This is a genomic window from Thermanaerosceptrum fracticalcis, assembly GCF_000746025.2.
Lineage (GTDB): Bacteria > Bacillota > Peptococcia > DRI-13 > DRI-13 > Thermanaerosceptrum > Thermanaerosceptrum fracticalcis.
Genome location: NZ_CP045798.1, coordinates 597,844 through 654,824, shown reverse-complemented (window position 1 = coordinate 654,824; position 56,981 = coordinate 597,844). Strand labels below are relative to the sequence as shown.

70 protein-coding genes and 1 CRISPR repeat array (1 of these 71 running past the window's edge) are annotated in these 56,981 nt (G+C 44.7%); of the genes, 3 read left to right on the top strand and 67 right to left on the bottom strand.

Annotated elements, in window-relative coordinates; genetic code table 11:
* The 29 genes from BR63_RS03415 to BR63_RS03275 form a co-directional block, all read right to left on the bottom strand.
* A protein-coding gene (locus BR63_RS03415; RefSeq protein WP_034423089.1) for a DUF2325 domain-containing protein crosses the window boundary here: on the bottom strand, positions 1-208 show its beginning. It extends 1,205 nt beyond the left edge of the window; only the first 208 of its 1,413 coding nucleotides appear in the window; its start codon is at positions 206-208; the stop codon falls past the left edge of the window.
* Between the two features lie 180 nt (positions 209-388).
* Positions 389-688, bottom strand: coding sequence for a hypothetical protein (locus BR63_RS03410; protein WP_153802104.1), 300 nt, complete (start codon positions 686-688; stop codon positions 389-391).
* A gap of 106 nt (positions 689-794) precedes the next feature.
* On the bottom strand, positions 795-1,802 hold the full coding sequence (locus BR63_RS03405) for a hypothetical protein (protein ID WP_051965863.1): 1,008 nt from the start codon (positions 1,800-1,802) through the stop codon (positions 795-797).
* An 86-nt stretch (positions 1,803-1,888) separates the two neighbouring features.
* Positions 1,889-2,227: a hypothetical protein gene (locus BR63_RS03400; protein WP_034423085.1), complete on the bottom strand. Its 339-nt coding sequence runs from the start codon at positions 2,225-2,227 to the stop codon at positions 1,889-1,891.
* A 45-nt stretch (positions 2,228-2,272) separates the two neighbouring features.
* On the bottom strand, positions 2,273-2,599 hold the full coding sequence (locus BR63_RS03395) for a hypothetical protein (protein WP_034423083.1): 327 nt from the start codon (positions 2,597-2,599) through the stop codon (positions 2,273-2,275).
* 328 nt (positions 2,600-2,927) lie between these two features.
* Entirely contained in the window at positions 2,928-3,479 is a 552-nt protein-coding gene (locus BR63_RS03390) for a recombinase family protein (protein ID WP_034423079.1), read from the bottom strand.
* Between the two features lie 419 nt (positions 3,480-3,898).
* Positions 3,899-4,243, bottom strand: a complete 345-nt coding sequence (locus BR63_RS03385) for a nucleotidyltransferase domain-containing protein (RefSeq protein ID WP_081908193.1) — start codon at positions 4,241-4,243, stop codon at positions 3,899-3,901.
* Complete coding sequence (locus tag BR63_RS03380) at positions 4,183-4,611, bottom strand: HEPN domain-containing protein (protein WP_051965862.1); 429 nt, start codon at positions 4,609-4,611, stop codon at positions 4,183-4,185. Before BR63_RS03380 ends, BR63_RS03385 begins: the two co-directional genes overlap by 61 nt.
* Before the next feature lie 123 nt (positions 4,612-4,734).
* Complete coding sequence (locus BR63_RS03375; protein ID WP_034423078.1) at positions 4,735-5,022, bottom strand: hypothetical protein; 288 nt, start codon at positions 5,020-5,022, stop codon at positions 4,735-4,737.
* Positions 5,023-5,053: 31 nt separating this feature from the next.
* Positions 5,054-5,557, bottom strand: coding sequence for an LNS2 domain-containing protein (locus tag BR63_RS03370; RefSeq protein WP_034423076.1), 504 nt, complete (start codon positions 5,555-5,557; stop codon positions 5,054-5,056).
* A gap of 230 nt (positions 5,558-5,787) precedes the next feature.
* The gene (locus tag BR63_RS03365; RefSeq protein ID WP_034423120.1) at positions 5,788-6,261 is read right to left on the bottom strand and encodes a JAB domain-containing protein; all 474 of its coding nucleotides are present in this window, start codon (positions 6,259-6,261) and stop codon (positions 5,788-5,790) included.
* 77 nt (positions 6,262-6,338) lie between these two features.
* Positions 6,339-6,692, bottom strand: coding sequence for a hypothetical protein (locus tag BR63_RS03360; RefSeq protein WP_034423074.1), 354 nt, complete (start codon positions 6,690-6,692; stop codon positions 6,339-6,341).
* Positions 6,693-6,848: 156 nt separating this feature from the next.
* The gene (locus tag BR63_RS03355; RefSeq protein ID WP_153802103.1) at positions 6,849-7,241 is read right to left on the bottom strand and encodes a hypothetical protein; all 393 of its coding nucleotides are present in this window, start codon (positions 7,239-7,241) and stop codon (positions 6,849-6,851) included.
* Positions 7,216-7,500: a hypothetical protein gene (locus BR63_RS03350; RefSeq protein ID WP_034423070.1), complete on the bottom strand. Its 285-nt coding sequence runs from the start codon at positions 7,498-7,500 to the stop codon at positions 7,216-7,218. The genes BR63_RS03355 and BR63_RS03350 overlap by 26 nt, the downstream gene beginning before the upstream one ends.
* Before the next feature lie 67 nt (positions 7,501-7,567).
* Positions 7,568-7,990, bottom strand: a complete 423-nt coding sequence (locus BR63_RS03345) for a YopX family protein (RefSeq protein WP_051965860.1) — start codon at positions 7,988-7,990, stop codon at positions 7,568-7,570.
* A 73-nt stretch (positions 7,991-8,063) separates the two neighbouring features.
* The gene (locus BR63_RS03340) at positions 8,064-8,486 is read right to left on the bottom strand and encodes a hypothetical protein (RefSeq protein ID WP_034423068.1); all 423 of its coding nucleotides are present in this window, start codon (positions 8,484-8,486) and stop codon (positions 8,064-8,066) included.
* Positions 8,487-8,848: 362 nt separating this feature from the next.
* On the bottom strand, positions 8,849-9,118 hold the full coding sequence (locus BR63_RS03335; RefSeq protein ID WP_034423066.1) for a hypothetical protein: 270 nt from the start codon (positions 9,116-9,118) through the stop codon (positions 8,849-8,851).
* A 196-nt stretch (positions 9,119-9,314) separates the two neighbouring features.
* On the bottom strand, positions 9,315-10,073 hold the full coding sequence (locus tag BR63_RS03330) for a RecB family exonuclease (protein ID WP_034423065.1): 759 nt from the start codon (positions 10,071-10,073) through the stop codon (positions 9,315-9,317).
* A 2-nt stretch (positions 10,074-10,075) separates the two neighbouring features.
* Positions 10,076-10,276 carry a hypothetical protein gene (locus BR63_RS03325; protein ID WP_034423062.1) on the bottom strand — a complete coding sequence of 67 codons (201 nt, stop codon included), beginning with the start codon at positions 10,274-10,276 and terminating at the stop codon, positions 10,076-10,078.
* A gap of 36 nt (positions 10,277-10,312) precedes the next feature.
* Positions 10,313-10,723 carry a hypothetical protein gene (locus BR63_RS03320; RefSeq protein ID WP_034423061.1) on the bottom strand — a complete coding sequence of 137 codons (411 nt, stop codon included), beginning with the start codon at positions 10,721-10,723 and terminating at the stop codon, positions 10,313-10,315.
* 380 nt (positions 10,724-11,103) lie between these two features.
* Positions 11,104-12,186: an RNA-guided endonuclease InsQ/TnpB family protein gene (locus BR63_RS03315; protein WP_034423060.1), complete on the bottom strand. Its 1,083-nt coding sequence runs from the start codon at positions 12,184-12,186 to the stop codon at positions 11,104-11,106.
* Between the two features lie 135 nt (positions 12,187-12,321).
* Positions 12,322-12,717, bottom strand: coding sequence for a single-stranded DNA-binding protein (locus BR63_RS03310; RefSeq protein ID WP_034423053.1), 396 nt, complete (start codon positions 12,715-12,717; stop codon positions 12,322-12,324).
* A complete protein-coding gene (locus BR63_RS03305; RefSeq protein ID WP_034423052.1) occupies positions 12,710-13,354 on the bottom strand; it encodes a CHC2 zinc finger domain-containing protein in 645 nt (214 codons plus the stop codon). Before BR63_RS03305 ends, BR63_RS03310 begins: the two co-directional genes overlap by 8 nt.
* Before the next feature lie 13 nt (positions 13,355-13,367).
* Positions 13,368-14,465 carry a phage recombination protein Bet gene (gene bet / locus BR63_RS03300; RefSeq protein WP_034423050.1) on the bottom strand — a complete coding sequence of 366 codons (1,098 nt, stop codon included), beginning with the start codon at positions 14,463-14,465 and terminating at the stop codon, positions 13,368-13,370.
* Positions 14,466-15,167: 702 nt separating this feature from the next.
* Positions 15,168-16,248: direct repeats of the CRISPR family, unit length 37 nt; unit sequence GTCTCAGTCTTTAAACCTCTGAGCTAGGCATTGCAAC.
* A 74-nt stretch (positions 16,249-16,322) separates the two neighbouring features.
* Positions 16,323-18,026: a zinc ribbon domain-containing protein gene (locus BR63_RS03295; protein WP_034423049.1), complete on the bottom strand. Its 1,704-nt coding sequence runs from the start codon at positions 18,024-18,026 to the stop codon at positions 16,323-16,325.
* 17 nt (positions 18,027-18,043) lie between these two features.
* Positions 18,044-18,733: a hypothetical protein gene (locus BR63_RS03290; RefSeq protein ID WP_034423048.1), complete on the bottom strand. Its 690-nt coding sequence runs from the start codon at positions 18,731-18,733 to the stop codon at positions 18,044-18,046.
* 81 nt (positions 18,734-18,814) lie between these two features.
* Positions 18,815-19,699 (bottom strand): S1 RNA-binding domain-containing protein, encoded by an 885-nt coding sequence (locus BR63_RS03285; RefSeq protein WP_034423047.1) that lies wholly within the window; start codon positions 19,697-19,699, stop codon positions 18,815-18,817.
* 170 nt (positions 19,700-19,869) lie between these two features.
* Positions 19,870-21,549, bottom strand: a complete 1,680-nt coding sequence (locus BR63_RS03280) for a type IV secretory system conjugative DNA transfer family protein (RefSeq protein WP_153802102.1) — start codon at positions 21,547-21,549, stop codon at positions 19,870-19,872.
* Between the two features lie 21 nt (positions 21,550-21,570).
* Positions 21,571-21,852 (bottom strand): hypothetical protein, encoded by a 282-nt coding sequence (locus BR63_RS03275; protein ID WP_034423046.1) that lies wholly within the window; start codon positions 21,850-21,852, stop codon positions 21,571-21,573.
* A 266-nt stretch (positions 21,853-22,118) separates the two neighbouring features.
* Here BR63_RS03275 and BR63_RS03265 point away from each other — a divergent pair, with 266 nt between their 5' ends.
* A complete protein-coding gene (locus BR63_RS03265) occupies positions 22,119-22,298 on the top strand; it encodes a hypothetical protein (RefSeq protein ID WP_034423045.1) in 180 nt (59 codons plus the stop codon).
* A 33-nt stretch (positions 22,299-22,331) separates the two neighbouring features.
* On the opposite strand, the gene BR63_RS03260 is transcribed toward BR63_RS03265, so the two are convergent.
* The 36 genes from BR63_RS03260 to BR63_RS03085 form a co-directional block, all read right to left on the bottom strand.
* Complete coding sequence (locus BR63_RS03260; RefSeq protein ID WP_034423044.1) at positions 22,332-23,255, bottom strand: 3'-5' exoribonuclease YhaM family protein; 924 nt, start codon at positions 23,253-23,255, stop codon at positions 22,332-22,334.
* Positions 23,252-23,422, bottom strand: a complete 171-nt coding sequence (locus tag BR63_RS03255) for a hypothetical protein (RefSeq protein WP_153802100.1) — start codon at positions 23,420-23,422, stop codon at positions 23,252-23,254. Before BR63_RS03255 ends, BR63_RS03260 begins: the two co-directional genes overlap by 4 nt.
* Positions 23,423-23,439: 17 nt before the next feature.
* A complete protein-coding gene (locus BR63_RS03250; protein ID WP_034423043.1) occupies positions 23,440-24,783 on the bottom strand; it encodes a hypothetical protein in 1,344 nt (447 codons plus the stop codon).
* A gap of 122 nt (positions 24,784-24,905) precedes the next feature.
* Complete coding sequence (locus BR63_RS03245; RefSeq protein ID WP_034423040.1) at positions 24,906-25,103, bottom strand: hypothetical protein; 198 nt, start codon at positions 25,101-25,103, stop codon at positions 24,906-24,908.
* A gap of 19 nt (positions 25,104-25,122) precedes the next feature.
* Positions 25,123-28,533, bottom strand: coding sequence for an autotransporter outer membrane beta-barrel domain-containing protein (locus tag BR63_RS03240; RefSeq protein ID WP_034423037.1), 3,411 nt, complete (start codon positions 28,531-28,533; stop codon positions 25,123-25,125).
* A 389-nt stretch (positions 28,534-28,922) separates the two neighbouring features.
* The gene (locus BR63_RS03235) at positions 28,923-30,074 is read right to left on the bottom strand and encodes a hypothetical protein (protein ID WP_207724757.1); all 1,152 of its coding nucleotides are present in this window, start codon (positions 30,072-30,074) and stop codon (positions 28,923-28,925) included.
* A 355-nt stretch (positions 30,075-30,429) separates the two neighbouring features.
* A complete protein-coding gene (locus BR63_RS03230; protein ID WP_187142823.1) occupies positions 30,430-31,149 on the bottom strand; it encodes a hypothetical protein in 720 nt (239 codons plus the stop codon).
* Positions 31,150-31,229: 80 nt separating this feature from the next.
* Positions 31,230-31,517 (bottom strand): hypothetical protein, encoded by a 288-nt coding sequence (locus BR63_RS03225; protein WP_034423029.1) that lies wholly within the window; start codon positions 31,515-31,517, stop codon positions 31,230-31,232.
* A gap of 463 nt (positions 31,518-31,980) precedes the next feature.
* Positions 31,981-33,027: a ParM/StbA family protein gene (locus BR63_RS03220; protein WP_034423023.1), complete on the bottom strand. Its 1,047-nt coding sequence runs from the start codon at positions 33,025-33,027 to the stop codon at positions 31,981-31,983.
* Positions 33,028-33,033: 6 nt separating this feature from the next.
* The gene (locus BR63_RS03215) at positions 33,034-33,681 is read right to left on the bottom strand and encodes a sigma-70 family RNA polymerase sigma factor (protein ID WP_034423021.1); all 648 of its coding nucleotides are present in this window, start codon (positions 33,679-33,681) and stop codon (positions 33,034-33,036) included.
* A 9-nt stretch (positions 33,682-33,690) separates the two neighbouring features.
* A complete protein-coding gene (locus BR63_RS03210; RefSeq protein ID WP_034423019.1) occupies positions 33,691-34,047 on the bottom strand; it encodes an EAL domain-containing protein in 357 nt (118 codons plus the stop codon).
* A 204-nt stretch (positions 34,048-34,251) separates the two neighbouring features.
* The gene (locus BR63_RS03205; RefSeq protein WP_034423018.1) at positions 34,252-35,346 is read right to left on the bottom strand and encodes an RNA-guided endonuclease InsQ/TnpB family protein; all 1,095 of its coding nucleotides are present in this window, start codon (positions 35,344-35,346) and stop codon (positions 34,252-34,254) included.
* A gap of 4 nt (positions 35,347-35,350) precedes the next feature.
* Entirely contained in the window at positions 35,351-35,755 is a 405-nt protein-coding gene (tnpA, locus tag BR63_RS03200) for an IS200/IS605 family transposase (RefSeq protein ID WP_081908188.1), read from the bottom strand.
* A 374-nt stretch (positions 35,756-36,129) separates the two neighbouring features.
* Positions 36,130-37,395 carry an RNA-guided endonuclease IscB gene (gene iscB, locus BR63_RS03195; RefSeq protein ID WP_187142821.1) on the bottom strand — a complete coding sequence of 422 codons (1,266 nt, stop codon included), beginning with the start codon at positions 37,393-37,395 and terminating at the stop codon, positions 36,130-36,132.
* A 209-nt stretch (positions 37,396-37,604) separates the two neighbouring features.
* Positions 37,605-39,848, bottom strand: coding sequence for a hypothetical protein (locus BR63_RS03190; RefSeq protein ID WP_034426005.1), 2,244 nt, complete (start codon positions 39,846-39,848; stop codon positions 37,605-37,607).
* Entirely contained in the window at positions 39,829-40,560 is a 732-nt protein-coding gene (locus BR63_RS03185) for a hypothetical protein (RefSeq protein WP_034426003.1), read from the bottom strand. The genes BR63_RS03190 and BR63_RS03185 overlap by 20 nt, the downstream gene beginning before the upstream one ends.
* 49 nt (positions 40,561-40,609) lie before the next feature.
* On the bottom strand, positions 40,610-41,911 hold the full coding sequence (iscB, locus tag BR63_RS03180) for an RNA-guided endonuclease IscB (protein ID WP_243270102.1): 1,302 nt from the start codon (positions 41,909-41,911) through the stop codon (positions 40,610-40,612).
* A 236-nt stretch (positions 41,912-42,147) separates the two neighbouring features.
* On the bottom strand, positions 42,148-42,762 hold the full coding sequence (locus BR63_RS03175) for a hypothetical protein (RefSeq protein WP_034425998.1): 615 nt from the start codon (positions 42,760-42,762) through the stop codon (positions 42,148-42,150).
* On the bottom strand, positions 42,746-43,207 hold the full coding sequence (locus BR63_RS03170; protein WP_034425995.1) for a hypothetical protein: 462 nt from the start codon (positions 43,205-43,207) through the stop codon (positions 42,746-42,748). The genes BR63_RS03175 and BR63_RS03170 overlap by 17 nt, the downstream gene beginning before the upstream one ends.
* Before the next feature lie 81 nt (positions 43,208-43,288).
* On the bottom strand, positions 43,289-43,465 hold the full coding sequence (locus BR63_RS03165) for a hypothetical protein (protein ID WP_153802201.1): 177 nt from the start codon (positions 43,463-43,465) through the stop codon (positions 43,289-43,291).
* A gap of 26 nt (positions 43,466-43,491) precedes the next feature.
* Positions 43,492-43,695 carry a hypothetical protein gene (locus BR63_RS03160; protein ID WP_034425992.1) on the bottom strand — a complete coding sequence of 68 codons (204 nt, stop codon included), beginning with the start codon at positions 43,693-43,695 and terminating at the stop codon, positions 43,492-43,494.
* A gap of 27 nt (positions 43,696-43,722) precedes the next feature.
* Positions 43,723-43,929, bottom strand: a complete 207-nt coding sequence (locus tag BR63_RS03155) for a hypothetical protein (RefSeq protein ID WP_034425989.1) — start codon at positions 43,927-43,929, stop codon at positions 43,723-43,725.
* A 19-nt stretch (positions 43,930-43,948) separates the two neighbouring features.
* The gene (locus BR63_RS03150) at positions 43,949-44,740 is read right to left on the bottom strand and encodes a hypothetical protein (RefSeq protein ID WP_207724756.1); all 792 of its coding nucleotides are present in this window, start codon (positions 44,738-44,740) and stop codon (positions 43,949-43,951) included.
* Complete coding sequence (locus BR63_RS03145) at positions 44,737-45,642, bottom strand: type II secretion system F family protein (RefSeq protein WP_034426017.1); 906 nt, start codon at positions 45,640-45,642, stop codon at positions 44,737-44,739. Before BR63_RS03145 ends, BR63_RS03150 begins: the two co-directional genes overlap by 4 nt.
* Positions 45,621-47,012, bottom strand: a complete 1,392-nt coding sequence (locus BR63_RS03140; RefSeq protein ID WP_034426020.1) for an ATPase, T2SS/T4P/T4SS family — start codon at positions 47,010-47,012, stop codon at positions 45,621-45,623. Before BR63_RS03140 ends, BR63_RS03145 begins: the two co-directional genes overlap by 22 nt.
* Complete coding sequence (locus BR63_RS03135; protein ID WP_153802202.1) at positions 47,013-47,159, bottom strand: hypothetical protein; 147 nt, start codon at positions 47,157-47,159, stop codon at positions 47,013-47,015.
* Between the two features lie 6 nt (positions 47,160-47,165).
* Positions 47,166-47,837, bottom strand: coding sequence for an SAF domain-containing protein (locus BR63_RS03130; RefSeq protein ID WP_034426021.1), 672 nt, complete (start codon positions 47,835-47,837; stop codon positions 47,166-47,168).
* 287 nt (positions 47,838-48,124) lie between these two features.
* The gene (locus BR63_RS03125; RefSeq protein ID WP_034426022.1) at positions 48,125-48,655 is read right to left on the bottom strand and encodes a prepilin peptidase; all 531 of its coding nucleotides are present in this window, start codon (positions 48,653-48,655) and stop codon (positions 48,125-48,127) included.
* Positions 48,656-48,659: 4 nt separating this feature from the next.
* Positions 48,660-49,529, bottom strand: a complete 870-nt coding sequence (locus BR63_RS03120) for a zinc metalloprotease HtpX (protein WP_034426024.1) — start codon at positions 49,527-49,529, stop codon at positions 48,660-48,662.
* 29 nt (positions 49,530-49,558) lie between these two features.
* On the bottom strand, positions 49,559-49,978 hold the full coding sequence (locus BR63_RS03115; protein WP_187142819.1) for a TadE/TadG family type IV pilus assembly protein: 420 nt from the start codon (positions 49,976-49,978) through the stop codon (positions 49,559-49,561).
* Between the two features lie 27 nt (positions 49,979-50,005).
* Positions 50,006-50,362, bottom strand: coding sequence for a TadE/TadG family type IV pilus assembly protein (locus tag BR63_RS03110; RefSeq protein ID WP_187142818.1), 357 nt, complete (start codon positions 50,360-50,362; stop codon positions 50,006-50,008).
* A 28-nt stretch (positions 50,363-50,390) separates the two neighbouring features.
* Positions 50,391-51,200: a hypothetical protein gene (locus tag BR63_RS03105; protein WP_187142817.1), complete on the bottom strand. Its 810-nt coding sequence runs from the start codon at positions 51,198-51,200 to the stop codon at positions 50,391-50,393.
* Between the two features lie 25 nt (positions 51,201-51,225).
* Positions 51,226-51,549, bottom strand: a complete 324-nt coding sequence (locus BR63_RS03100) for a hypothetical protein (protein ID WP_034426128.1) — start codon at positions 51,547-51,549, stop codon at positions 51,226-51,228.
* A gap of 16 nt (positions 51,550-51,565) precedes the next feature.
* Positions 51,566-51,874 (bottom strand): hypothetical protein, encoded by a 309-nt coding sequence (locus tag BR63_RS03095; RefSeq protein ID WP_034426130.1) that lies wholly within the window; start codon positions 51,872-51,874, stop codon positions 51,566-51,568.
* Positions 51,875-51,952: 78 nt separating this feature from the next.
* Positions 51,953-53,026, bottom strand: coding sequence for a hypothetical protein (locus BR63_RS03090; RefSeq protein ID WP_187142816.1), 1,074 nt, complete (start codon positions 53,024-53,026; stop codon positions 51,953-51,955).
* 18 nt (positions 53,027-53,044) lie between these two features.
* Complete coding sequence (locus BR63_RS03085) at positions 53,045-54,178, bottom strand: copper amine oxidase N-terminal domain-containing protein (protein ID WP_187142815.1); 1,134 nt, start codon at positions 54,176-54,178, stop codon at positions 53,045-53,047.
* 181 nt (positions 54,179-54,359) lie between these two features.
* On the opposite strand from BR63_RS03085, the gene BR63_RS03080 reads away from it, so the two are divergent.
* Complete coding sequence (locus BR63_RS03080; RefSeq protein WP_051966328.1) at positions 54,360-55,202, top strand: Dam family site-specific DNA-(adenine-N6)-methyltransferase; 843 nt, start codon at positions 54,360-54,362, stop codon at positions 55,200-55,202.
* Entirely contained in the window at positions 55,174-55,662 is a 489-nt protein-coding gene (locus tag BR63_RS03075; RefSeq protein ID WP_187142814.1) for a PD-(D/E)XK nuclease superfamily protein, read from the top strand. The genes BR63_RS03080 and BR63_RS03075 overlap by 29 nt, the downstream gene beginning before the upstream one ends.
* Before the next feature lie 58 nt (positions 55,663-55,720).
* Here the strand turns inward: BR63_RS03075 and BR63_RS03070 are convergent, their stop codons facing one another.
* Together BR63_RS03070 and BR63_RS03065 are read right to left on the bottom strand one after the other, a co-directional pair.
* Complete coding sequence (locus BR63_RS03070; RefSeq protein WP_034426167.1) at positions 55,721-55,915, bottom strand: hypothetical protein; 195 nt, start codon at positions 55,913-55,915, stop codon at positions 55,721-55,723.
* Between the two features lie 22 nt (positions 55,916-55,937).
* Positions 55,938-56,729 (bottom strand): TIGR00266 family protein, encoded by a 792-nt coding sequence (locus BR63_RS03065; protein ID WP_276568977.1) that lies wholly within the window; start codon positions 56,727-56,729, stop codon positions 55,938-55,940.
* Positions 56,730-56,981: the final 252 nt, after the last annotated feature.

Genomic DNA, 56,981 nt, shown 5'->3' with positions numbered 1-56,981 from the left:
TGACAATATCTTCGGGGTATTGTTCGGTGCCACATTGGGGACAGGCAAAAGGTATGATAGGTTGATTAGTGCTATCCAACTGTTTGTCCAGTTCCTCGAAGCAACTGACAGGCTCATATTCATGGACCCTGGCGGATACGACTTTTTTGCACTTTCTGCAGTAGTATTCTAAATGAACGGCCATATGGATTTTCTTGTTTTGTACCATTTTTTTCGCTCACCTGACCTTCTTTTTATTCTCCTTTTCCTTTTTACCACAAAAATAAAAAATTGGCAAAAAAAATGCGGGCATGGCCCGCTAGACAACTCCAAAATAATAAGGCTGGTTGTGAACCTGTCTTTCAGTTTTTTGCCCCTGTTGTGAACAACCGGGGCTTCACCTCTTTTTTTAGATCTCTATTTCTATAACTAAGTTTTCCAACTCTTTTACAAGAGCTGGGTACTTATTAATGTGTTCAATGGAAACCAAAGTATCCAAATATATTTCGTTGCCATTTTTATCGATGTAGATTATGTTAATGTAATCGTTGTGACAACATGTGGATACCTGCTCAACGATATAATTTTGTTCGGGAAGGTGTTTCTCTAAAATATTAATAATTTCTTCTATAGCGTCGTCCGCCCCCGGGAGTTCCCCATCATTAAATCCGTATTTTTCAAAAGCGTGCCATAAAGGAACGCTTTTCACGATTTTTTGTTCACCTGATTTGTATATAAACGTAATTTTCATTTTTTTGCCCCGGGAACTCTATACCGGGGCTTCACCTCCTTTTTATTTAAAAATAAGGCTGGTATTAAACCAGCCTTATTAAATCATATTTGCCAAGGTAGTTGTGGACAACAACTGCCTCGCAAGGCTCATCGAGACCAGGGGCCTCTGTGAGCCAGACTACCTCGGCATTATATCCCTTGGAGATGAGTTCCTCAACCATCTCCAAGGCTTCCTCACTCGGGCAGGAGCGAGACTTCCAAGAAAAATCGATGTCAAAATCGACATGGAAGTCAGGCAACTCCTTCTCCGCCCTCTCAGTTACGTACTGCCGCTGGCAGTCGTAACCGAGGGCATGCACCCGCTTAAGGAAGTCGCTGCCGTGGGCTTGTACCCACGCTGCTTTTTCCTCTGCTGCCGCTTTTTTCTCAGCGGCAGCCTTTTCCTCTGTCTCTTTGCGACGTGCAGCTTCCTCTGCGGCACGTCTTTCTTTTTCAGCCAAATACAAGGCCATGTCGGCCTCGTACTCAGCTCTCAGCCGGTCATATTCCGGCTGTAGCTCCGCCAGTCGGGCGGCAACTTTTTCCCGTCTGGCCTTTTCCCAGGCGATCAATTCACCTGGGGTTTGCGGAGCGGAAAAATGGTATTTCCCGCTCCATTTTTGGTGAACCTCCTTAATTTTGGGAGGTTCTGGGGAATACACCCCAAACGGGGTTATTTCCCCTGGTTTGCCTGGCTTTATTTCCAGGTCCAGGGCCAGTTCTCCGGCGAGATCTAAAACGACTTCACCATCGGAGTTGACACGGGCCAACTCCAGCAGTTCCGGAGTGCACTCGCACTCCAGAGTTTGTAATTCCTTGCCGTCGCCTCCGGCAAGGAGAGACCTTTTTCTACCCCCTTCGTCGAGAAGGTAGAAAACTTTTGCCATTTTCATATTTTTCTCCTTTCTGGGCGGTTTCCACCCGCCCCGGCAGCACTCGCTGCCGGCCAGTATCGCCTGACTGGCGGCAGTGTATTTTTTGGGGCACCTGCCCTTTAGCGTGGCAAGGCAAGAGATGGCATAAACCTCTCTTGCCTTGGCCCCGGCCTGCACGGGACTGCACCTTGCGGACCCCCGTGCCCCTTTTTTGTTTCCCCCGGTCTCAACCAAGTTATGAATTGGCCAAGACCGGGATTATTTTAGTTTCCGCCACAGGTGGGACAATCCTCGCCTGTGGCTGTGCCCAGATCGGTGCCGCACCAGATGCAGCACCCATCCGGGTATTTCCAGTACCCGGTTTCCTTGATAGCGAAGTCGCTATCAAGGAAAATTACCTTTCTCCGAACCCATACGGGTTCGGTTGCCGGCATTTGCCGGGTAAATGCGGCAACACTATTTGAGTTAACACTACCTTCCCATCCCTTGGGAAGGGTAGTGTCAAGTTCCTTTTTTACTGACCGCAATACTGCGGCATTGCGGTCAGTAACCGGAATAGCGGCGACGAGATACGCCGCTTTTTTTAAAATATTGTTTATCATTCTTTTGCCCCGGCATAAACCGGGGCTTCACCTCCTTTTTTTCTTTTACTCCAGCCGGGTGATGACCCGGATCTGGAGATCGCCCAGACTGACGTTTTGGTGCGGAGACGTGAATCCGTCCACCGCCCGGTTGCTTTTCCCCTGCTGGATGGGGAAGCAGATGGCCTGCTCCCCAACATCTAAGCCGGTGAACAGCTTCGTCGGAGCCGGGACTGCTCCCAGCCCCTCCACTATTTCCTTTGTGTCGGGATGGCCTATGTAATGCGGCACCCCGGACAAATTTGGAATTTCACCGTGCGGAAGGGTTTCCACACAGTACACCCCGTCCAGAGGAAGGACGGTGGTACTTAAAATTGCTTTTAAATTTTTCATATTACGCCCCGGCATAAAACTGCCGGGGCTTCACCTCCTTTTTTTAAAAAATACAAAAGGCCACCCCATACCTAAAAAACTAGGCATAAAATGGCCTTTTAAAATACCTTTCTTTTTGCAGGCTTATGCCTGCAATTTTTTTTGCCGCTTTCCGTAAATCGCAAATACGAACACGGTGTGCGGCTCAATGTCCCGCAGCAAAATGGGCTACGGGATTTTCTCTAACCCGCTCTCCACAACCAAAAAGGAGGTGGTGTGCGGTACAAACTATTAATCTACTTATATTTTACTAGTCTTTTCAAGATGTGTAAATGTTTTTTTTGAGAATTCAGTTTTTCAGATACCTGTATAGTGTCGTTTTGCTGACACCTGTTGCAGTAGCTATTTCTTTGATGGTGTACGTTTTTTGGCTATACATTTTTAACGCCAGTTCAATTTTCTTTTTATCCTTTTTCGGCCTTCCGCCTTTCCTGCCCCTGGCCCTTGCTGCAGTCAGCCCGGCTCTTATCCGTTCGACAATTAGATCCCTCTCGAATTCGGCAAGGGCTGCAAATATCCCGAATATGAGTTTGCCTGTGGCTGAAGTAGTGTCTATGTTTTCTCTCAGGCTTACGAATTCGATGCCTCTCACCCGCAGTTCCTCCATAAGTTCCACCAAATGCCGCAAAGATCGCCCGGCCCGATCCAAACCATAAACGACAAGGGTATCCCCCGCCCTCAGAATTTCAAGGAGTTTTTGGAACTGAGGGCGTTCTTTTGTGGTCCCGCTCACTTTATCTGTGAAAATATTGCGTTCGTCAACACCGGCCGCCTTCAAAGCATCAATCTGCAAGTCCAGGTTTTGGTCTTTTGTGGATACTCTTGCATATCCAAAAAGCATTTTTTTCGCCTCCTTGATTATACTGTACCAAAAACATTATACGAACACAATATTGATGCTTTGTTTTTGGTAATATTTTTGGCACCATAAATACAAGGCTTTTCGGCATAAAACGGCATACTGCAGGGGCAAGTGCCAAAAACAGATGTTTTTGGGAAGATTGAGATAAAAAAAATAAAACCTCCAAGGCTTATAAAACGAAAAAGTTCGACATAAAGTGGAACTTTTTTTGCGGAGATTATTTGGCAGGTGCCAATCTGCATCTCTTTACAGACCACAAGGGTGCGGCGGCTGGCTGTTCCGCCCTCAAATAATCTCTCATTTATAGCTTATTCATCTGTAATTAGATTGTGACGACTCCCCGGACTGAAGTCCGAGGAGTCGTCACTTTCCTATATACCAACAATTCCGGTGTGTTGTTATATAGTTATTCCTTTTTGTATCACCTCATCGTACAAAAAAGTGCCTTCGATAGCCTCTTTGTACTCATCTCTTGTATAGACGTGGGGTTCCACTATTAACCCTGTCTTATGGAAAAATTCCATCAAGAACACAGTTTCGTTGATGAAGTTTTTGCCAAAATCCGGTGATATTACTGCAACGTCTACATCGCTGTAATCTCTAGGGTTCCCATTTGCGTAGGAACCAAAGAGATACACTTTATCTATTTTTATTTCTTTTTCTAAGGACGCAGTCGCTTCTTTCAGTTTTCTAATGATCGTTTCTCTTGAAGCAATTTTTCGTTTATTTTTTCTTTTATCCATGACACAAACACCTCGGCTAACCTCAGTAATTTTTCTGCTTCTTCTTGTTTACACAAAGAGTATAACTTCTTTTTCCTTTCTGGGTATCTGGCTGCAATTGCATAGGTTGTTAATGCTCTAAGAAAAAATTTCTGTTCAGTGGTTAAAGCATCATCAATCTCGGCATCTTCGGCTAAAGCATAAAGATCATGTATCGGGCTTGGAACTTGGCCGTTAGCAGTTATTAATGCTTTTAATGCTTTTTCTACTGCCTGCTGGCACATATAGGCACAATGCAAATATTTTGAGCCTTTAAAACATAGCACCGCTACATCTAAATCTTCTTCTGTTATCATAAGCCATTCATTAACTTTTTCTTCTTTAGACATTTTCTTTTTCCTTATTTGCTTATTTATACTTTCTTTTATATTATTACCTCCTTTGTTGTTTTGCAAGTATACAGTTTAAACTGTTCTTTGCCTAAAAAAAGGCCCGTTAGGCCCTTTTTTGGTTTAATGTTTTCCTCCACACCGGCAATACTGCTGGGCAATTTTGTCGAGTTCGTCGTCTACAACCAGTTTATCGATGTTGTAGATATATCCGTGTGCTTTAACCGTGCGATCCGTTTTGCCCCAGTAACCCAGCTTTTTCATTCCAGCCACGCTACCTGTAACGTGTATATTCGGATGGCAGGAATGGCCGTTACCGGTGCTTTCGTTTTCTACCCACGCAATCCCCGATTCCTCACATCTGAATAACTTGCAGTATTGGTTAATTTCCTTGATGAGCTGTTTACTCAAATTAATCCCTCCTTTTTATCGGTTATAAGACTCAGGCCGTCCGTTGCCTTAACGCCAGGAAGTTTATGCCATCGCCGGATAAATGGGCGTTGTATTCCCATTCCGGAACATACAACCTGATTCCCGGCACAGCCTGTATGTAACCCCTGATCTCCTGCGGGCTATCTTCCAATGCTCCGGCTATTTGAACCTTCGGGTTCAGAGAAAAGATTTTTGCAACTTCTCCTTTTGAACGACCGTTAGTGTGCAAAAGTGGAGCTTTGGGCAGCCCGTATTCATCCAGCCATTCTTGAGTTACTGCCCGAAATCTTGAAGGACGGGCGGTGAGATATACAAGAGAATACCCCTGCTCCGGCAACTCTTTCACCCAGTCTATCACCGGCCAGATAGGTCTGGCGGATCTAAAAAGCTCTTCCGTATATGTTTCGGGAGGGGCCGGACAGGGATAGATGTCTGTCCGGTAGCCCCTGATGTTAAGCTGTTCTATGATGTTTGCCAGGGTGTTGCAAACGTCTACGAAAAACAGTTTTTGCATGCTTGTCCCCTCTTTCTTAAGCGTACAGGCAACATTCTTCTTTCAGTTTTCTTTTGCTTTCCCACCTGTTTGCCCTGTTTTTTTGCCTTTTGTACTTGCCGTGGAACCCGGACATGTTAGACCGCCGGAAATCCTGGCAAAATCTCATGTGGGGAAGGTTTGCCCCAATTTTTGGTTTTTGTGCCATGAATCTGCCCCGGCCTTAACCGGGGCGTTCACCTCCTTTTAAGTTAAAAGTATCCGCTTTGCTTTAGGCTTTCGTATCTGTTTTCGCCGATTATAATGTGATCCAATACTTGGATGCCCATTATTTTTCCGGCGTCACAGAGACTCCTTGTTACTTTTATGTCCTCCGAACTGGGAGTGGGGTCTCCCGAAGGATGATTGTGGAATAGTATTATTGCTGCGGCGTTGTTCAGAATAGCTGCAGCAAAGACATCTCTGGGACTGACGACGCTTGAACCTATACTGCCAATGCTTATGATGTGTAATCCAATCGCTCTTACCTTGATGTCCAGGGTTAGTATGCCAAAATTCTCTTTTGGCTCTAGGGACAGCCTAAGCGTTTTTTCTATCAACTCGTATGCATCCCGAGGCGACAAATTTTTGTATTGTACTTCGGAAAGAGTGTACGGAAACTCTGATTCTCTAACTAATTGTATTTTGTATTTTACAATTTTTGGTAATTGTGATAATTGTGACATGTTTGCCTGGCGAGTAAAGGATGCCGCCCTGACGGGCAAGCATCCCACCCGTCAGGGCACCTCCTTTCGCTTTAATTTTATTTAATAGAGGGGACTGGAACGATATTTACTTTTCGACCTCCTATAGCTTGCTTTATTTCTTCCTCTGGTCCCCACCAACATTGGCAGCCCCATACGATGTCACCATTATCGAGTACAATTTTTGGGTTTTTTCGACCAATTGAGTTTAAGTCTATACCGAGAAAAGTGACACCTTTTGGGGGAATCTCCTCGCCTACATAAATACCGTAACCGAAAAGATTAACTTCTTCGTCAGCATCGCATATTGCTCCGACCCTTGTTCCTATTTGAATCAACCTAATCATCCTTTCTTTTGATGTTTTAGACAAAATCTTTGAAAAACATCTAAATCCCTCCTTCATTTGATGCATATGCATCACATCCGCATTCTTCGCATTTATCCTTCATTCTGCTCCCGTCCGGTATCAGTAGCTCACAATCTGGGGAGCAAGCCATACTCTCGTCAAGCGAGCATGGCAATTTACAATCACAGCAAGGTTTTCCGCACCAGTCTTTATGAGCCATATCTACTCACTCTCCCTCCAGTCCGGATTATATCGGTTAATTCGTCTTTCATAATTTCTCCAAGCAATCTTTTCGTCTTCTGACGCATCTTTTCCGGTATTGACCATGATGTAATCTCCATCGACTGAAAACTCTCCACTAATTGAACTTGTGCAATCTTCCCGGGTGATTCCGTTCCAATCAACATCCGGATTGCAAAAGTCTTCTTCGTCCGGTTCAATGCCAAGAGGACAGCTCCAGCAAAAGCACATTCCACGTTGGATACCGTTTTCATCATTTTCAACTTCCTCTTGCATTGGGTGTGTGCAGCAGTACCCATTGTTCACACTGTATTTCGAAGTAAAATAGTGGCAAGCATAAGCGAAGTCATCAAATGATGCAACTTTCCAACCCATCTTTACTCATCCTCCTCATCATCTTCCATCTGATGCCAATGGTACTCACATTCTTTGTTCTCACAACGCCCATTCCACATGAGGCATCCGCATTGTAGAGCGAAAGCGATATCTGTCTTTCATCATCAGGTAGCTCTTCGTTATTGGTTATATCTGCTTCCAACTCAGTGATAAACCTTACTTTTGTAGTTGTCTTAATAAAATTCTCGGCGGCGGCCCTTGCGTGTATACCACTCGATAAAGTTCTTTCTAAATCCATACATAACAACTCCTTTGCTGCGCATTTTTAACATGTTATCACCTTAGCCCTGGCATCAAAGATTTTCTCAAAGGGCAGTATTTAATAGTTCTGGATTTTCGTAGATATTTCCAATAATTTCAATTTCCTTTTCAATTTCAGCCATTGTATCAAAAGAAAAACAAAAGTCTTTTATATTTCCCATTTGTGTTATGTGGTCATCTTCAACAATGGCTAGAAAATCATAAACCTTAATAATATCCCCCTTATATATCTTCTTTTTGTGTCTATCTTTTAATCCGATATATTGTCCTACTGTTTTTGGGATAACTTTTTTACGGTCAAGACTTCCATCAGGGCGAAGATAGAGAATTGATGTTCCTTCAACATCTTTGTAGTAATATCCATAAACCCACTCTCCGTTATCCTTTCTTTTGCCCCTAAACTCAATTTCTCTAATCCGCCCCCCTCTCCCGTTGCTTCGGGTTTTCTTGCTGGTTTTCGTTAGCACACTTACACTCCAATTAAACTCAGACATTTTACCTCACTTTCCTTTCCTCCGCATTCTGAACATGGTTATGTAGTTATGCAACACTGCTTTCGCTGCCACTGTTGGTAGTGGTAATCATAGAATCTGATTTTTTACCATCGAATCTTTTATACACCTTTTGGTTAACCCCGTGCTGCGAAAGCTCTTGCTCAGACAGGATACCTTTCTTCAGTACGGTCTTGATGTCAACCTTAAGGAATTCCCAGGGATTGGCCCCTTTATCGAAAATTTTTTCGGCCAACAGTCGGGAGTCAGATACGTCCCAGCTAACTACAGGGAACATATCCCAGATTTTTTCTCCGGTGTTGACGGCACCGTTGGTCTCAACGAACTTTTTGAGAGCGTCTTTGAGCTGTTTTAAGACACCCTCGTATCTCTCGATTTCATTGGCAATATGTATTGCCTCATCGAGAGTTTTTGGTATAATATTAATTGACATAGATGCCCCGGTTTTCACCGGGCATCACCTCCTTTCTTGAACCCGTCTCGAACGGGTTTTTTGTTTGGTTTTTTTGTTTCGGGCTGTTTCTTTGTGGCCCATCTGATGGCTTTTTTTAACATTTTTTCTTCCTCCTTTTTTTATTTTTTAAAACAAAAAGCCTATTTTACCTGAAAATACAAGTAAAATAGGCTTTTAATAACGCTTTTTTGCCGCAAACTTGTAAGTTTAGCTTACAAGTTGCTTTATTTTTGAAAAAACATAAACTTAGAAACATCCTTGCCGCAAGGGTATTGTTCCAGGCGGCTTGGTAATAACAATAAATACTTGAAAATATTATAACGCAAGTGCAAGAAAAAATAAAGCCCCTACTAAGGGGCTTATGATGCAGTTTTTACTTTCACTTGTCCGAGGATTACATCAATCTTGAGAAAAGATTCCCGCAAGTTGGTGTTTTCCATCCGGATTGTGAAATGCCTTTTGTCACAGGCGATTATGCGGCCCGTTATTGTGCACACTTCCTCACCTGCGGACTTAGGTTTCTTGTTCTGTCTGTTTGCTATTATTTTTACCTTTTCACCAACAGGCAATAAGAAATTTTCCAGGGTTTCCGTTGTTGTTACGATTTTTATATTTTCCAGGTTTTGCATGGCAATCGTCCCTCCTAATCAAAATCTATCAAAATCCGCCCAGAGGCTTCACCCGACTACGGTTCCCCGCTCATATCCCGGAAGGTCCCAGGCGATCTCAAAAGAACCATAAAAAGTTTTAATTGCCACAAAAAAACTTGCGACAGGGTGGCCCCGGAATTCATCCCGGAGAGGAATGTCGCATTAATCCCCCTTTCTAACAGACTTTCTTATCTTCGTCCGTTTTCAGGCAAAGATAACTCCAAGGACAATGACCGCAGGCTGTGGAAGGCTGGGAATTAAATGATGCCAAAGGATCAGCCCTGTCTGTGTTCAGGTGGTACAGCTTTATATTAATTTCTCCTGCCAATCTTGCTGCCCATCCCATTGCCATTTTTGCCATTTCCTTGCTAATTATTTGTTTAAATATCTGGCCGGTCCGCAGGAATACCAGCACGCCTTCCACCGCTTCCGCCTTTTCTTGCTCCATAATGATTGAGGCGTATAAAGGTATCTGCCAGGTGTGGTTTACGGGATAGGGCTGGCGGTTGGTTTTCCAATCCAAAATTGCAGGCAAGGTACGGTTTTTGTATGCCAGGTCTATGTAACCCTGGATTTTTGTTTCCGGTATGACCATTCCGGGGAAAAGTTCGCTTTGTTCTGTCAGTTTCTCAAGAAAGTATTGTTCTACCCCCGTCGGTTTTCCCGGAAACATTGGGAGTGTGTTCATGGCTGTCTGTACCATCCTCTCGATTTCCTGTTTGTCCAGCATAAGCTCGGCTTCTTCCATACAGGCGGTCAGTACAGCGTCATCGAATGAACGACCGTTTAAAACAAGTTCGATGGCTTTATGGACCGTTTTGCCCAGTATGGCCGCTTCGCCGGGCGGATCGTCCAACTCTAAAACATATTTGTAGTAAAACCTTCGGGGGCAGGTTTGATATAAATTGAGTCTTGAGAAGGAAAATGTATTCATGTTTAAAACTCTTTATAACGTCCAATAGCAACATCAGCAACTATATCGCATATTTGTTGGGATATTTCTTCCCTGATTGTATCCATTTCCTCGCTTAGAAATTGCTCTATGTTGCTATCAGTTGGCTCAACTCCTGCCGCCATTAAGGCTTCTACCACATCACTTCTGCTAATTTTTATTGTCAAAAGGTAGTAATCGGGCATTTTTATTCCTCCTTTTCTTTAATAAAAAAGGGCAACCTAAACGGCTGCCCTTAAAACTCCACTGGTCCAAGGCCCGGTACGATAACGCACTTTCCCGGGATAGTTGGCCAACAGCACTTCTTTTAAACCTTCCAGGTATTTTGGAAGGTTCTTTTTGCCAAGTTCCGGATAGCGATAACGCTCTGTATCCGGAACCACCACATACAACGCCAAAGAATATTCGTTGTCGGCCACAACAACCCTGGCGATGGCGTTCTGGAGTATTACCTTACCCCCGTAGGCCCAATCGTTAACCTCATAGAAGCTGGCAAACCGGGCCATTAGCCCTTCTTTTACAGTGGACACAAGGTCCTCGTAAAAAAGGGGATCGTCCCAGTCGATTTCTACATAATAGCCGCCGTAGTCGGCCACATCGTATCCTACAGGAATGTAATTGCCTTTACCCATAATTGTGCCCCGGTTTAACCGGGGCTTCACCTCCTTTTTTCTTAATTAAGAAATCTTCTTCAAAAAGTCCTTTATTTCCACAAACGCAAAAGGGACTTTTTGAATATCTTTTTTGGTTTCTTCCTCGAACAAGTGCAAAGGCCCCGCAAAAGCCGGTGCCCTTGACATCCTCCCCGCGTTAAAACACGGGGATTCCCTGGATTTACGCTCCGTTTCCGGTTCGCGCCAGGTTTCGGTTGGGTTTCGCGTCCGTGCGTACATTTCTGCCGCCCTTCATCCGCTCACCCGCTGGGCCGTGCCAACCGGCCCGCCCCGGCTGGTTCAGGAGATCCCTTGCTCCCTACCCCGCCGGGCGGCAGCCCTGTTACCAGGCTGCTAAGTTACGCCGCCAGTCCGCTGATGGCTTGGGCTATGTTGTCGGCGGCGTTTGCGTCGATGTGCTTGCTTTTTTTACACCTTGGGCACGTGAACCACCGGCTCTTTGGCCTGCTCTTTACCCGCTCTCCACACCGGCTGCAGGTCTGGCTGGTAAGGTCAGGATTAACCCGTTCTATTTTGACGCCTGCCAGTGTTGCTTTGTATCCGATGAATTCCTGAAGCTGGTAGAAAGGCCAATTGTGCAGGCTCCGCCCTGAGTCCTGCCGCTGCTCTTTGCGCTGGCTTTTGGTCCACCGTGCGCTTCTCAGGTCTTCCATGCGGATGACGGTTGCGCCGTGGAGGATCGCCATGTCGATTAGCTTCCGGCTGATGAGATGGTTTACGGCTGTGACCCACCGGTGTTCTTTATCCGCCAACTTTTTTATGGCCCGGTGTGCGCGCTTTTTCTGGAGTTTTCTCCGCAGGTTCGCATAGCGCCGCCGGATGTAGGCCAGTTCTCCGCCGCTGAAGAAAAGGGTCTGACCATTGACGCTTGCTACGGCCAGGTCGATTAGCCCTAAGTCGATACCCATATACTTTTCAGGCTTTTTCTCTTCCTCAACGGTGACAGTCAGCGACAGGTGGATATACCAGGCTTTGCCCCGCTTGACGAGATAGGCCGTGCCTTGTTTGGCTTTCCCGGCCATCAGCTGCTCAAGGCGCTTGGCTTGATATTCCGTCACTATGACCGGTACGCCGACCCGTTTCTCCAGCGTGGGAAAAGATACCTTCCAGACGGCTCCGCCGTCTTTGGATACCTCTTTTTCCACCCGGAAGTTCTGGTTGTTGAAGCCAGGCCATAGCCGCTTGAATTCTTTTGCCTTCTTCTTGCCCTCGATGTCCCGGATGGCCTGGCACAGTACGGCTGACAGCAATGGTTCGGAGTATTGTTTGGCTTCCTTGGATGTTTTGGGACGGGTCTGTTTATCCAGCGCCAAGTACTGGTTTGCAAAGTCCGTGGTGCGATCCGCCATCGCTCGGTACATCTCTTGTTTGGCTTGGGTTGGCTCAAACAGCTTGAGCTTGATTGTGATGACTTGTTCCATTGCTTCACCCCATTCACATACTGAGGATGCGCTTTCATCCCCGGAATCAATTCCGGGGTTTTCCCGCGCTTACTTTATAAATACACTTATGAATGTTATGCGTATCCATAACTCTCTTCCCCCTTGTTCCTTTTTTCAGAACGGAATATCTTCTTCGTTAAAAGGAACTTCCTCAAAGGCTTCCTCTACTCCAGCCCCTTTTCCGTTCTCTTTCCGGAAGTCGAGAAAGCGAATATTACCGGCGATAACCTCGGAGGCTTTCCGCCTGATCCCCTGGCTGTCATCGTAACTCCGTATTTGCAGCCGTCCCTCCACGGCCACCAGGCGGCCTTTTTCAAGGTTATTTGCAACCGTTTCGGCCAACTTATAGAAACAGATAACGTCTATAAAGTCGGCCTTTTTTTCGCCTTTTTCTTTGTTGACGGGCCTGTCCACTGCCAGGGTGAACTTCCCTACGGCTACCCCGGTCGGGGTGTATCTCAAGTCGGGGTCTTTCACAAGACGCCCGATTAGTATAATGTGATTAAGCATACACTTTAGCTCCTTTCTTTTTTAGGGCGTCCAATAATTGTTCCGCCCCTCTTAGATATTCAGGTTGAGGCTTTTTAAAACGGGCCTGGACGTATTCCATCATCAAGGACTGGGGATCAATACCCAGTCGTTGGGCATACTCCCGGCACACGGCCTGTCTTTCCTGCGGACTGTTTACCGCCAGAAAAGACATGTATCCGAAACGTTTCAAAAACCTCGCATGTAGCTGCCATTCCCTCCACACCCAGGACAGAGTGTTCCTGTATAATGCAGGGTTGCTCTGCCTTAGCCCGCTCCAGTTAATTGGCTCAAAGCCTATTTCCTTGAGCTGGCCCGGAGTGAGTTTTTCGGCTGGATGAAGTTGAATATTGGGAGTGCTTCCGAATAACCTTGCTTTTACTTCTTCTATCGAAGTGTTTTCCAGTAAGGCTATGAACTTCAGTACTCCTCCCGATTCCCCGCAGCTCCAGCACTTGAACACGTTGTCCCTGGTGTTTAACGAGAGGTGGTATTTCTTTTTTTGGTATTTGTGGCTGCAAAACGGGCACTTGAAACGAACGTCTTTTTCGCTTTTGGATAAACGGTCGTTCATTTTGAGTCCGTGATGCAAGGCCACTTCTTTGATAGGGGGCAGCATAGCATCCGCCCCCTTATATTACTTCCAGTGAGGTTATTATTTCAAAGCCCTTTTCGTTTACGGTCTGGGCCTTGAAATAACATCCCTCTTTCAGGTTGGCCACCATTGCCAGCCCTTCTTCCCCTTTTGCCAGCAGGACCTTTGTTTCACCGTCCGGCGAAACACAGCCCACTTTGGCGTAAGGAGTGCCGGTACTGGACCGCCCCGTGTTGACTGCCAACAGTTTGTAGGCATCTTGGGGGCTGGTTTCTGGTTGTTGCTGTTGCAGCGGTTGCTGTTCTTTTTGAGGTTGTTGCCGTTGTTGAGACTGTTGCTGTGGCGGTGTCATGTGGATCAACGGGTCCTTTTCTCTTTTTGTTTGGGTTGTTGTTTCCTCTGTTGTCTCCACCATTGTTGTTTCCACCATCTCAGGAGTTACTTCGATTGCTGCGACCGCATCTGCAACAACATCAACAACTCTTGCGGCTTCCGCTTCTTCCCCGACAGGCAGTTCTTCTCTGGTGTAGACTCCCTGTACTATGGGGAATTGTTTTCTCAGGGCCATTACCTCCGCCACTTTTTGAATCATGGCGGACGGCACGCTTTGCCATACCGGTGACGAAGCGTTGGCCCTAAAATATTCCTCAAAATCGGCGATGGCTATGACCGGATTCCTGCTTTTATGGTAGGCTACGGCCCAGCCCGCCAAAATTTTTCCCCGTTTGGCACCGAAAGTGTGTCTGACAACACTTTTTTCGGTGTCCACGAGGAACTCGTCTCCTTCCCTCACCACACCGGAATTGATCCCATTGTAGTTGGGATTCTGCTCTGCTTTTTTAAGCAAAGCGTCTCGGGTAGTGATGAAATTAAGAGTTACGGTTCCGTCTTTGTTGGTCCATTTTTGAAGGACTAGATCTTTACTTAACGGATCCAGTCCCATCTGCTTGCACTTGTATAAAAATAGTGCAAGCTCAGAGTCCGTGGCGTTTTTGGGCATACACAGACTCATGATTGTTTTTTTGTCCTCTGGTGACAGCATTGCCACCAGTTTTGACGGCGATACTTCCATTGGCAGTTGCTGAGGGTGAAGGGTTGCCGCCACGTTTTGTTCTTGGGGAACATTGATTGACATGAATTGCCCCGGCCTTAAGCCGGGTTTCACCTCCTCGTTTTAGATTTTTTATTTGAACGCCCGTTGGTTTTGGGCGTTTGCTGCAAGGGAAAATAAAAAAGCCTATTTTACCCTTTTTTGGCTAAAATAGGCTTTTAAAATTCTTCTTTTTTCGAAATCTTAAAATAAAAAAATTACTCTAAACAATACACTCGCTCTCCGCAAGCAGGCGGTATGCGATAAAAAACATATTACGTGTTTATTATAACACTTTTATAAACCTGTTGCAAGGGCTTGACTTTATCGGCCGTTAAAATGGAGAGGATGCGGCGGCATGATCCTCAACTATAGGCTGCGAGTTCAAGTCTCAGTTTGAAGCCTCTGAGCTAGGCATTAGCCGATCGGCTCCTGGCAAGGGAGTGGGTCTCAGTTCACCAACTTCTGAGCTCAGTATTGTAACGGGAATTGTATAGGGCAGCCTGGACTATGTGGTTATAAGTCTCAGTGTATTAACTCCTGAGCTGAGTATTGTAGCTTACAACCGAAAAAAAAGGAGACCACAGAACTAATGTCTCAGTATTTTAACTCCTGAGCTGAGTATTGCAACCTAAAGCTGGTACATACTGGTGATGTCGATCTTGCTTCGTCTCAGTTTATCAACTCCTGAGCTAAGCACTACAACTGCTCTAGAAACTGAGATTTGATGCTTAGAGTTATTATTTTGTCTCAGTCTTTAAACCTCTGAGCTAGGTATTGCAACAATTCTGGAATGAACGTTCATTGGCAGTTATCATCGGCCGTCTCAGTCTTTAAACCTCTGAGCTAGGCATTGCAACTAAAGTGTGGGTATGGGATTACAGACTTACACCATATCAGTCTCAGTCTTTAAATCTCTGAGCTAGGCATTGCAACGCATATCTTAATTTACCCCTGTCACTACCCTCTAGTCGTCTCAGTCTTTAAACCTCTGAGCTAGGCATTGCAACGCGAACGTTCACATTCCTCGATTACGGGTTCTTATATCGTCTCAGTCTTTAAACCTCTGAGCTAGGCATTGCAACATTCTTCATCCCAGCTTACCTCCTGTCCGTTTGATTGTCTCAGTCTTTAAACCTCTGAGCTAGGCATTGCAACTTATCCATGAGGCTGTAGAACTGCAAAACGAAACAAATGTCTCAGTCTTTAAACCTCTGAGCTAGGCATTGCAACGCAACTCTCCGGCATCTCCAACTCCAATATCGCTTTGTCTCAGTCTTTAAACCTCTGAGCTAGGCATTGCAACTAAACGTAACCGGCAATGGTTTGACTGGATAAACCAACGTCTCAGTCTTTAAACCTCTGAGCTAGGCATTGCAACCAAAAATCCGGACCGGTTTAGTTTATATGCCATCATATGTCTCAGTCTTTAAACCTCTGAGCTAGGCATTGCAACATAGACTGGCAGCAGCACAGCGCGAAGGTAGTCGGAAAGTCTCAGTCTTTAAACCTCTGAGCTAGGCATTGCAACGTGGTTGACCATATTGTACCCCACAAGAGCGACCAGGTCTCAGTCTTTAAACCTCTGAGCTAGGCATTGCAACTCAAGATAAAGAAGATAAATTCAGAGATTTTATGAGCGTCTCAGTCTTTAAACCTCTGAGCTAGGCATTGCAACAGGTGGTCTGTGAGTATTTCTCCTGGTACGTTCTTGACGTCTCAGTCTTTAAACCTCTGAGCTAGGCATTGCAACACAGATTTTAAGTTTTCTTCTTCTGCAAATACATTTTCGTCTCAGTCTTTAAACCTCTGAGCTAGGCATTGCAACCGGAAACACAAACCTTGTTTTGCCTGTGTTTCCGGTTTTTTTGTTTTGTTTTTTCTCGCAAATACAAATACCGCTTATTTTACCCCGCCCTTTTGCGAAAAAGCCAACAGGTTTTTCGCTGCGTTGTAATCCTGGTCCCATAGTTCCCCGCATGTGCTGCATGTATGTATTATCTGAGCCGCCGCATCGAATTTTTCCTTGTGCCCGCATTTATGACAGGTTATTGTTGTATTTTCAGCAGGCACATATGTGAATTCCACATGATTTTTCCGACAAGCATTGGCCAATTCGTTCCTGAATTCGGATATTGCCGCTATAAACCTGTTCCTGTTTGCAGGCAATGTTCCTGCCGGGCCTTCTTCGGGGTTGGGTTTCTGAACCGTTTTGTTCAGCGTGAATTCTTCCAGGACTATGGTTTTGTACTTCCTGGTTATTTTGGCCGCAAATATCCTGTATATTTCTTTCCTTCTGCGAAGAACCTGATCCCGCAAATTTTCCTGCCATTCGTACAAGTGAATTTCCCGTTTACGCCAATATTCCAAAACTTCCCATACCTCATCATCGCCGGGCAACCGGTTTTCCCGCCAGTATTGGTGAAGTCTCAGCATTTTTTGTTGTGAACGCCAGTTTGCCATATGGCTTGTTCTTTCTTTCGCTTCATCGGGAAGTTCCAGGGTTTTTAACAATTCCATCAGTTTCGCCTTTGTTTCGTTGAACAGGTTGTCCCTTATTGATTGCAGGTCCTTTATTTTATTAAACTCATGGAGAACATCGTTGTCAAGGATGAGTTCCTCGCTGTGGCCTTTGTCGTCCACAAGACAAGCCACCCTAAGCCCGTCCTTGACCGTTCGCCAACCCAGGTCAATGGCCGCTGTGCCTTCCAGGGCTGGAAGGATTCTGTTTGTGTTTTCTCCCAAAATTTCCAGAACCAGGTTGAGTTTGTACCGGTATCTCATGCCAACTTTTTCCCTAATGACGGAGGCGGTCCTGATCAGGGCATCTTCCGGTATCTCCCGGTGCAAAACCACAGGCAGTTCAATAAACAACGGCTTTTTGTTTTCGGAACAGGCCCGCAGGCGGACCCTGGTCCGGCTCTTTTTCCTGCGGATGGCCCGGACCGGATTGTACCAGGCGTCTTTATCCACGGGGTCTATTTGCAGCAGGTTATTGGTGCAGGAAAACATTTCATTGACAGGCAGGCCCTTCTGGAACCTGACCGTGACTTTACCAGTGCCGTCCCAACGATGGAATCGCATTTCCCCGCCCGCAGCTTTGGCTTTTTTGCGGCCTATATCGTAACTGTTCACCACATCCTCCAGGTTACACCAATACAACCCGCTTCCCTTTCCCAATTCTTTGACGACCGCCCACCTTTCCTTCTCCAGTTGGGCAAGCTCCTGCTTGCGGGCCTCAAAAATAAACGAGCGTTCTTCTTTGAATTTCTCTTTGAGTTGTTTAAGTTGAGGCTTAATTTCCTCAATCCTGGCCTTCTGGTCTGTCAAGTCAACCTTTCCCGTCCGCTTGGTTTTTCTTTGGTTTTTAATTTCTTCCCTTAATGAGTTCAGTTCTTCCTCCAGTTCTTTGATTTTTTTTGTCGTTTCTGATTCAAAAACCATGACTTGACGCACTTTTTCCCTGTGTTCCCGGTCTTTTTCAACCAGCTTGTTCCACAAGTCGTGTTTCTTTTTGATCTGGTCCAGCAGGTATTCCTCCCCCCTTGTCGGGGAAAGGCAGCCAAAGGATAATGCCAGGTAGTTCTTGGTTGCGGCAGTTTCCATGAAAAACCCCCTTTTTCTTATTTTTCCCAGCCGTTTTTGCCCGGCTTGTAAATAACGAGTCCTTGCCTCAAGTCTTGACATGTTGCAGCCCTGATGGGTGTATGTTCTTCGAAATACTGAATAAGGCTGCTTATTGATGAAAGATCACTGCATACTAAAATCACCCGGTCCTCGGGAGGATTCCACCTGTATGTTTCAACGAAAGTTGTCAAGTTGTCCCATATCGCCCCTATTTTATATGTTTTGACACCAATTGAAAATGTGTAAACATAAGGGGGTTCTCCCGGTTTTATTTCCACATCGGTCCCGAAATACCTGCACATCTGTAAATATAGATCAAAGGCCATGATTCTTTGCACTGCTTCACTTTCTTTGTAAAAGTACCAGTAGTCGGGTGCATAAGGCACATTCACGAGTTTGGCTCCCACAGGCCCCAGGGTATATATTTTGTATTCCTTCTTGCTTGTACTCAATTTATGTTCGATGATTTTTTTCTGATAAAACATGCGATTTAAAAGGCTTCTTGATTTTCTTTCGGATTGGCCCAGGATGCCGTGGGCCTGGACCTGTCCGCCGGATACGATCCCGGTTTTTGCAAGCAGCTTAAGCAGGTGCTTTTCTTCTTCCCGCAAGGTATGGTGCGAGTGTTCTGACAGGTGGTTGGACGGCACCCGCTTCCATTCTATTTTCGCTTCTGTCGGAAACAAGGATGTTCCCCCTTTTCTTTTTTTGGTTTTCAGTTATAGTTTTTAGTTATACGGGGCTTTCAGGACGAAAGCCCCGTATTTTTAGTTAACCTTCAACGGCCGTAAATATAAACCAAATATGGTGCGTTTCTCAGGATTGATGTCCAGTATCCTCACCAGGGCCTTGTCACCCCTGTTTAAAAGTTCGTGCCTCGGATGACGCAGGAATCCGTCCACATAGCCGTTCTTGGTTTTTATTCTGAAATAACAACCTTTTTCCCTCACACCGGTTATTTCGGCCATGTATTCGCTTTTCTCCCGCAGTTCCAGGTTCTCCCACGGATCGGGTATCAAGGCTTTGCGGCTGATGACGGCCCGGCCTTTTTCCTTGTCGAAGTTCAAAACTTTAACCATGATGTGGTCTCCCACCTGGAGATGCTCGCTCAAGTCGTCAGTCCACCCGTGCTGGTATTCGGCTGAGGTCAGAATGGCCGGAATACCTCCTATGTCCGCTATGGCCCGGTAGGGGTTTACGTTCCTTACCACGGCCAGGGTCTTTGCTCCAGGCATCAGTTCTTCTTCGGTGCGTTTCTTCATCCAATCCAAAGCCTCCTTCCGGCTGGCGGTGAACAGTCCCGACGCCTTGTCGTATCCCTTGACGATAAAGGCTATCTTCTGGCCGGACAAGGACCGCAAAAACCGGTAGCTGTTGGCTATCTTTTCTTTGTCTTTTAAATCATCTCTGGTGTTTACATGGTTTTCTTTGTTGATGCCGAATTCGTAGATGGGGATTATGCCCTTGATGTTGCCGATGTAGGTTATGGCACAGGGAACGTCGTAATGAGTCTCAATCCCGGCCAGGGGTTCCTGCACTATCAGCTTGTTTTGTTCGGCACGAATAACATCCTGCCAATAATCCCGTTCCGCCATTAACTCCAAGGCTTTTTGCTCATCGTAACCTTCAATGAATTTTTTCAAGAAATCCATACTCTCACATCTCCTTTTTGATTAATAATTTTTATTTTTGTTGAAATATTTTGAAATTCTTTTTTTGTTTTGCTTTAATTGGCTTTTTGGATATTTTTATTCATGAGCCTTTTTCTCGTTTTCTAAGCAAAAATTTGCAGCCTGGCGATGTTTTTGAAGGGAAGGATGGTTTAAATAAAGTTGTCATTCAGCCTCTTTAGTTCTTCGGCTTTTTTGTCATTGTCAGTTTTTATCTTCTGATTGACGATGATTTTCTTTTTGGTGCCCTGGGCGGAAGGGCTGGAAGGAGTTTGGGATTTGGACCCGGTTTTTGCCTGCTGCCGGATCTGTTCCGGCTTTTCTGTTTGTTGTTTTGAATGGTCGTTGGTTAAACTGTTTGAATGGTCGTTTGTTTGCGGCGGTTCGGGTGCTGGCCGGATAGTTTGGGCTTGTTCCGGAACGTCCCGCTCGGGAACGGTGTCTGCCCGCACCAGCCCCATTTCCGGCGGGGTCTCTTTGTTTTTTTTCCAGAATGAAAAAAAGCCCCGGCTTTTTGAGGCTTCCTGTTTTTTGGTCAGTTCCCGGGCCCGCTCCCGCCAATCGTCCGGAACAAAAGCCCCTACAGCGATGCCCGGCTTGCAGGGATGCCCTTCCCTGGTCAGCTTGTGGATGAAATGGAACCTGGGCAGCCCGTCCTGGATGTCCGTCGGCCTGATCCGGTAGTTTTCGGTTTCGGTGTCCCTGTATGTCTTGGGGAAAAAGTCGGCCAACACGTCCCCGGCGTAGGTGTTCTCCCGCCTCATCTCCCAGTCCTTGCCCAGCTCTTTGGCAAAATATTCGGCATCTTCGTTGGATAATCCGCCAAAGGATATTTTATTCCGGCAGTTGGTCAGTATGGCCGTCCTGATGGATTTGCCCGACAAGTCACCTGTGGAAATCTCTAACTGAGAAAAAGATTGCAGGGCAAAGATTCCTGCCACCCGGTATTCGGCCGCTATTGACAAAAACCGCTCTGTGTCCGGGTTTATGTACCGGGACATCTCGTCTATGATCAGGTAATGGGGTATCCTGGTCCGCTCGGTCCCCGGCCGCCTGAAAGCCGCCGACTGCAAGTGCATGGTGATGAATTGGCCAAAGGCGTCCCCGGACCGTCTCAGTTTACCCAAAGCCGTGTTTACTCCCAGTATGCCCCCTTCCGCCATGTGCTGGTCCAGGTTCAATCCCGTGTCCCCGTTGATGATGGGACTCAGGTGGCTGTTGGAAAAAAGATTCTCAAGCTGGGCCCGCAAGCCCAACGAGAATTCACGCCATTTGTCTCCCGTCCGCCCCTTCATCTCGTGTACGAAAAAACTGTGCAGGTCCGGGTCTGCACCGCTTCGTTCAAGGAGCAAAGTTTCTTTTTTGAGGATTTCTTCGTCCCGCAAGGCTCTTAATACGCTTATCATGTCCAGGTTGTCACCGTGGTTGGTTTTCAACAGTTTTATGAAGTTCCTGGCCGTAAGCTCCTGTACGGTTTGGAAAAAGGCTTCCTGTTTCCCGAACATGCTCTTCAGTACTGCCACTGTCGCTTCCGCCACATCGTCCGCAGGCCCTTTCATCAGGTTTACCCGGTCGCTTTCTTCCGGGGCTTCCAGGGCAGGGTCCAAATGGTAGGCTTTCATTCCCAACTCACGGGCCAGGTCTACTGTGAATTTGGCCACATCGCCTTTGGGCTCGACAACGCTCAGCCCGCATTTGTAGCCCCGGGCTTTGGCCATCAGTATTTGGTAGATCAAGGGCTTTATTAAGGTCGATGTCTTACCGCACCGGGTAGGACCGACTATGATGGTGTGGGTGAATACGTCCTCACCGCCCCACATTAGTCTCGGCAATCAGCATCACCTCTTTTTTTTTCATTTATTTTTGAATTCGATTTCTTCTCCAAGGTCGAACACAATCAGGTCGATTTTCTTTGCATCTCTTTTTTTGAACAGGTTTTTTAGTTTTTGAAAAGGACTTTTCTGGATAGGACTGGCTTTGGTGTAGATTTCCAGACCCCTGGTTGTGACCGGATTGAACCGCCGGTATATTCGCTGGTGCAAAAAGGCGGCAACTAAGGACATAAGTATAAGCAGAAATTGAAAAAAGGCCAACAATACGCTGTCCTTTCCCCATTGGCTTTCCGCATGTTTCAAGGCCATCCACCCCAGCGAAAGTAAAAGGGCTGGAGAATAGAGAAAGCTAAGCCTGGATTTTGCGATTAATGTCCGGTATATAAGCATGTAGCAGGATATGGCGAACAAAAACAACGGGATTATATACGGCAAGTGCCGGTATTTGACCGCCCCTATCCCGCTTGCGATTGCCAGCACCATTCCCAATATGTCGATTATGATTCATCACCCCTTTCTCTATTTGGGAATAAAAAAAATAAGCCCCTTTGGGGAGGCTTTTTAGATATATGCCAAAGGGGGTGAGCCCCGGCATTTTTTCACCGGCACCATACGCTCCGACCAGGTCCGGCGGCTTCGGCAAAGAGCAAGGAGGTGAGCCGCAACTCTCTGCCGCTGCTGATTTTATTTTAGCAAACATTAGCATGGTTGTGAAGATTATTTTTGTGTTTTTTTGCTTTTTTTTGTAGATTTTGTCAAATGAACGCTCGTTTAAAATGAGTTTAACCGGTGCAGTATATTTTTCGGTCCAATTGAAATATTTTTGGCGTCAAACAGCCTTGCTGGGTTTGGTTTTCTGCTTTTAAAAAATCGTTCATGCGGGAGTCGATCATGTCCAGGTGATGCAGCAGTTCCGCCTCTTTCAGCATGGGCCGCTTGGGACTCCCCCACTCCGGGTTTTGATGATGCGAAAGGATTATGTGCTGCAACAGAAGTTTTTGCTCATCGTCCAACCCTTCAGCCCTTTCTATAATGCGTATCCCTATGGCTATGTGGCCCAACAGTTCCCCCTCAAGGCTGTATTCGGTTCCCAACCCCGTATTGTCGGCTTGGTATTCGTATAGTTTGCCAATATCATGCAGGATTATTCCCGCATACAAAAGGTCCGTGTTGACCTGGTACAACGTGGATAACCGCTCCGCCGCCAACAGCATGGTCGTTGTATGGTGCAACCACCCCCCCATGTATGAGTGATGGTTGGTTTTGGCGGCTGGATAGTACATGATTTTTTCTTTGTGTTCTTCGATGATTTTTGCCACCGCTTGTTTTAAACTGTCGTTGGAAATGGCTTCGATGAACCGGCACAGTACCGCATACATCTTTTCTACCGGCACCGGAGCTTTCGGGATGATGGCGTCCAGGTCGTAGTCGTCGTCTGCTTTGGCCCTGCGGATTCTGTTGATTTTTAACTGGAGCACGCCTTTGTATTCTTCTACATTTGCGTCGGTTTTGACTATTTCGCTTTTTTGTGGCATTTCGCCCAGCAAGGATTGGGATATGTCCCAGACTTTGGCGTTAATTTCGCCGCTTGAATCTACCAGGGTCAGGTCCAGGTACTTTTTCTGTTCCTTGGTTTCTTTTTCAGCTATGTCTTTTACGGCAAAGTAACCGATGATGCTCTGGCCTTTCTCCAGGTCTTTAATCATCTATCCACCCCCTTCTTTTTCTGCTGTTTTTGCTCGCCTGCGTTAAGAACAAAAAAATAGCACCCCTCGGCATAGGTATTGTATGGTACTTTTGCTTTTTTGAGATTGCAGTTTGGAAATTCGTAGTGTTTGCAGTCAATACAACGCTTGTCGAGGGCCTTTTCCACACAAAAAACCTCCTTGTTTATTTCTTCCATATTTTTAACACCGCTGTTCCAATTTTGCCTAACGGGTCCTTTACTGTGATTTTCACATTGTTTAGTCCGTTAGCCAAAGATATATTAACTTGTTGGCTCAATGGCACAGGTTTGTTGGAAATTATCACGGAACTATTCCTGCTTACCGAATAAACTAGTTGCTCTACGGACAATTCGTCGTCAATGTCCAAAAACAATGTTTCGGCTGAGGAAGATGTTATGCTTTTGTTGTTTCCCCACCATGCCGTTACTGTTGGCGGCTGGTTACTAGCTTCTGCCGCCCACTGGGCTGCGGTTTTGCCGTTGTATATTGTTTGCTGGACGGCTTGCTCGGCAAGATTGCGGGCTTCTGTGGCTTTGGATGATGCTTCGACAGCTTTTGAAGCAGTTATCGCTTTCTGTTCGGCATTTTCTGCAGCCAGTTTTGCTGCTATGGCCGGGTCGTCCGCTTTGTTGAACCTGATTATGCTGGACCAGTTGCTGCTTACACCATTAGCCGTAGCCATACACCGAACATAAATACTTGAATTATCAGGTATGGATGTCGGAATATTCCAATTATAACTAGTAGATGTAGTAGTCACTATGTCCTGCCAATTTGTTGCACCGTCTAATGAGTACTGCCAACGGTAAGAAATAGTGCCACCGCCGGTTACAGAACTATTTGCAGTTAGTGTAACATTGGTTTTATTATTACTACCTGCTACCGGAGAGGATATTTGAGGAGTAGAAGGAACATATTGATATGTGATCTCAAGGTATTGATTGGCTGTGTAAAGATAAGATCCAAAAGTAAGGGCAGTAAATTTATTTGACGAAACGTTAGCTCTAACATCAAAAAATTTGCTATATGAACGATTTCCTCCGAAATAATCGCCGAACCAATCAAGAACATTTATAGAATACCACGTATACGATGTAGGTAGATCGTAAAAATTATCATTGTAAATAGATAACCATTTTTTGTAATCTGAACCATTATATGCGTTTTCATAACCATCGTCACGATACATATATAATTTAAGATAAGCACTAGTTATTTTTATATTATCCGGCAGCGACAAATTAAAAGAAGCATAATTTCTAGTATAAGTTGTACTATATGTATTATAACCTCCATACATTGTCCATTCTGCATAGGCCGATATTTGCCAGTTCGAGTTATAAGTGCCCAAATGGGTTCCATTTAGTCTATAATGCTCATATTTATCTCTAGTAACCGGGATATTAACCGTAGCTGCTTTCGCTTCCAAAGTAAAAAGCGGCGACATTAAACTTGATAACATAAACAAAAGAATGAATAAACCTTTGATAAGTTTATTTTTCAACATAATAGCGATACGCAGGCTTATTATCCTGCGTCTCTTTCCTCCCTTCATGCAGATATTTTAAAAACGGCTGAAAAGGAGTAAATATATCCTACTTACAGCCGTTTTTCTTTTTTAACGAGCGCTCATTTTAAGTTGGTGATCAGTTCGGCGTTAAGCCCATATCTCTCTAGTATTTCAGGATCAATGGGTTCCTCGGTTTCATAAATTACAAACCTTATAATGTTGCCGTCGTTGTGGTATTCGATTAGTTTGCCGTTTATTTCTCTGCGGAAATACACCAAAGCAGTAACATACATCTCGCCAGTAATCTTATAAAGCATGCCTCTCTCTCACTCTTTCTCACTTTTTCCAGATTTTAATTATCGCTTCGCCTATATTGCCAGATGGGTCTTTGACGTATACGGTAATAGTGACTAACCCTGTGGCCGCCAGGCTCCTTGTTATTGTGCCATTGGCTGGTATGGGTTGCCATGTAGATTTGTCATAGCTATAAACCAGTTCGTCCTGGCTGTATATATTGTCTTTGGCTTTGATGGTTAATTGGACGCTATCACCGGTAATTATAGAGGCTTTGTTATTTACAGATATATCTACTACTGGCGGGGTGTTGTCCACTATTACATAAAATTCGGTTTCTTCCCCCGGGGCTTTATCTGCCGTTAGACTCCTGATTCCTACCAAGTGATAGCCTTCGCCTGGCGGTAAGTTGAGTTTTCTAACGTCCGTTTTATTGTAGATTCGCCCAAAATCACTTTCTCCTATTCTTACTTGATAGTAAGGGTTGGTGTTGGCTGTCAGGTCCAGTTCTAATGTGTTTTTATTGGCGTTATAGATAAGTTTGTTGTCTTTGATCTGCCCCACTATTTCGGCTCCACTCTTCTCCCGCAAGGCAAAACCATTGGGATTATTACCCGATACAGTATTAGCAGGTTGAGGAGTGGCTGGTACATCCTCTGGTCTTAGGTAATATATGGTTTTGGAAGCTACGCCTGTGTTGAAGTTTTCGTCAATAACCTTTACCGTGATCTTATAGAAGCCGGAAGGAGGTTGGTTGTTCGTGTAATATTTACCCAGGTCATATTGGTAGTTGCTGATTTGGCTATAAGGGATGTTTTCTACTCCCTTACCATCATTATGACTGACGGAATATTTTAATATATGGGCTGGTGTTACGTTATCTACAGCAAAGATGTTGAGATTGAGTATTTTGTTGGTCGTTAAGGTTTCTCCTTTGTTTACATCCAGGGTCACTACGGGAGCACCAACGTCGGTATCCAGGATGGCAAATGTGTTACTTACTATTACAGGCGGATTGGTTTGGGTCGGAGTCCAGAAGGTATTAAGTTGCTTTCCGTTGATCCAGATTTCTTGGATTTCCGGACTACTGTATCCGTAGGGTATTATCCCTATTTTAAGCCTGCTATTACCTTTAACCGTCGCTGGTGCGTTCCATGTCCAGTCTTTCGTCATGGGGACAGTGATGATTTCCTGCCAGTTGGTCCCGTTATCCTCTGATTTATACCGTTTTACGTTAGCAAAGAGAAATAGAATTTTGTTGTAAAGCGTTTCTTCCAGGTTAAACGAAACGTCCTGAGATACTTGGAAGTGGTCTTGAGGTATGTCTTTAAATATGCCTTGAACAGAGTTGTGCGTGAATTTATAGATGTACTTTCCTATTGACTGGCCACTATCCTTAAAGAAAGTGTTAAACTGGTTGTGCCCGTATATAAGATTGTTTAAAACCGTATTTAGTTCTAAAGTACCTCCACCGGCGTTGGACCACTTGATAGGTCTGCTGCTGTCAAATCTAACATTCGAAGCATTTATCGTCAGCTTTGAATTGTTTGTAGCAGCATAGCCGTTGTGGATCATGTCACCCATAAAAATCGCTTCATTGGATGCTATAACCAATGAACCCTGAATATTCAATGTGACATTCCCACAACTTCCATTTTTGGATTTTATATTAGTACCGTATTTGCTGTTAAAATCAAAAACGTTGCCCATTCCTGAATTGTTAATTCTATATATCTGGCTGCCATTTAAAGTCAGATCCGATGACGCATTTATGATAAGATCGCCAGGGCTCCCCCCTGTACCGGGGCTGTACGTTCTTCTGTAGTAGCCTGTTGAAGAAGGTGCTCCTCCGTCGTAATCAATATTAGCTCCTTTGCCTCCAGCACCAATTTCGGCTAACTTGATGCTTAAAACAGTTATAGTACTTGGTAAATTTAAAACAAAATTACCGCCTTTGCCGCCGTGACCTCCACCATAATTGTAAAAGACATTATCCTCACCGGAATAAGAGCCATGGGCATATTTTCCACCATCGCCGCCTTTTCCGGTTACTAAGTTATACTCATTGGCAGGCTTTGATAATGAATTGTTAACTGACAGTGTAAGTGTACCGCCTTTTCCGCCTGCACCACCTCTATAAGAAACAGTTGAACTGTTACCAGAAGTTCCACCATCGCCACCAATATTGCCATCACCTGTTTTTATAACCGCACCTGAATAAAGATTTAGGTCCTTGATACTTAGTGTTATATTTCCACCGTCGCCCCCTTCGCCGCCACTTAAACCGGATGAAGGACCGCTTCCCCCTAATGATAGACTTCTTACAGATCCACCTTTACCTCCATTACCGCTCAATATTCGTCCCGAACCATAAACATTCAAAATGGTATTAGGACCTGTTATATTAACACTTCCTCCAGTACCACCTTTTTTGCCAACGGGATAGCTATAATTGTAATAATATGAGTCGTATGTAGCATCAACACCGTTATATGGTTGGATTGATCCGTGTATATCAATTGTGCCACAATTAGTAAAGTTAATAGTTCCCGGTATGCCTGCGTTGCCGCCAGTACCGGCTCGGTTACTCCCGGAATAATTATGGGCCGTTATTCTGCCAGGATTGCCGGGAACACCTGTTTTTATACTGCTTGTACTATCAATCAAAACGTAGTTGCTGTTAGAAATATTTACGGTCCCAGAGTTGCCGCCATTGCCAGCAGCAACTGAATTATAATAAACATAAGCATCGTTACCTTTGAATCCATTGCCTGTTTGAATCAAACCATTGTTCGTAACTCTAATATTTATCCCGTTTAAATTTATTTGCCCTGACGAACCTCCACTCCCCGAGTTGCAGTCAGTCATAACTCCGTCACCATGTTCACCGCCAGGTCCTGTATTGATTTGGGAATTATTTATATCCAAACTATCAAAAAAAAGGGTTAAGTTCCCACTGTTTGCCCCTGAACCGCCTGACCAACGACCATATGAACCTGAATAGTAAGGGTGACCTTTGCCCCCTTTACCTGTTGTGATATGTCCGTTTGAATTTATGTTGATATTTTGAGCATAGATAATAATATCCGTGCCATTTGTAGGAGACATACTTCTAAATATCTTGTAATAGTTGTCATAATAATTATAACCATCAGCTCCGTTGCTGCTTGTTATTTTTCCTCCGTTTTTGATTACAAGGTTTTGTTGCACATAAATCGTTGCAACCTGATCCACTACTAACGTTCCCCCGTCTATCGTCAAGTTGCGAAAATTTTTGTTACTGAAAGTACTTATATTGCGTGTGTTTGTTATTGTTACGTCCCCTGCTGAACCATTTCCGTAAGTACTGGCCTGAACGGTGTTAATGCTAATATTAGGACTGATTGTTAATAAATAAACAACTACAGTAAACAATGTTAATTTTCTTAAGATTCTTCTAAATACGACAAACATAAAAAACTCTCCCTTCTTTTCTTTTGAGTTTTTTCTAGTGCAAGTTTTTATTTTTTAATACGGCTGGAGGGGTCTTGCCGCAAATTTTACCCCTACGGCCGTTTGTTGTTTATAAACGAGCGTTTGTTTGGACCCACTTAAACTAACAACCCTTTTGCTTCCAGTTCCTGGATGTATGCTTCCAGTACTTTTATTGTCTCTGATTTTAGAAAATACTGGCAATCATCAGAGGGCATGTAGTACCCAATATAGTTCGCCTTTTTCTCCAGACATCGCTTCTCTTTAAAGGAAAAATTTGCACAATCTAAACATCTGTATGCTTTTCCACGGACCATCAGTACAAATACTCCTTTCTTGAATTCTTGAAAATGAACGGTCGTTAGATTTTTTTATTTTTCATCCTCTTCCCTTTCTTCTTCATCTTTTTCCCATTCTCCTTCGGGCTTTTCAGGCTTGATCAGTTTTAGGTCCGGCTTGTCGTCAGGCAAGGCCAGGTCTTTGCTCAGCACAGGAAGTATTTGTATAAAGTCACGTCCCGGCTGCACCCGGTCTATTTCTTCCTGCACCTCGTCCTTGAAACCCTGCCAGGTTAAAACAAAGGCGTTGTAACCGCTGTTCCGATGTTCGCTGATTGTGAGTGTCCTGGCCAGCATTTTCAAGGCGGTCAGGTTGCGTCTCAGGTAGTTGCAAATTAAATAATCTTCTTCCCCTATTTTTGTATACATGGAACCAAAACCGTAACGGTTGCTCATATGTCCAACAAAACCAAAATTGCGATGTATGTAGTGCCATATGTGCATGTTCGTGCTGTTTTTCAGCATGGTTACTCCTAAACTGAATGAACCCAAACCTGCAAAATAATCAACAAGTGGTATCAGGCAAAGCTCGTTTACGAATACTTGCTGGCGTTGCAGTTCGCTTAATAAAGACTGGTAAGCCTCAGTCTTTTCCAACGGTTCTTTGGCATCGTAAAGTATCAAGCTGCTGTACCTGTTTTCACCAAGTTCGCTCACAAGTTTTGCTAGTGTGCTTTCCTTTATGGTTACGCCCATCCTGTATGTCTGATATATTTCTTTGTCGGGTGATATTAAGCAGCAGTGCATAATGGATGATGGATTGATGTTGTGTTTTTGTTTGGCTTCCTGGGCACTCATAAATCTCCAGCCAGCTTTCGCCAGGTGTATGCAAATGCGGCTTACATCAACTCTTTGCACCATATCCCAACCGCTCAGCTTCAAGTCCCTGGCTCTCCGTCTTTCCTGCTCCTTTATCACACCGATGCTTACCAGTGCGTCGATCCCTTTTTCGCTTATTTGCAAAACGGCATGGTTCCTTCTTCCTTGCGGAGTCACAGTGTAGCTCCTCTCAAGATAGCCACGCTCAACTAAACGCTGCATCCTCGCCATCCCGTAGTTCTTGCCCGTGTAATACGCATCGGCTATGTCTATAGCCCTGACAGCCTGCAACTGGTATATGGCACTCAGTATTTTTATATCTCTATCCACCAGGTTCATCTTGTTTCCATCAAGTCCGTATATCATTAAAATTTCCATCCCCCTTTTTTTAGCTGTGTCTTTGTACGAGAAACATTTAAAAATACAAAAGACTGTCTACCTTCTTGTCGGTTTTCGATGTCGGCTGTAAGGAGGGCGTTTCGCTCTATGAGCGAAACCCCCTCCTTACCTCTCGCTCTTAGAGCGAAAAGAAGTGCTTTTTTCTGACAATTCACGAAACCCTTGTGGCTCAAGGGCTTGCTGGTTTTGAAAAGACATAGTTGCAACATGTATCGATTGACATAGCAACGACTTTTCGTTTATTTTTTTTTTATGCCATTGTGAGTGCATGTTACAATGTCAAAATTGCATCAGTTGCATATATGTTTCTATACGCCATTTTTTAGATAAAATTGGTAATACTTGAAGTTTTTGTATTGAATTCAGGGGTATTTTTTGGGCTTTTTGTGTCCTCCTCCGGTGGACTATAGTAGAGGTTTCGTATCGTTTTGCCCGGTATACTGCTTCTGATTATTTGAAATTCAGTGGCGGTCAGGTCCTTAATTCTGTATATAGTATCAAGAGTTTTGCTTGATAATGCTTTGCGGTACGGAACAATGTAAATCATGGTGCGGTCGGCATCTTTTTGAATTTTCGCTTCTTCCTGGCACAGTGCAACATGGTTCCAGGAATCGTCCTTTATGAGAAAGCCCTTGATGCTGTTTATTAAAAAAGACTTTGATCTGTTGTCAAAGTCGAACTGTTTTGTAAACGGGGAAAGATAGTATTTTATAAACAGGGCGACCGGTTCGTTGTATGAGTGTTGCTTCATCTTTTCGGCCACATCCCTTATCCTGGCGGAAAAGAAGGCTTTGCAGTCCAGGTAGTCCTTGTAGCCATCCTCTATGACTTTCCCGCTGTAGCTCGGTATGAATGGCAGCAGTCCCTCCACTTGTATTATGCACATTTCCTGTTCTTCAAGCCAACATCCGAAGGCATCGTAGGGATAAGATACGGCAATTCCGGGGAAAACCCCTTGCTCAACAAGATAGTTTATTTCCGACCAGGTTCTTTTGTATGCTTCCACAAGCCTGGCCTGAGCTTTAAGAACTTTTTTTTCCAACTTTTCTGCTTCCTCTATGCAATGCTTTATAATTTCGTTTTCATAAAAATCCATGAAATTTGCCTCCTTACATTTTCACTCTACAGAAAAACATCAAGGCCGTTCAAAAGCACTTCTTCCGCAGGTGAAATAATCTTTTGTTTTGTTTCGGTTTTGTCTCCTCCGACATAAGTAACGCCGCCACTTTCCAGCATCTCCTTGATGGCCTTGAGTTCACGCTTGATTTCGAGAATCTCAAGGTGGTTGTCTTTATAAAATTTCAATGCCTCGTTTATAAAAGCACTCATTTCTCCGTTTTGTTTCTTCCTTTCAAGCATTTCCGCCACTTCCGGGTCATTGACCCTGAAACTTATTTTTACGTCTCTCATTTCATTTTTCCACCCCCCTCTTGTCCGACAGCCGGAGCCCTTGTCTTTTCTGGCACGAAGGCCGTTTTTTCTGCATTTTGTCGGACAAAGCGTCTCTCTCTTTGTCCGACAGCCGAAACCGTTGTCGCACAAGGCTTGAACGATACTTTTTTTAAACTTTGTCGGACAAAAAACAACTGGAAATTGAAAGCCTTGAAAATCTTGTCGGACAAAATTACAAAAAATCGCCTTCTAGCCCTTGTCCCGCAAGACTTCCGGCTGTCGGACAAAGTACCGTGATGAGTGTCGGACAAAATTCGCAAAAATCAGCCTCTAGCCCTTGCGGGACAAGGCTTCCCGTTGTCGGACAAGATAACTGGTAATTAACAGTCTTAAATAATCTTGTCAAATATTTTGTCGGACAAAATCACGAAAAATTGCCTTCCATCCCTTGTCCTGCAAGACTTCCGGCTGTCGGACAAAGTTACGCCTTTCCTTCTCTGGCTTCTTTCAATTCGACGGCTCTGGCCACTTCCAACATACCCAAGGCGTTGGCGAATTGACTGTTTTCGATTATGACCGGATCGTTTGTCATTACGGCTTTTATCTTTTTGCTGATATATTCGTCCTGCATGACTCCCCCGGCAAAGATGAGCTTGTTTGTAAACCCGATTTGTTCGCCCAATGTCTGGGTGACCCCATCAATTATACTCCTTACCATTTCGTCTTTGGCATTGTTACGGGCTTCCTCAAGGTTTATTTCCCTGCCGTTGTAGCTCACAACCGGGAACCCGTTCATTACCCGGTCCAGTGCCGCCGGAATCAGTTTACTCCCCGTTTTCTGGAAAAAGAATTCATCTATGGCTTTTTCCACAAAGTTCATGCCCAGCTCCAGAGTCGTTGAATATCCGCTGATAGGCTGTATCCTTTTATCACTCGTTATTTCAAACATCAGTATTTCCGTAGTTTTGTAGCCTATCTCCACTATGACAAAAGATTTTCCCGGCTGGGCCAGTTCCGGATTTTTTTTCAAGAGGTGGTAAACCACAGCCGCACCCTGCGGGAAAACTGTTACTTTATCAAATTTTATGATATGAAATTTTTCTTCCCCCACAAACTGCAAAACGGCGTTGAATTCCATCAGGGCCTTCCTAAAGGATTCCTTTTGCTCGGCAGCATACAACAATGGCGGACCGGTTACGATATGTACCGGCTCATTGTTATTTTCGTTCAAAATGGCAAAGGCTGCCGCTAAAAGCACCTTGGTTGACGGGTTGTCTATTTTATTTTTTTCAAAAGGGCTGGAGCAGTCTCTTGCTTCTTTCCGGGCCAGGTTGCCAATAAAATATTGCTTCTCCACTCCGCCCTGACTGATAATCACATGATCCCTGCTCTTTTCGTTCGCTCCAAAAAATGTCGATAATTGTCGGTTTACTCCCGTACCGACTGCCGTTCTGATCAGTATGGACTTACCTGCCTCGTTAATACCTTTTACAAAACCATAACCCAGGTCAATAGCAATTTTGAACATAATTTATTACCTCTCTTTCTTTAGAATAAGTTTTGTTAGTTTTTTCTTGATGCGACTTAAGGCGTTGTCGATACTTTTAGTTCCTACGCACAAAATCTGCGACATCTCTTCATAGGTCTTTCCTTCCATTCTTAACAAAAGCACGTTTTTCTCTAAATCCGAAAATTGCCTGAATATCGCCTGGTTTAGTTCCAACGAGCACTCTTTTTGAAGATATATAGACTCAGGACTTGTGGAACAACTTAGTTTAATTTCTACTTCTTTATACTCGGCTTTTTCCCGGTTGCTTAGAATGTGCTCCATACTAACAGCCGTGTTGTCTGCAATTCTTGCCTGTCTTTTCCATTTTGCCAATTCAGATATTATTTCTCTTCTCGCACAAAGACAGATAAAATTCTTAAGCGTTCCTTTATCTTTGTTCCAGGTTTCGATTGCCTGCATTGCACCGATGTAGGCTATTTGCAATATATCTTCTTTATCGTAGCCCTTTATAAAAAAGCGACTGACCAAAAACAAAAGCAAACCCCTGATGTGTTCGCATAAAAGTTCAAGATACGCCGGGTTTTTGGTGGTTCTATACTTTAACAACAACATCTCTTCTTTAAAATGACTTGCGTTATCTTTTGTTGCAAAAACTATTGACAGACAAAACACCCCCCCAGCTCAAACGGACGTTTTTATTTTTATTTTTTCTGTTTTATCATTTTCTTTAGGTTTTCCGTAGTAAAAACCCTGGGCCAATACTATACCCAAGTTTTTTATAAATTCGTGCTGAGACTCCGTTTCCACTTTTTCAATGATTATCGGCAGTTTTGTTATTTTGAGCTGGTCTATAAAGGAATTGTCGTTCTTTATCGCCTCAATTTCCACCTTAAGTCCGTTTACGCCCACTTTTAGCCACATTTCAAGCGTATGGGGGGTTACATCATCCGCCCAAACAGATAGTCCCCTGGCCTGCATACTTTGCACCAAAGCCCTTGTCTGTTTAAAATGAGGAGCCAGGCTTAACTCCCACTCCACAAGCTCTAAGCCCCCGTTCCAGCTAATCGGTAACCTGCACAAATAAGGCAGGGTATAGAGAGTAACGTTTACAGTGAACTACCCACCGCCTGTAGAGGCGGGGGCTTCCTGTTTCATCGATCGCTGCCTTTTTTCAGAAGGTCTTACGCAATCTCATTCAGGCGTGACTTCGGGCGGTTCCCGCCCTACAAAATATCTATATATCTATACTCTGGCAATCTTTTCAAGTCCCCGCTCCAGGATCAATTTGGCACTTACCAGATCCCGGTCCATCACCAGGCCGCAAGCTGGACACTCGTGAATACGGATGCTCAAGTCTTTTGGGACATTCTCCCCGCAAAGGCAAGTTTGGGAAGTCCCTTTGGGGTCCACCAGCACAAAAACCTTACCGTACCGCTGGCATTTATACCCCACATATTTCTGAAACTGGCCCCATCCTGCATCATAGATGCTTTTTGCTAGTCGGTGATTTCTGACCATGTTTTTAACCCGGAGATCTTCCATGACCACCACATCGAATTGTTTCACGATTGCCGCACTGGTTTTGTGCAGGAAATCTTTCCTTTGGTTAGCGATCTTGGCATGGATCTTAGCCACCTTTTCTTTAGCTTTCCCTCGGTTGTTGGAACCTTTCTTTTTGCGGGAAAGCCGCCGCTGTGCCCTGGCCAGCTTTTTCTCCGATTGGCGAAAATATTTTGGGGGATCGACTATGGTGCCATCTGAAAGAGCGGCAAAATGGGAAAGTCCCATGTCAATCCCCACCACGTTTTTGTAAACCGGCACCGGTTTTGTTTCAGGGATCTCCGCCGTCAAATTCACATACCACTTGCCCCCGTGATATTTGACGTTGACCCGAGATACGGAACCTGCCGGAAACTCCCGGTGGGCCTTTATCTTCACAAAGCCGATTTTTGAAAGAAAGATGAATCCCGGTTGGCTGAAAGTTTTCTTCACGGCATCCACTTGGGGATAGGTGAAAGAACGGTAGTGATCCCGATTTTTGAACCTTGGATACCCTGCCTCTTTAGCGAAGTACCGTTGAAAAGCAAAATCCAAGCGGTGCAAAACATCCTGGAGTACCTGGCTATGTACCTTTTTATACTCAGGATTGGCCTCAACAAAGATGGGGAGGGCGTTTTGCTGCTGGCAGTAAGTAAGACCTTGCCCGGATTCTTTGTAAGCGGTTTTCCTTTCGTTCAGGGCATGGTTGTAGAGTTTGCGGCAGAGTTTTAAGATGTAGAACAATTTCTGTTCTTGTTCGTGGATAGGGTGAATCTCAAATCGGTAGACAAACTGCATCTTCTCACCTCTTTTCCCCTTGGGATTCGATATATTTTTTTAAGATTTCCAATGTTGCTCCACCAGTGGTTAGGAGACAATAGCTTTGGGACCAAAAACATTCCTTCCAGAGTTGCTGCCGGACCTGAGGAAACTCCTTTTTGATGAGGCGGGAAGATGCACTCTTGAAGGCGTTGATGTATTTGGACAGGACTGTATTGGGATGAGTTTTGAAGAGGATGTGGATATGATCCCGGTCATGATTGTATTCCAAAAATATGACGTGATGGTTCTTGCCAATGGTTTCCCCGATCTCCCGGATGCGGACGGCAATGGTGTCATCAATTACCTGGCGGCGGTATTTGGTAACCAGGACTAGGTGATAAGTGAGCAAAAATACCGAATGATTATTCGTGTCAAATTGTCGCATAGAATCAACCTTTCATATGATTACGACTGATTCTATTGTATCACAAATAAGTTTTTTTCTAGGAATGGACGGCGATTCATCCCCTCCCTATAGAGGAAGGGGACTTCTCGCTGGTTATGTTAAATGGAAATCCGTTACTTTCTTCTATGCATTGCAGAATGGCGTGCAGCTCCCTCCTTAAAAGGGTGTTTCTATTCTTTGCGTTAAAATATTCCCTTATATCACACCCCGGTTGGCACAACCTTTCTTCAAACACTTTTTCACCGGTTAATATGTTTACAATAGGCTGCCCTACAGTTTTGATTAACAATGGCAACACCTTCTTTCTTTTGCTTATAAATCCAGTGCGAGAAAACCTCGGAATTCATAGAAAATCAGGCAGCGGAAACCCCGGAATTCATTCCGGGGAGGAAGCCGCCGTTCCTCCTTTCGCATAGAAATACACTTGCTCTTTCAAGCAGTTTTAGTTTTTTGCAGCTAACCGACGGACTTACTCTTGTCCCGTCCAGTTTCCTTAAATCAAAATACCCGCTGGCCCTGCGACCAAAGATGAAACACTCCTGTCCTTCGTACAGCACCTTGTCAAACAGTTGGTATCCAAGCAGGTATTTCGGTGCTTTGTTCGCTTTCCGAATCCCTCCCTTGATAGGGTTTGCCTTATGAAGCTGCCTGTTCTGTTTCCGTACCTGTTTGAAGTAGTACCAGGTGTTGTCAGGTTGTGCTTGCGGATTGCCGCTGACACAACGAGCGTCGGTCCGGTGGTTCTTCTCTAAATTGTGAGCTATCCTGGTGTGTTTCGTAATATATCCGTAAGTGAGTTCTGCGTTCGGATATATCGACTTTAGTCTGTTGTAGACAGCCCTTCGCATGATTCCCATGAAAGCTGCATCCCGGAAACTCTGCCCTCTCTTTAGGTTTAGTTTCAGTTTCCCTGCGTGGTAGTCTTTGTGACATTGTTCGCACAGGGTTATCAGGTTGTTGGGAGCATCGCCCCCGGTTTTACGGCTTTCTATGTGGTGTACGTTCAAGACCTTGTTCCTGCATCCCGGTCTACCTTGACACTGATGACCGTCTCTCCACAGGACGTATTCCCTGACATTCCAGAATCCCAACTGCTCGCCCTGCTGGTACTCGACACCGGATATTCCGGGATTCTTAATTTTTTGTATATCAAAACTAGCAACCTCAATGACTATTTTTGTTACCGGCAGTATTTTACATACCATCTGTATTGTTTTTATATGTGCCTCAACCTTGTTCCCAACCGATGGAGCCAGCCAACCTTCGGGCCTCCTGCGATTGTCAAACCTAGGCTTGCGGTATCTTGTCTTGCGATACCTCCTGCTTCTTCTTAACTCCCTTCGGTCTGCCAGCAGTTTTGTTATGTCGTTCCTTAGCTCGACTTTTGCTTCAAACAATACTTTCTTTTCAGTAGTGGCGGATAAACCTATTGTTTTGCTCCCGGCATCGACACCTAAGTTAATAGGTTGTTTATATCCGCTGGACCCGTATATGAGCTGGATGGTAAATGGTGTTCTCTTTACAACCCTGGCTTTCCCTTGTTTGAGCAATACCTTTGCTTTTCTCGGACTGCACGGCATCAAAGGTTTACCGTGTTTGTTTTGCACATAGACTAACAAATAGCCTACCTCCTTTCAGAGTTGATCACCCATCGCCAATGTTAGAAAGGCTTGTCGTGCCGACGGCACTGTTCCTACCCTCTCAGAACTGTTTAACCACCAGCGACAGTGCCTGGAGCTTGGGCTCGCACTCCAGGGTGTCGTGACCCTTCTAACGTAGCCCTTTCCAAGCTAAGGCTAGTCAACTAGAGGCTTACAAGCCTCGGACTTCAGTCCGGGGTGGTTGACTTTTGGGAACCCTGTAACACTACATGCCAATCTTCATACACCGTTCCCTGGGTTTTTAAAAGACCTGCACTGTAGTTAAATGTGCCGTTCCCAGTACCATTTGAAGTGTAAAACCTGGTCGTCCCTCCTTCCGTTCCTGTTCCTATAGCTTCAAAATGAACTATTGTTCCGCTGGGCACTTCGGTTATCGCCGCTTTGGTCCAGAATTCCTGCCGAATTGTTTTGTTCGTGCCATTAGTACGCTTTAACTCTTTTTCATTTGTTTCTGCTTGCGTTGACAAATATGGATACTTTAAGTCAATGCCCGACAGATCGCCAAAAGGACCTACGGTATCAATCAAAAACGTCACTTTTGTCCCCGCCTTCGCTGTCGGCAGTTGTTCCACGCTTGCTCCTTCGCTTATATAGAGTTTTTCTTGCTGCGGACTTATGATGCTTTCTATTCTCGGTCTTTCAAAGGCCAGGACTTTAAAGGCGAGTCTTTCCGATACCTCCGATTCTCCCGCATGGTCATCCTCAACCTTGACTTCCGCCGTAAAACTATAATCTCCGGTGCTCCACAACAAGCCTCCTTCCGTTTCGTTTTCTTCGTACCTCGTCAGGGTCGGGAGCTTATACTCCTGCAACGTTCCGGCCTGGCCGGTGATTTCTTCCGTCCAGATTATATCCCCGCCGGCGTTCCTGATGATGAAAGTAAAGGCCGCCTGGCCGTCACCGTCGGGGTCAACAAAAGACCAGATAAAAGTCGGTGTCGTCGTATAAAACCATCCCGCCTGCGTGGTGTCATTTATCACTGGTTTCAAAGGCTTTTTGTTGGCCTGCAGCACTATGCCCCTGTCGTTTTGATATACGATCTTCGGTGTAACTTTGATGTCCGTCGTGGATAGCTCCGCCTTCCATGCAAGGCTGTCGTTTTCACTTGGTAATTCGCCCCATATTTCTTTCAGGTCAAAAAACGGCGAGACTTTATCTAATGGCGTGTAATAGTTTCCTTCGATAAATTCCCCGTATATTTCGGTCCAGCTTGCGCCATTATTGGTAGTGTATTTTGCAGATATGATCCCGCTTTCGTTTTGCACTTTGAAGGTTTTTACCCAGGTGCTTCCCCCGTCGTTGCTGACGGACCACTCAACCGCAGTTCCGTCAGGTAGGATGTGATTGGCCCTCACCCTCAGCATGTCGGCACTTCTGGTAAAGGTTTTGGATACTATTTCCGCACTGGGCCTGTATGAGTCACCCTGCAATATCCCTTCAACCATAACGCTCAAACTTTCGTTTTTCACCATACTTGTCCCGTCGAAGGCGTAATAATCCACCTTGTTTCCATCCACCACAAGCATGTCGTGGTTGTCGGGCCTTATAGCCACGCCCGCAGGCTTGTTTAATCCCGATACGACGGAAAGGGCTGTAGACTGGCTCATGCCGGAACCGTCAAAAGTAAAGGTTTTTACCTGGTTTTCATCAATAACCGTCAGCCTGTCTTCCTGAACCGCCAGAGATTTTACATTGGTCAGTCCGTTAATGGCGAGAAAAGGTATTTGCTCCATATTGCTTCCGTTGAATCCGTACCATTTGACCGCATCCTTCTCTGCCACAACAAGCTCGTAATTGTTCAGGCCCGCAACAGCAACAGGATTGCTCAGTCCGCTTACACTCAATTCTTCGATTTTCACCATTTCCGATCCGCTATACCCATAGGTTTTTGCTTCGCTGCCCTCCAGTATTACATGAAGGTTGTCCATCATGGTGACGGATACGGCATCCGTCAATCCCTGCACGCTCAGGCCCGGTACTTCGCTCATCCCGCTCCCGGAAAAGGTGAAGGCGGTATATTTGTCCTGGCTCAATATCCCCACATCGGGAAACTCGTCAAGGACCGTAAACCCTACCGGATTGGTTACGCTTATTCTCAACAGTTCATTCTCCACCATTTTTTCGCCGTCGAACATGAAGTATTTCAGGCCGTTTTCCGTCATTACGGCATAGTTGAAGGATTCGTCCTTGGCAAAAGCCACTACGTTAGGGGCATTAACCAAGGGCAGCCTTACTTCCCGCTGTTCCGTATCAATATGGGCAGTCGTTTTTGTTTTGTCTATCATATTGTCAGTATCGGCATCGTTTATGGTATAGTTCCATTCCCTCGCCTCTGCCGTTAACGGAACAAACAAAACGGTCGTTAGAAATAAGGCTGCAATGAGAATCCGGCTATATTTGTGCAATATCAAATATCTTCCACCCCCTGCTTGTCTTGTGGCAGGATACGGCTACTTTGTTCTCCTTGTCATCAATGGCATAACGAATCTCCAGTATTATGCTTTTCCCGTCCCCGGCAATTACGGATGAAGATAGTTCCTTCATGCCGGACTTGCCTGTTATTACGTCTTTAAACCAACCCCCTGACATTTCATGGGCGTTTTTGGCCTGGCCTATCAGGTGCTTGCCTGCTTCCGCATATTTGCCTGCAAACAAGGCTTCGCTGAACAACCGGAAGGTTTCCTCGCACTTTTCCTTGTCGGCTGGAGAGGGTCTGCCCTTTTTGATGCCGGGTCCCGTCTCCTTGAGCTTATACACCTTCCAGCCGTCCTGTTTTATTAACTGCATTTCGTACCAATGAACGCTCGTTTCATTGGCAGGATTTACGCTTTCCACTTTCGCTCTCACCACAGCCCAGGCCGGGCCTAGAGAAAGCAGGTCCGCTTCCGTTTCAAGGACCAGGTGCTTTTTAGAAAGGTTTTGCTCCATGTTGGCCAAATTAAAAAGCACTATGCCTGTGGATAGTGCTTTTGCCTTTTCGATTTCCTTTCCTGCGACATACGCAAGAAAGTTTTTGGCTGTCTGCTCTATGTTTCTTTCATCGTTCGATGAAGCCAATAAGACAAAGGTTGTAAAGATTGACAATATAAGCAATATGCCGAAAACAACTGTTTTTTTTATCAAGAACGCATGCCTCCTTTTTAGCGAAAATTGAGCGAGAAGTCTCCACCTTCTATAGGGTGGAGATGAATCGCTCACAAATATAGTTGTTATTTCTATACATCAGTTCTAATTTTTCCGGATTGATTTGCTTATACTTATCTGACAATTGTAGATAGTTCCCATGAATGTCCTGAACATATACCCACTTGCCTGTAAAACCGCTTATAAAACCTGCCTCTGAAAGTTCATGAATATATACCTTATCCCGTAAACACCATTTCTTGCCCCTTACTATTATTTCCTTTTCATTCTTATTGTTTCTTTTTGCCTCTCTATTTGGTTGTTTCCTACCTTTCCGGGGAATTTCTTCGTGCAAACTGCGTTTCTTTTTACGAACCTGTCTTATGTAGTACCATGCATCATCTTGCCACCTTGGTTTTATGCCTGCTATTACTATTGCATCATTTATATGCGACTTCTCTATTGCCCACTCCTTTCTTTTTCGTCTAGTATACAAACCAAATGTATATTTAGTAGGTGCTATCTTTTGTAACATTGGAACAAGATAGTATCTAGATACATTCATGAATACTGTAGAACGAAAATCTTCAATTTTAGGTGATATTTTCCCTGTAAACTCCTTATAACTCATGCTCCCTTTTGCTATATTATGTGCTTCACAACAACAAACAAGATTTGATGGATTATCAGTACCTCCTTTACTGCGTGGAATAATGTGGTCTACTGTTAGTTTGTCTGAACACGGTATATCCGGTCTTAACTTTGCATAACGGCATTGATAGTTATCTCTGATTTTTACATATTCCTTGACACTGTCAAACCCTTGCATCTCTCCTTGTTGATACTCTATACCCCTTATTTCAGGATTTTGTAACGCTTGCGTGTCGAATTGCCCTACTTCTACCCTGATTTCTGATATTGGTATTATTTTTGCAAGTTTTCTTGCTATGTTATAATGTGCTTCTATTCTTGCTTTTATAGATGGGGGCAACCAACCTTCTTTTCTCTTGCGATTAAGAAATCTTGCTTTGCGATAACGAGTTTTCCTGTTCCTTCTGGTGCGTCTTAACCTCCGGCGTGCTTCAATGTTCTCTTTTATATCCTGCCTTAAATAAACCTGTGCTTTGTAGATCACTCTACCATCTTCAGTTGCTACAGCTACTCCCATATTCTTACTGCCAGTGTCAATTCCTGCTATGCATTTTTGCTTATAACCACTGCTTCCATGCAACAATTGAATAGTAAATGGTTCTTTCTTAACTACTTTTGCTTTCCCCTGTTTCAAGAGTTTTCTTGCTTTTGAAGGTTTGCATGGCATTAAGGGCTTGCCATGCTTGTTAATAACGAACACTAACAAGAAGTGTCTCTCCTTTCAGAGTTAATTTGCCCTTCCCCAAGGTTAGACAGGCTTGTGTGCATATACCACTGTCCCTACCCCTCAGGACTGTTTAAGTATATGCGACAGAGCATGGAACTAGGGCATCATTCCCTGGTGTCGTAACCTGTCTAACATAGCTCAATAGTCTTTCGACCCTGGCTGAGGGTAGTCAACTAAGGCTTGTAGTTTTTAACCGCAAGCCCCCGCCTCTATAGGCGGTGGGTAGTTGACATTATCTTGGCGGCGGCCCATCTTTTTGTCTTTTCTCCTTTAGGCATTACAACCGCAGGAGTTATCTCCGCCTCTATGATGGCTATGACTCCGGGCTTGTCCAGGTTTACCTTGGGCCCTTCGCCGTTAATGTCAAAGTTTTCATTTACACCAAAGCTCTTGGGAAGATTGCCGGTTGAGAGTTCTTGCGTTGCAAGCATGCCATCTTTAAAACTGATTATATAACCCTCTTTCAGTCCGAAACTATTGGTGCCGTTGCATATTAAAAGATAATAATTTACATTTTTTACAATGGATTTTTCTTTTGGAGTCATATCTTCGTTCAAAGCAAGATTCCTTATAAGAATCCTTTTAAAATTTTCGTGGGCCATACTATAGTCTATCATCGGCGTCCCGTTGGCCTGGCTTTGTTCGGTTACGCCCATAGCCGCACTTTTTGCGGCCATTTCAACGGTGCTTTTTAAGTTTATGTTACTGCCGCCCGCAAGACGCCGTTCCTCGTTCATATTTATTGACGTGATCAACAAAAACGGCAGTAATATAAGCATGACTATAACAATTGCCCCTCCCCTGTTGTTACAAAGGTCTTTCACTTAAAACTTCACCACCTACCCTGATGACAAATTCGCCCTGGTCCCTTGCTCCCAACAACCTTCCAAACAAAAAAGGCGTTTCCCTGGGCTTGCATGATATGACCAACCTTATTACTGAATTACCCGGGTCCTGAACGTTTCTCAAAACAGGCTGGCTTACTTCTCCTTCCACGGTTCCGGTTATCTGTATATCCCTGTATCCCATTCCCTGAAGTTTTGTGATTATCTGATCCTTCACAGGTTCAGACAGCCAACCCTCTATCCGCATGCGATCCAGGGCCTGGTCCTTGATCCTTTCGACTATGTTGTATCTGACTTGTGTTACATAGTAGTCCACCCCGGCAAACATGATAAAGACGATTATAGTAAAGTAGATTATAAATTCAATGGAGTTCGTGCCTCCTTTTTTATTCTTCAAAAGCCGACAAATGTTTTTAATATCCATTCCCCCTTTTTGTTGTTTTAAGATTGAGTTTAGGATTGAGGCGGACAGTTTTTTAAAATGCTGCCCGCCTTTTTTTATTGGTTAGTATCCGGAATTTGATATATCTCTGATATTCGTCTCAATACCCTCGTGAAGCTGCCGCAGGTTAGGCATTAACTGGGATAATATAACGCCCCCCATAACTGCGGAAGCCGCAAAAAGTATCAAATACTCAATGGTGCCATACCCCTTGTTGTTCAGCAAGATTTTTTTTAGCACAGGAGAACACTCTCCTTGAAAATAAATTAATTTGTAACTTGGTTCAATATGCTCGTTATAGACGAATTGACCTTGTTTACTGCCGATCCGGCATCGTTTGTGTCTGTTAACTTCGTCCTCAAGCTGCTGGTAATGCCTACGGCCAGCAGTCCCAGTGCCGCAACAAGTATCAACAACTCTACCGTCCCGTAACCTTCCTGATTCTTAAGCAATTTTTTGAGTCTTTCCATACTCTTTCTCCTCCTTGAAAAATAAATTCAATTGCTAGAAGCCTGATTCAGAAGATTTGTAATTGTAGAATTAACTTTATTTACCGCAGAGCCAGCATCGTTTGCGTCCGTTAGCTTTGTCCTTAAGCTCCCGGTTATCCCTACGGCCAACAACCCTAATGCCGCAACCAGTATTAAAAGTTCTACCGTCCCGTAACCTTCTTGGTTTTTGAGCAAATTTTTGATTTTTAACATACTTTTTCTCCTCCTTTTCTTAAAACAACATTAAACCCGCATTGACCATTACCAAGTAAGTCCTATACAACAAAGGACCCGCAATTATCCCCAATGCCGAAGCAAGGGGAATGAACCTGTAAACCATAATATAAAGGGGTCTTAGGGATACATCCGTTTCGATTCTCAACCTCCTTAATCGTTCGATATTAAATGCCTCTTTTAAAAGCAATCCCGACAGGTTTTTCCTGCCCGCAGATTCCATGTGAATTAAAAGTGATACCAACACCTCACCTTCTTCAAGATTAAGCTCGTCTTTGAATTTTTCCAGGGCTTTCCTGGGGTTTTCTGACCAGTAGCTTAAACATATTTCTATTTCCCTTGAAATATTAGGAGTTAAAACCCTGGCTAAACTCAAAGATTGATAGATTGTGTATCCCGCCTTCATATACATTTCTATGGCCTCAAACAACATGGCCAGGTCTTTAAGTTTTTTGTTCCTTGCTGCGTTTCTTTTCGTTTTTCGGGTAAAGTTTATGACCAAAAACGATATGATAAAGCATGTCGGGAGATAATAAAAAAGGTCTCCCAGACTGCGGGATAACCCGATGGCGGCAACTGCCGCTCCTCCAAAAGCAAGGAGCAGTTGTTTTCTGTTTTTGCTCAGGACTGCAAGTTTTTTTTGCATTTTAAAGCGTAGTTCTTTTATTAAAAAGTAAGTTTTGGAAGGACCGGGCCTTTTCAATCTGTTCAGGCTTTTCCATTTGGTGAATATTAAAAAGAGGCTGATTGCACAAACAAAAAACCCGATGGATATAAAGAGAGGGATCATGCTTCCACCCTCCCCATTATGCGGTCAAGCAAGGCCCATATGAAAATGGAACCGAAAGCGATGGTGATGATCGTCCTGCCGATAAAAGTTTCCGCCAGAAAATATGTGGTTTCAGGGATGATCCTGGACATCAGAAAGTAGGCAGGGATTGGGATGCAGGTCATCATCAAGGCCAGTATTCGCTCCCCGGTCAGGTTGGCATGGTTTTTACGGCTGAGCTCGATGTTGTTTTCCATTCGCTCCAAAAGCTCCGCAAACAAGGAACTCATAGAGGCGTCATGCTTGGACAACTTCAACAATTGCACGAACATGATGCCGTACTCGTTGTTTATGTTTCTGGCAAGACCGGCCAGAACCATGTCTGCGTTTTTACCCAGCATGAGTTCAGTGTAAGCCCTTCTGAAAGCACCGCCTACAGGATCGGCAACCCTCTTGCCTACTGCGTCAAAAGCCTTCTCCAATTGGGGCGTTTGCAGGTATTCTGCCGTGAATATTCTGATGGCCGCCACCATTTGTTCTTTTGTTTTTTCCCTTTTTCTTTGGATAAGGATGTTCAGGACGTGTTCGGGTATAACCAAAAATGCTAATGCCAGGAAAAACGAGGCTGTCAGGTTTTTTAAAAAATACAGGCTGGAGAAAAAGGCGGTAACGCTCGCAAGCAAACTCACCGCTACATACAAGCTGATATTGATTTTTAAGTTTGATTGCCTGATGCTTCTCTCCAGGGTATGGACCCACTCGTCAAAAGGGACTTTTTTCAATAGTTCGGAGGCCCTTTTTTCTTCCCTTGTAATCCGTATGTTCGTTAACGCTTTTTTAAGGATTTTATACAGCAAAGCACCGGCGGCGAAAAAAATTATGCCTGCCCCAACGGATACGGCTATAACCCACAAGTTATACATCCGGTGTCCCACCCCGCTTTCTCGATTTCTTCCCTGGGTGCCGTCCTGGATATGTGGGTTATTAATTTAGGGCTGGGATTGCTGCGAAATACCCACTTGCCTTCACCCATGTATTCTTCGCAAGAAGGAACCCATTCCACAAGAGGTATATAGTTGATGTTGTTGTTTTCATCGACGTAAATCTCTGTTATGCTTATTAATTTCTTGATACCGGTTATGGCGTCCCCGTACATCTGCACAACAACATTAAAGGCCCTCGCCACCCTGAGTTTGGCCAACTCCAAAGGAAGTGACAGCCCTTCCTCCAACATCATCATAGCTGTCCCTTCCACGGCTTCCTCAGCGTTGTTGAAGTGGGCCGAAGCCATCGAACCGTAATGCCCCCTGGTACACGCCCTGATCGCTTCCACGGCTTCCCCGGCCCCTCTGAATTCCTCAATGATTATGCAGTCCGGACTTTCCCGCAAGGCTGTCTCGAAAAGTTCTTTCATCGAAGCACCCAGATATGCGTGTTCTTCCAGTTCGATGATGTCTTTGTGCGGATAATGCTCCAACAGCTTCAGTTCCAGGTCCTTACCTATGACAAGTATTCTCAGGGCCGGATCAGTCTGCTCTATGAGTTTTCGCATGAGACTGGTCTTGCCTGAGCCTACGTTGCCTGAAAAAAGAATGTTGACCCGGCCTCTCACCAGCAGTTTGAGTATTTCCCAGGTCTTTTCGTCTAACGTCTTGTGTTTGATCAGGTTTTCAACGGTCATTTCAAATGTGTTGTGTTTTCTTAAAACAAAGGTCCATGTCTTTGACACTGGATAACAGGTGGCCGTCAGGCGGGATCCGTCCTTTCTCACGCTTTCTATCCTGGGCGATGAACGGTCCAGGGAAATACCCACATCATCAATGATCATTCGTTTTATGACTGTTTCCACTTTTTCTTCGTTTTCAAAGGATTCCTTGATCCTTTCCGATTTTCCCCTGCGTACTACATAGATGTTATCAGGGCTGTTCACTCTGATTTCGTCAATCTCCTTGTCCCTGTAGTACTTCTCCACCACATCCAGCCCCCAGGTTTGGCTGTATATGATTTCCGCCGCTTCCTCGCAGGAAATGTTATCGTCGAGTTTTATATCCGCAAGCATATCTTTTATAATCCCCAATGCTTTGAAATATGCGTTGCGGTCTCCGGCCATGGCATCCTTGAAGATTCCCTGTGTTTCTTCCCTGTTTTTTTCCGACTTGAATATTTGTTCCTGCACATGGGCTTTTGCTTCTTCAATAGTCAGTTTTTCAGGTCTTTTTACTTGTTCGTTTTGTTCTTCTGTCGGTGTTTCGGACTTAAAAAGTTTTACAAGCATGTCCAGCAACTTTGTCAATTATTTGCCACTCCCTTCTCCCTTTGTTTTTTGCAGGCTGAGAAAAAGCATATACAAGGCAAAAGACACCAAAACCCCGGCAAAGTCCTTTGCCATAAGGGAAGCCAGGATCAACCCCAAACCTGAAACAAAAATAAAGAGAGGCATCTTATTTTAGTTCCCCTCCTGTAAGGCCGGCTGTGACTGCTGTATCTCTTGGGGTCGGTTTTTAACCGCCAAGACATATCTTGCATTATCCTTGACGGCACCGGGCACGACTTTTTCGGTGAAAGAAGGCGATACGGCCAACACCGCCACCGCCGTTTTAGACTTGCCCTTTTCCAATTTGTTGCCGTCTGCATCTTCAATAGAGATGACTATTACATCCGAGGCAACTTTTTCGGAAGATACCGCCGTCCAGTTGGCAGCTTCCGCCTTGATGAAATACACATCCACAATGTCTCCGGGCTTGGCCGCTGCGGAGCGTACATAGTCTATGTTTATAGCGACTATATCCCGGTTAAGGATGTTTTTGTCTTTAATTATTCTGTTTAACTTGATAGGAAGTTCGGCATACAGGGTGGTATCCGCATAAAAACCCAGCACCGACTCAGGAGTTTTGGCAATGTCCTCAGTTCCCATTTCTTGCGGTACTTCCTTGAGTTTTATATCCGCCGTGGTTATTTCTTTATGTGCAGGAATGTCCTTTGCAGGCACCACTATTTTAACGGTCGTCGGTTTTTGGGTGTGCAGCTTGCTTTCTAGCTGGAAATAAAAAAAGCCGCTTATCGCAAGGCCCAATAGCAAAAGCAAAATATACGGCATGTATGGTTTGAATTTTGTCATTTCCATCCTCCTTGTTTTTTGTGTTTTTTCAAATACTTTTGTCCGACAACGGGAAGCCTTGTCCCGCAAGGGCTAGAGGCTGATTTTTGCGGATTTTGTCCGACACTCATCATACTGTTTTGTCCGACAGCCGGATGCCTTGCGGGACAAGGGCTCAAAGGCAATTTTTCTCATTTTTGTCCGACAAGGTTTTTGCGGTTTTCAATTTCCAGTTGTTTTTTGTCCGACAAAGTTTAAAAAAATTGCTCTCCAAGCCTTGTGTATCAAGGGATTTGGCTGTCGGACAATTATTTTATAACGGCTGGAAAAAACCATGCCAGATAACCCAGGGCTACGCAGGCACCGAAAGGAACAATGTCGTTATTGTTCAGTTCTTCTTCAATGCTGACATCCAGCCCGTTTTTCAAGCCCAAGGCATGAGTAAGTACCATTTTTTGGAAATATTCTTCCTTTACTTTTTCATAGCCACGGGCTTTGACTTTTTTGGCAATACCCCAAACGATACCGATAAAGCTGGAGATCAGGACCACATATAAAAAATGCTGCAACTCCATCCATAAAGCCAGTCCGGTTAGCAGTTTCAGGTCCCCGCCGCCGATGCCCCCTTTGGTTAAAAGGGCCAGGACTATGATTATAAGGGCCACCGCTGTTGCAAAGACAAGGTTTATATAACCTTGATGATAAATCTGATAGACAACGCCGGAGATGATCAACGGTACGGTTATAACATTGGGTATGATGTATTTCTTTGCGTCTATCAGGCCGCAGACCAGAATTGCTGCGGTTATAACTAAAAACAGGATGTCAGGTTTGCCCACGCCTTTAAACACCTCCCGCCAAAAGCTGCTTCAGTTTTGCTATGCGGTCCTCTGTGTCCGGATGGCTGGCGGCGAGTGAGGCCAAAATCCCTTTTTCCGCAATATCGTATTTTTTTAGCTCAGTTAGTGCAGAAATCAGGTTTTCCCCGTAGCCGGTCTCGGCGGCCAGCTTGTCCGCCTCGTACTCGTTTTGCCTCGATGAATACATGACCAGAAGCACGCCCAGCTTCGTCCAAAGTGCCATTGCCGCAACCAGGACAAGATCAAGCAGTACTGTGGTTATCCACGCCCCGAAACTTTCGTTTACTATCGCCACCAGTGTGCCCGTTAGTCTTAGAAATACCCTTGTGATGAAGAATATTGCTGTGATGATGAAGTTGCCTATGGTGATCACCAAAAGCAGGTCGGTGTCCTTATGGGCCAGATGTGCCAGTTCGTGAGCGAAAATGCCTTTGATTTGCTCGTCTGAAAAACCCAAAATACCTTTGTTCAGGCATACCGTCTTGCGGCCTATGGCAAAGGCGTTGGGCGAAGGATTATCGTTGACAAACAACTTAATATCGTCGGGCAGTTCCGGGTACTTTTTCTTAACTTCAGAATGTACTTCCTTGAACAGAGCTTGCAGTCTTTCCGCCTCCCGGTCAGTCGAAATATCCCTGCACCCCGTGACCAGACGAAGAATGAATTCTCCGACGGGCGAAAGGGCAACCGCCAGGGATACGGCATAGGCGGCAATGCCGAACAGAAAGCCTTCGGGATCGTTAAAACCATCGCTGAACAGGTAAGTGATGATGAGAATATTTAGAATCAAATAGATAATCGTTCCTGCATTAGACTTTTTAGCTACTCTTTGCAAAAACTCAACAAGATACATGTTTCTCCTCCTTCTTTAGTGATTTTTTGTTAGTTTTTGTATGGATTCCCGGTATAACCGGGTCCGTAAATGCCTTTGTTGTAGTACCTGTATTCTTTTTCTTTGTAGTATTGGGCTGTTCTTTTCATATCCATGTTCCCGAAAAAAGGAATAGTCATAACTTTTCTTTTGACTGTAACTGCTTTGCCGTCTATTTCTATGCTGTAAAAACCATCACCTACAAAAGAAACATGTCCCATTTGCAATACTTTTACGACTTTTGTTTTTGCATCTTCTACGTTAGCGTTAATGGCAAATTCCCTTGCTCCTTCATTGGCCGCTGCCTCCATTACTACCCCTACTCTTGCAAGTTCGATAAAATAAATAAACGCCAACGTAACCATCAACATTAAGGGGAATATGATTGCAACTTCAATAATGGCCGAGCCTTTTTGATTCCTGAACAACATCGGCATTACCCCCTTCTCATCTCTAATCTAAAACAACCTGTCTATGATAACCTCTTTTCTCAAAAACGTGCTTTCAATATAACCAGTAAAAACTTTGGATTCCTTTTGAACAACAATACCCTTCTTGCTGCCGCTTGCAACCGGAGTAATGGTTATTTGCTGCGGGTCAATTCCTCCTCTTTCGAGTTCCTTTTTTGTCTTTTCAACCGCCATGTAGGAATCCCCGTAGGTCGCATAATATATTGCCCCTTCTCTTGCCGCCTGCTGTAAAGCCATGCTTTCTTTGATCGCCCCCATGAAAAACAGAAAACCCAAAACAACTGAAACAAAAACTGGCAGCATGACTGCGGCTTCTATGGTAGCTGAACCTTTTTTTTGTTTCAAAAACCCAAACAAATCTCAACACCTCCGGCTATTCCAGACTGTCTATTTCACGCACGGCTTTCGCTGTTATCGTTACTATTTGTCTGTTCCCCTTGCCAAATATGTTTCCTAAAGGAGAAGGCACTTCCGCCGTTACTTCCGCCTTTATCTCCACCCAGCGAGGAAACGGCACCGGACCGTCCGGGCCATGTGTGCCGCTGGTTCGCCACTTTTTTTCTTCAAAAACAGCATCGGTCCAGGCGGCAGGCCCGGGCAGGTGTTTGCTCAACTCCGTTATCCACCAGGATTCCGGGTTATACATCCCGTCAAATATGAAATATTCAGTCCAAGACCAGCAAGAATCCTCGTCACATTCCCAATGTGTTACTGAATAGTTTTGTGTATGAAGATTAGGCAGGTTTTTATACATGTCCAAATATCTTTCATTGTCATACTTTACCGTGTAATTCCAACTGATTATTCTTGAATCTTTAGTGTTATTGTTAAAGTTCAAATAAAGGTTTTCCTGGAACAAACCCCTGGCTTTGCTTTCGTCAATGTATATATAGTTTTTATAATCCGTCGGCCAAGTGAAGTGGTAATGAGTATCCCCTTCGTCTTTTCTGTCCTCTATGTACCTCGTAGGCTTCGACCTTTTTTCCACGGTCATAAGGGAGGAAAGCATGGCCACATCGACCGCATCGTATGCAGCCTTTCTGTATAGAAATGACGTGGAAACAGCCAGGGACAATCCGGCAAAAAGAATCATGATCACTAAGGCAACGGCCAGAAAAGGTATGATTGTACCTCTTTGGTTGTTCAGGTATTTAAGTATATTAACCCCCCCTCTTTGGAGCAATTAAAAAAGAGGGTTTTCCCTCTTTTTAAGCAATTTCCAGTCTTTTTTTGATATTGAAGATTTCTTTCTCGTGTTCCCGCTCCTTGTGATCCAAAAACTGGATTTCCGTCTCCTGTTCGATTGATCGCAAAGACAAACGCTCAAGGATTCTTTCCTGGCGTGCCTGAGTACCTTTTAAGTATTCGACATTTTCGGCAATAGAGTTTATTTGGGCCGTGTTTTCCTCTGTCCTGTGTTCCAATGCTTTGAGTAATTGGGTATGCTCGTCAAGAGTGGTTTTTATGTTGACGATTTCTCCTTTGATGCTTTTTATTTCACTGAGAATTTCGTTTAAAAGTTTCTCGCTCATTATTAATTACTCCTTTCTACACAGGCCGTTTGCGGAGATTCATTATCTGGACTTCATGCCTGCCCAGTATTTCGGAGATTGATTCCTGGCTTGCGGCCATTTCATCGAGTTTTTCGTTAACTTCTGTGCGAAACTCGGTAAGTATGGCTGTTTGGCTAAAGATTACTTCCTGGCGTTTTTCGATACGGTCGAGTTTTTCGGTTGTTTGTTGTTTAAATTCAGACATTTCCTGTTTGAATTCAGTCATTTCTTGTTTGAATTCAGTAATTTCGTTTTTGATACCTTTGATTTCACTAAGAATTTCACTTAACAATTTTTCACTCATATGGCATCCCCCCTTTTTTATTATTCTACATTGTCCCAAACAACCCTGCCAGAAAAAGAGAGGCTTCCCTCTCTTTTTCTATTCAGCTAATCTGGGTCTGTCCAACCCGCTGCCGCTTTGAGGTGGTGTAGGCTCAGGCTCGGGTTTTATGATTTTTATATACATCGGTCCGGGAAAATTATTAATCCAGTTGGGCTCGTCGGCAGGCTTGTTCTTGAAGCTGTTCACTTCCAGCCGATACTGGATGAAACTTAAATATTTGGTATATTCAGTGTCAGGAATCTTATAGTTAAGCGTCACTTCTTTTTCTTCACCAGGGCCTAAAGTTACGGAAACTGTCTTATATCGTTTCAAATTTGACGGGCTGGGGTTGTATTTGCTCATATCCGGCAGCCACCAGGTATAGTCCGTCGCCTGCTCCACGCTGCCCAGGTTTTTCACCCATCCCCTGAGCGTCACGGTTTGCCCGATCTTGCCTTGCGGCTGTTTTGATCTATCCAGTTTGGCCAGAAGATCGACCGGCTTTAAGTCCTCCTCCACCCCGTACCAGTCTATCACCGTCGGAATGTACCACCGGTAGCCTTCCGTGCCGTTGGCCAGTTGGTACGAGGACAGGGTTATGCCGTATGTGTTGCGTTCATTTTCTTTTGTCAGGTTTACGGCTGCATCTTTGTCAATCAGATTAATCTTTCGCTTTATAAAGAAACGGTCGTTTGTTTTTTCCACCCAGGCGTCCAGGATCTGCGGCTGCATGTCTGCATACTTTACAAACCCTTCCCAGCCGCCGAACCAGGAGGCGTTGTAGAGTTCGGGGAAAAGGGGCTTAAGAGTCTTCATAAGTATTTTTCTTTTTGCTTCGTCAATGAGCCCCTGCCTAACTTCGGCCCGCAAATTCTTGTATTTGCCCCGGAACTCCTCCGGCAGTTGCAGCTCAAATTCGTTATTTTTGCCATGAATCACGTTTTCCTGCCCGGGATAACCGGTGTTCTGCCAGACGCCGTTGGAGTGCTTCCAGATGTCGTGATAGCCCAGGTCAATAACAGTGCAGATTTTCACTTCGGGCTTTTCACCCGGAATTTCTTCAGCCGCAACCGGCTTAACAACAGACATAACAAGGAGAAATACAAGCAGTACAGACAAAACTTTTCTCATGCCTGGTTCCTCCTTTACTTACTCGCCCTTGTAGTACGGGTTCTTGATGTATACGCCAGACAAACTGTAGGAGCTGACTTCAAATGAGTCATCGTAGAAAACAAACCACTTCAAATTCTCTTTGGTGGCCTTGGGCAAAGGCTTTTGGTCACCTACTGTAGCACGGTCCCCACCGCCGTTAAGACTTATTTCAAAAATCCCGATCTGACCGTTTCTGTAGTTGGGGTTGTATTTCCCGTTCTCGTCAATGGGCACGGCAGGACGCCCGCCCCTGAACTCTCCGTCGAAGCAGACAATATTGGCTTTAAAATTTTTGTTAGCTTTGACAAAAATCGCTCCGGCCGGGCCGTTGAAACGCCAGTCGTAACCTCCGTAGTTTTCGTCAATCCAAACGTCGTATATTATTAACGGCATGTCATTGGCCGGGATGCTCACCGGCAGTTCGTCATAGCTCACTTCCGCCAGTTGCAGTTCAGGGCCGATTGTTTTTGTCCAGTAATGTCCGTTGAGTTCGGTTTTCGTGACCAACCCCTCGATCTCCAGCCCCTTCTTCATCTCCGCCTGGCTCACTTCACGAAACTGGCCCAACGCTTCACGTCTCACCTGATTGCGTATCTTCTCCATGATTTCTTCTTTGTTCCCGGTGAATTTTTTGGTGAAGTTGAAAATTACGCCGTAACCTTCCACGTTCTCGTAGTTCACTTCACAGCCCAGGGCTTCGGAAACAAAACGGAAGGGCACCATAGTCCGTCCTGCCGCAGTCAACACCGCCTTGGTGTCCATCTGGTGGCTCTTGCCGTTGATGGTGTAGTCGGCTCTGTTGATCCACAGCTTGATGGTCCTGCCAATAGCGTTGTCCGTTACGGTAACTTCGCTTTTTTTGGCCTCCCAGCCGACTTTGGCTCCCAGTGCTTCACTGACAAACCGCACAGGAACCAGAGTTCGGCTGTTCTCATCTACGTACGGTTTTTGGTCCGGGAAACCTACTTTCACGCCGTCAACGAAAATATAAATGGGGGATTCCATGCTGGCAAACGCTTCGCTTGCCGGTACTAAAACAACTAAAGCCACCAACAACATAAACATGATTTTTTTGAACATAAAACCACTCCTTTTTTGTTTTTTTTGTAAAATATTTGTTCTTAATTCCAAACTACCATCAAACCCAAAATTGCTGAAGATAAATTTTTTATAACAATTTGGACTTATTTTTAAACAAATCAGCCCCTTAACCTTGGGGATAAAAGAAGGTTTGTATTATAGTGCCATATATTGTACTATAGTCTTAAGATTTCGGAAGTAGAGCGAGATAATAGGCAGGGGGTATTACTTTATGGTACGTCCTTTTTTGAAATGGCCTGGCGGGAAATATCGCATAACAAATTGCATTAAAGCGTTACTGCCGGCAGGAGAACGTCTGGTCGAGCCTTTTGCAGGGTCCGGTGCCGTATTCTTAAATACCGATTATTCTTCATATTGGCTTAATGACGCCAATTCAGACTTAATTAATCTTTATTGTGTGTTGCAAAAAGAAGGCAAAAGTTTTATAAAATACTGCCGTTCTTTTTTTACTCCGGAAAACAATACGCCGGAACGATATTACGAACTACGCACAGTGTTTAATACCACCCCCGACACAGTTTTAAAATCAGCCCTGCTTGTGTATCTTAACCGGCATGGATATAATGGGTTGGTTCGCTATAATTCTCAAGGAGAATATAATGTGCCGTTTGGCCAACACAAAAAACCCTACTTTCCTGAGACTGAAATGGAATATTTTTTCCACAAATCACAAAAAGCCAAATTCACTATAGGCGACTTTTCTGAAGTTATGGCTGCTGCTCAGCCCGGCGATGTTTTTTATTGCGATCCTCCCTATGTACCGCTTTCAAGTACTGCCAATTTTGTTACATACAGCACCGGCGGTTTTTCTCTGGAACAACAAGAACGGTTAGCCATATTAGCTGTCGAACTTTCGCAAAAAGGGATTCCTGTCCTCATATCCAACCACGATACTGTTTTTACAGAAACAGCGTACAGAGAAGCCAAAGTAACTAAACTTCAGGTCCGGCGTTCTATCAGTTGCAATGGTTCAAACCGCAGTAAAGTCGGCGAAGTTTTAGCTCTTTTTGAGGGGAGGCTTGGATATGAGCAGCCAAGGCGGGCATGCAAATAGTACCGGCGGAACACTGGAAAAATCCGTTGTTGGTGCATTAACAAGCAAGGGCTTCCAAGTGGTTCCTTACAGAAAATGGATTAAATGCCCGAAGAATTACGGGAATGAGTTATTGCTGACAAATGCTCCCTACAAAACCATATACAATCATTCAGGCAATAGTGAATTCCTGTTGTTATCAAATAAGTACAATATGCGTATACGCATTGAGTGTAAATGGCAACAAAGTGCTGGCAGCGTAGATGAGAAATTCCCTTATCTTTATCTCAATGCCGTGGAAGTTATGCCAGAGGCCGAAATCATCATAATTGTCGATGGTGGCGGTTACAAAAAAGGAGCCGTCGAATGGCTCAAGTCGGCAGCCGCAGAAAAAAAATATATAAAGACAAACAACCCCAAAAAAATTCGTATAATGAACTTGTCTGAGTTTTTGGTTTGGGTTAATACAACATTTCGGTAAGGGGAAATACGGGAAACGCCCTGCATCACCGGGGCGTTTCCCTTTTTTTGTTTGTTTGTTACCTGATGCCGCCCTGAGCGTCTTTTGCTTGCTCAAGCTGCGTTTTAACGTTCCCGAAAAGGTCGGTTAACGGCTGACGCAGGAAGAATAAGGCCGTTACGGCAAAAACGGCCAATATCCCCATGATGATGGCGACCTGGACAAGCTCAACGCCTCTTTCTTCTTTGAGAAGATTTTTGATTTTTTCAAACATGTTTTTCTGCCTCCTTGAAAAATTAATCTTCAAAATTTGAAAAATATTTTCTGCCAAATATTCCCTTCTTACTTCCGGCGATGCTGCCCCGCCCTGTTTGTTCTTCCCTCCTCCCTCCGACACGGGTCGCCGCAGCAATTCGGTCAGCCAGGCGTGATAAAGGCAGGCTTTGGATGTAGACAAGCCCAGGCCCCGTCAAAGTCGCCAGGAATAATCCCTCACCTCCGAAAAGCATATTCTTAAAGCCCCTCACCATAGTGATGTCATAATCTACTGTGGAAGCAAATGCAACAAGACAGCCTGTGTCTACCCGCAAGGTTTCACCGGGAGCCAGCTCTTTCTTGATAACGGTCCCTCCCGCATGAACAAAGGCCAGGCCGTCACCGCTCAGTTTTTGCAGGATAAAGCCCTCGCCTCCGAAGAAACCGGCACCGATCTTCTTTGTAAAGGCAACATTAATTTCTATACCCAGGGCCGAACAAAGATAAGAATCTTTTTGACACAGGAAAGTGCCGCCCAATTCTCTCAATTGCAAAGGAATGATCTTGCCGGGATAGGGTGATCCAAAAGCCACCTGCTGTTTGCCTCTTCCATTATTAATAAAACTGATTATAAAGAAGCTCTCTCCAGTTATAACCCTTTTCAGACCGCCCATTATCCCACCGCTGGACGAGGTAGACATTTCGATTCCCTGAGTCATATAAGTCATGGCTCCTGCTTCAGCCCTGACTCCTTCGCCGGGATCCAGTTCTATTTCCACCAACTGCATGTCATCACCATAGATTCTGTAGGAAATAACATCGGCCGCTCCCAAGGATGTGCCGCATTTGGGGCAAAACTTCCCACTGCGGACATCCCCGCCGCATTTTGGACAAAACATTGATAATAAACCTCCCAGTTGATTAAGAATTGTTATATTAATTTTATTATTGTTATAATTTTTTGAATCTCTTTTTAAAACGGCTTGTATTTAGTTTTGTTAAGTTATTGATACAAAACACATCACCCGCCTTTTTGTTTGAATACAGTCAATTCTGGACATTTTCGGAAGGTTTTTTGGGGTAAG

Coding starts and splice junctions, on each gene's coding strand:
- BR63_RS03400 (WP_034423085.1), bottom strand. CDS start 2,227: ATGATAAACAATATTTTAAAAAAAGCGGCGTATCTCGTCGCCGCTATT.
- BR63_RS03395 (WP_034423083.1), bottom strand. CDS start 2,599: ATGAAAAATTTAAAAGCAATTTTAAGTACCACCGTCCTTCCTCTGGAC.
- BR63_RS03390 (WP_034423079.1), bottom strand. CDS start 3,479: ATGCTTTTTGGATATGCAAGAGTATCCACAAAAGACCAAAACCTGGAC.
- BR63_RS03385 (WP_081908193.1), bottom strand. CDS start 4,243: ATGGATAAAAGAAAAAATAAACGAAAAATTGCTTCAAGAGAAACGATC.
- BR63_RS03380 (WP_051965862.1), bottom strand. CDS start 4,611: ATGTCTAAAGAAGAAAAAGTTAATGAATGGCTTATGATAACAGAAGAA.
- BR63_RS03370 (WP_034423076.1), bottom strand. CDS start 5,557: ATGCAAAAACTGTTTTTCGTAGACGTTTGCAACACCCTGGCAAACATC.
- BR63_RS03365 (WP_034423120.1), bottom strand. CDS start 6,261: ATGTCACAATTATCACAATTACCAAAAATTGTAAAATACAAAATACAA.
- BR63_RS03360 (WP_034423074.1), bottom strand. CDS start 6,692: ATGCATCAAATGAAGGAGGGATTTAGATGTTTTTCAAAGATTTTGTCT.
- BR63_RS03355 (WP_153802103.1), bottom strand. CDS start 7,241: ATGGGTTGGAAAGTTGCATCATTTGATGACTTCGCTTATGCTTGCCAC.
- BR63_RS03350 (WP_034423070.1), bottom strand. CDS start 7,500: ATGGATTTAGAAAGAACTTTATCGAGTGGTATACACGCAAGGGCCGCC.
- BR63_RS03335 (WP_034423066.1), bottom strand. CDS start 9,118: ATGCAAAACCTGGAAAATATAAAAATCGTAACAACAACGGAAACCCTG.
- BR63_RS03330 (WP_034423065.1), bottom strand. CDS start 10,073: ATGAATACATTTTCCTTCTCAAGACTCAATTTATATCAAACCTGCCCC.
- BR63_RS03325 (WP_034423062.1), bottom strand. CDS start 10,276: ATGCCCGATTACTACCTTTTGACAATAAAAATTAGCAGAAGTGATGTG.
- BR63_RS03320 (WP_034423061.1), bottom strand. CDS start 10,723: ATGGGTAAAGGCAATTACATTCCTGTAGGATACGATGTGGCCGACTAC.
- BR63_RS03315 (WP_034423060.1), bottom strand. CDS start 12,186: ATGGAACAAGTCATCACAATCAAGCTCAAGCTGTTTGAGCCAACCCAA.
- BR63_RS03310 (WP_034423053.1), bottom strand. CDS start 12,717: ATGCTTAATCACATTATACTAATCGGGCGTCTTGTGAAAGACCCCGAC.
- BR63_RS03305 (WP_034423052.1), bottom strand. CDS start 13,354: ATGCTGCCCCCTATCAAAGAAGTGGCCTTGCATCACGGACTCAAAATG.
- bet (WP_034423050.1), bottom strand. CDS start 14,465: ATGTCAATCAATGTTCCCCAAGAACAAAACGTGGCGGCAACCCTTCAC.
- BR63_RS03295 (WP_034423049.1), bottom strand. CDS start 18,026: ATGGAAACTGCCGCAACCAAGAACTACCTGGCATTATCCTTTGGCTGC.
- BR63_RS03285 (WP_034423047.1), bottom strand. CDS start 19,699: ATGGATTTCTTGAAAAAATTCATTGAAGGTTACGATGAGCAAAAAGCC.
- BR63_RS03265 (WP_034423045.1), top strand. CDS start 22,119: ATGCCAAAGGGGGTGAGCCCCGGCATTTTTTCACCGGCACCATACGCT.
- BR63_RS03260 (WP_034423044.1), bottom strand. CDS start 23,255: ATGATTAAAGACCTGGAGAAAGGCCAGAGCATCATCGGTTACTTTGCC.
- BR63_RS03250 (WP_034423043.1), bottom strand. CDS start 24,783: ATGTTGAAAAATAAACTTATCAAAGGTTTATTCATTCTTTTGTTTATG.
- BR63_RS03245 (WP_034423040.1), bottom strand. CDS start 25,103: ATGCTTTATAAGATTACTGGCGAGATGTATGTTACTGCTTTGGTGTAT.
- BR63_RS03240 (WP_034423037.1), bottom strand. CDS start 28,533: ATGTTTGTCGTATTTAGAAGAATCTTAAGAAAATTAACATTGTTTACT.
- BR63_RS03235 (WP_207724757.1), bottom strand. CDS start 30,074: ATGATATACGGACTTGATGGAAACAAGATGAACCTGGTGGATAGAGAT.
- BR63_RS03225 (WP_034423029.1), bottom strand. CDS start 31,517: ATGAGAGACGTAAAAATAAGTTTCAGGGTCAATGACCCGGAAGTGGCG.
- BR63_RS03220 (WP_034423023.1), bottom strand. CDS start 33,027: ATGTTCAAAATTGCTATTGACCTGGGTTATGGTTTTGTAAAAGGTATT.
- BR63_RS03205 (WP_034423018.1), bottom strand. CDS start 35,346: ATGCAGTTTGTCTACCGATTTGAGATTCACCCTATCCACGAACAAGAA.
- tnpA (WP_081908188.1), bottom strand. CDS start 35,755: ATGCGACAATTTGACACGAATAATCATTCGGTATTTTTGCTCACTTAT.
- BR63_RS03170 (WP_034425995.1), bottom strand. CDS start 43,207: ATGGATATTAAAAACATTTGTCGGCTTTTGAAGAATAAAAAAGGAGGC.
- BR63_RS03160 (WP_034425992.1), bottom strand. CDS start 43,695: ATGGAAAGACTCAAAAAATTGCTTAAGAATCAGGAAGGTTACGGGACG.
- BR63_RS03155 (WP_034425989.1), bottom strand. CDS start 43,929: ATGTTAAAAATCAAAAATTTGCTCAAAAACCAAGAAGGTTACGGGACG.
- BR63_RS03150 (WP_207724756.1), bottom strand. CDS start 44,740: ATGATCCCTCTCTTTATATCCATCGGGTTTTTTGTTTGTGCAATCAGC.
- BR63_RS03145 (WP_034426017.1), bottom strand. CDS start 45,642: ATGTATAACTTGTGGGTTATAGCCGTATCCGTTGGGGCAGGCATAATT.
- BR63_RS03135 (WP_153802202.1), bottom strand. CDS start 47,159: ATGCCTCTCTTTATTTTTGTTTCAGGTTTGGGGTTGATCCTGGCTTCC.
- BR63_RS03130 (WP_034426021.1), bottom strand. CDS start 47,837: ATGACAAAATTCAAACCATACATGCCGTATATTTTGCTTTTGCTATTG.
- BR63_RS03120 (WP_034426024.1), bottom strand. CDS start 49,529: ATGTATCTTGTTGAGTTTTTGCAAAGAGTAGCTAAAAAGTCTAATGCA.
- BR63_RS03115 (WP_187142819.1), bottom strand. CDS start 49,978: ATGTTGTTCAGGAATCAAAAAGGCTCGGCCATTATTGAAGTTGCAATC.
- BR63_RS03100 (WP_034426128.1), bottom strand. CDS start 51,549: ATGAGCGAGAAACTTTTAAACGAAATTCTCAGTGAAATAAAAAGCATC.
- BR63_RS03095 (WP_034426130.1), bottom strand. CDS start 51,874: ATGAGTGAAAAATTGTTAAGTGAAATTCTTAGTGAAATCAAAGGTATC.
- BR63_RS03090 (WP_187142816.1), bottom strand. CDS start 53,026: ATGAGAAAAGTTTTGTCTGTACTGCTTGTATTTCTCCTTGTTATGTCT.
- BR63_RS03080 (WP_051966328.1), top strand. CDS start 54,360: ATGGTACGTCCTTTTTTGAAATGGCCTGGCGGGAAATATCGCATAACA.
- BR63_RS03075 (WP_187142814.1), top strand. CDS start 55,174: ATGAGCAGCCAAGGCGGGCATGCAAATAGTACCGGCGGAACACTGGAA.
- BR63_RS03070 (WP_034426167.1), bottom strand. CDS start 55,915: ATGTTTGAAAAAATCAAAAATCTTCTCAAAGAAGAAAGAGGCGTTGAG.